Below are 41,915 nucleotides of genomic sequence, written 5' to 3'. Positions count from 1 at the left end.
CTCGCCCGTTCGCCAGCGCCTCGACGAACCAGGCCGGACGCTTGCCGACACCGCTCCACGTGCGCCCGTCGTCGCTCTGGTACTTCGGCACGCCGCGGCCGCGCTTTGCCACTGTGCTCGAGGAAGTAGCAGAACCCTTCGCCTTGCGCCCAGCGCGCCCGAACAGCTGCTCGGGCGTCAGGTTGTAGTGGGCGATCGCCTCTTGGATGCGCGCCACGACTCCCGACACCTCCTTGGCTCGAAGCGAGTCCGCTTCCTTCTGCAGTTTGTCGATCTGGCTCAAAACATGTTGCAGGGACTTCGGCATGACTCTCTCCTTTTGGATCTATGGTCGTCGCTCGTGGCGACGCGGCGCCATTTAACCAGACCCCAAGGAGGCGTTAGGCCTTCTTCCATGTTCGGTGACAGCGGGGCGGCTCTGACGTTGCGTCAACAGGTCGCAACGCCTGGCCCCCTGCACACCGGGCAGCAGAGGGTCCAGACGACCAACAGCCGCATGGTCGAAGTTGGCCGGGGGATCAGCGACGCATGCCCGCCCGGAGTTCTCCGAGCCAGCGAACGTAGTCGGTGGGCTCGTTCAGGGATGTCACCGTCAGTCCGCTCCCGTCGACCCTGATGGCCATAGCGAGGTCGCCGAGCTGCACGGTTGGCGAGAACGCGTCGAAGCTCGAGACCTTCTTCGCTTCCACCGCACCGTTGACCATTACTGCAACTTCGAAGCTAGCCGAGGCACCGGCCAAGCCCAGGAAGGTCACGGCAACCGCCTGGGTGCGCGGCTTGGTCAGACCAGCATCCGCTGTTTGGCTGATCAAGGGCTCCTGCTGGTAGACCGTCGGCATGCCAACGGCCACCAGCTTGTCATCCAGGCGATCCGAGCAGAGGAACCCTGCGTCGTCGACCAAGGTCAGGAAACCGCTATAGCCGCTGCCCACGCCGACCACGTCATAACGTCGTCCGCTGTTGCTCGTGAAGGTACCGAGCACGGGTAATGGCATCTCGGGCGTGATCTTCACATCCGGTGTCATGGGGCTCGAATCGATGACCTCGATCTGCTTCTTGGCCCGATAGACCTTCTTGCTTTCAGCCAAGCTGGCGTAGAAGACGACCTCGCCGGGAGCCAGAACCTTGCCGATGGACAGGCGCCTGTTGGCGACGTTCAGACTGGTACTGCCGCGCACCAGGGTGCCCATGGCAGTCAACGACTCGGCGCGGCTGGCGCCGCACTTCTTCTGCGCCACGTTGCCTTCGGTGGGGGTGAGCCCGGCCAGAGCCGGAGAGGTCATCGCCAAGCTGGCGAGGATCGAGATGAGTGACCTGGATGCGAGAGACATGGCTTCCCTGAGATTGACGTTGTCGAGCAGCCCCGGGGACCGGGGCTCCACTTGCTCCGTACGGCCGTGAAAACGGCCGCGATGTCACGTCCCGCCAGCGAGCGAGGAACGCTCACTTTGCTGTCAGTTGACACGTGTCTTCAGTTTACGATCCATGAAAACTGCGTCGCGCAATGCGACCCAGCAGGAATCCGGAATTAATCGACGCCATGGCCGTGGAAATCAAGGCCAGACGGATTGAGCTCGGCTACTCGCAGGAAGACTTGGCCGGCCAGTGTGAACTTGACCGGCCCTACATCTCGCTGATCGAAGTCGGTCGCAAGCAGCCCACCATCAGCGTGCTGTTCAAGATTGCGGCCGGCCTGGACTTCACGTTCTCGGAGTTCGCCGAGCGCATCGAGGTGCGCTACAAGCGCTCGCTACGAGCGAAGGCCAAGACCGCCAAACAATGAGGGCGGGCCTTTCGCCGACGAGCTCAGGCAGTTGGCTCGGCCGGGACGGCTCTTCGGAAGGCCGAAACACGAACCTCATGTCACGCACGCTCAACGATGACCGGTCTTGCGGCGGCGAGGGGCAGCTCCGGGTCGGGCCCGGCCAGTCGACACGCGCCGGGACCGGTCGCTCAGTGTCGAATCTCGGTTGCCCCTAGGAGAATGGCTGTTCTCAGATGAGGGGCGGCGATCGCTACCGTCACCGACGGGAGGCTTCAACGTCGATGAAGAGGTCTTGGTAAAGCGCGTGGGCGCGCTTGAAACTTTCATAAGCAGCTTGGAAGTCTGAAGCTGCGTAATGATCTGAGGCGCGCTTGTACTCTGCTTCGGCGTCCTTCCACTTCTTTGGTGGAGACGAACTCACATAGTCGCCGACGATGGTACGCATCGACGTAGCAGAGGCCCGCATCGCCTGGGAGGCGGAATGCCAGTCCAGTGGCTGTGGCTCGGCAAATGGCGGAGCAACTGAACCCGTTGGAGAATCCTTGGGCTTTACCGCGTCGTACGCGAAGTTGCCGAGCACACCGGTGGCGACGGCCATCGAGATGATCCCGATCCAATGGTTGCGGAGAAAACTGTCGGCAGCGCTGACGAAGGCTCGAAGCTTGAGCACCATAGGTCTGATTTCCGGGTCAAGCCGTCAGCGGGCCGCCGACGCGACACTAGTCCCATGGTCGCCAATCTTCCTCAATGAGGCGCAGCGACCCAATCCCTCTTTGGGCTGGGCCGCTTCAAGCGGTGAAGTGCGACGCCCCGGATGGAAGTCAACAAGGCGGCACTCGCCAAGCGGGACCGGCGTCTCACGGGAGGTGACGCATGGGCATGGTCGGCAAACTGTCCGTCTCCAGCGGGATCTCACAGCCGGCGTCGGCCAGCGCACCCCGCGCCGTGCAATGCAGTTGATGTCACGGGGACGGAACTTGGGTCGAACGGACCTGGTGTAGCTGAGCGTGGCCTGTGCAGTGAGCACGGCGGCAGCCTCGTCGAGCACCATGCCGACGCCCGCCTGCGACGCCAGGGCGCAAGCGCTCGTGCAACTGCTGCGCGCGCTCCATCCCCGCGACGCCGAACCAACCCGATTGCCTGAGCTGGCGTAATCGGAGGCGCCGAGCGACTACGCCGGCCCGAGGTAGCGAAAAGTTGCGCGAGGTCCCCGGAGAGTTCAGGTCGCAGACCGGCAGCAGCAGCCGAACCTCGCCGAGCCGCTCTTCCCAGGCCGCGATGTGTGCACCGGGGTTGGCCTCATGGGATGCCGCATCTCAGTTGAAGTATGTGTCGCTGTGAAACATCACACAGTTCAATCAACGCGCGCCAGCGCCACAGCTTATGAAAGGAATCCATGGCGCACACGTTTTGGGGCCTTCCCTCCCCCATGATCCTATGCCAAAATGGGCATAAAACATGAAAGGTACCTTCCGCAAGCCCGTCAAGTGGGTCGGGTCTTCTAAGCGAGACCTCGATGCCATGCCCAACGACATCAAGGACGTTTTTGGTCATGCGATCGACATGGCTCAGGCCGGCTCGAAGCACGAAGATGCCAAGCCGCTAAAGGGTTTTGGCTCGGCAGGTGTGTTGGAAGTCGTCGAGTCGGACGACGGAGGCACCTATCGGGCCGTCTATACGGTGCGACTGGCAGGGTGGGTATATGTTTTGCACTGCTTTCAGAAGAAGTCCACCAAGGGCATCGAAACGCCTAAGCCCGACGTCGACTTGATCAGAACCCGTTTGAAGGCTGCCACGACCGACCACGCCAATTGGCTCGCCACACAAGGAGCAAAGAAATGAGCACCTCTGAAATCACTATTGAGCAAGGAAGCGCCAATGTCTACGAGGACTTGGGGTACGCCGATGCGGCCGAGATGCAACGAAAATCGACCCTAGCCGCCGAAATTGCAAGGTGCATCAAGGCGCGTCACCTGAGCCAAGCCGAGGCAGCCGAGTTGCTGGGTATCGATCAGAGCAAGATCTCTCGCATCACGCGTGGTCTGTTCCGTGGCGTCAGTGAACAGAAGATGCTTGAACTGGTTGCCAAGCTTGGCCACGATGTGCGAATCGTCGTTGGTCCGGTTAAACGGAACAAGGCGCCGGGCAAGATTCAGCTTGAGCTCGCATAACTCGTGGTCCCCGGCAGTTCGTCTGCCGGGGTTTCGCCTGCGACGTCGTCAAGCGGCTTGACGGCGAATCGGGGCCACGTGCTCTCTTGTGCCACACATCTTGTCGAGCGACAGAGGGATGTCGCTCAAAACGCCGCGGCCCTCCTGACAGACGTCAGCGCAATCGCCGGCCCCGCCAGCGGCAGTGCAATACTGGCGGTCCTACTGATCGCCTGCGTTCGCACCTTGCGCTTCGAAACCGCAGCTGCGAGTGGATCGTGAGCACGCCAGCGGCTGCAGGCTGACGGCCAAGAGGCCCGCCAAAGCGAAAAGAGGCGGTGTAGTACGAACGCAGGCTATCAGCACCACATGCAGCGGGTGCTCCGCCAAGCTTTGCACCCAGCCCAGGTCACCAAAGTCGTGCATCGCGGCCGCAGTGGCAAATACCCACGGCATAAGTCGCCCGAGCCTACACCCAGCCCCGCAATGTCGCTGCTTTGCCCCTGATCTTCCATTGCGTCCCGCGCGTCGTTTGTGCTTCTGCATTGGGCCATGCTAAGCCCTGCATTCGGCGAGACACCGGAGGGTATGACACGATTTGAGGCCCATACTGGCATCGGACCGGTGCGGACTGTCTGTTACCTTTCAGTCGGCCGACCAGCGGATGGTCAGTGTCGGTCGCGCTTGGTGCTCGTCAGAGGAGACGTCATACGAGTGCGCGATGGCGTCTGGATGCGTGCACGCTACCGGCCGCAGCTAGGGCTAGAAGCCTAGGAAATTCTTGATCTTGTTTCCGACGCTCTTGACTGCATTGCCGACGTCCTTCGCGACATTCTTGGCGGTCTCAGCAACCGTATTCGCGGCATCCTTTATGCCACCGCCGACGGTGCTGGCTGCCTTCTTAATGCCGTTGCCCACGTCTTTAGCTGCTCCCTCGATAGCTTTTCCGGCCTTCTTCGCGACCTTCTTGACTGCGTTTCCAGCTTCACCGAGGCCTTGGCCGGCGCCTTTGATGATGCTGTTCCAGGTTTCGCTGACCTTGTCTCCGGCTGCGTGCGCGAAGTTGATGATCGCCCGGGCGATCTGCTTGTTGGCTTGTACGAGTCCCGCCCCGAAGCGCATGAGCCCGTCGATATTGATTTCTCCTCTGATACCAAAACCGAGCCCGAGCCCAAGTGCCGCGGCGAACTTGAGCTCGAACCTCAGCTTCCGACGGCCTTGATCGTCCTTGGCAATGCCGAAGCGCGCTTTGCCTTCCGCTCCGAGACCATAGAGGCCTGCAGCATTGCCGCCGACACTGCCGATCCCGGCCGCACCCACACTGCCGTCGATCTCCGTCTTCCCACCAACGAACGCGGCACCTTTGGCTTCCACGCCAACCTCAGGAGACATCTTCCCAGTGAGTGGGTCTGGAAGCATGCGCCAAATGGCCTTGAAGCCGCCTCCGATCTCTCCGCCGGTGAACACTCTGCCTGTTGTACCGATCTCGGGGGAAAGGTCGATGCGAGCTCCAGCGATAGCGGGCTCGAACCGCGCCGGGCGATAGGTGACGCCGGCCTCTCCGAACAAGCCGCCACGGAGCTCTGCCCCTATGGCGACGTTGGTGTTGTAGGGCTTGAACTTCGCCTTGACCCCGGCGCTACCTTCGATTGCTGCAAGACCGTTTGCTCGCACAACCGTCTCACCCGCCCCCGTTTGGAACACGTTGACGATCTCGGCCCGCGCCCCCAGGCCGGCATCCGCCGTGTCTCCGTGCTTGTTGTGTTCCCGGAGGGACCATAGGCCAAGATTGGTCTGTGAGTAGCCCGCACCGCCATTGAGTCGGTCGACGTCTTCCATCCCGGCGTGCCAGGACCGCCGCTCCACCTCTTCAGCTGAGAACGAATCGTCCTTCAGATCGGGGGTGAAGGTGCCGTAGTGAGCTCCGGGGCTGAGGCCGTTGCGCTTGACCGTTGGATCATCGATCCGGTTCTTCAGGAGGCCGGTGCTCCCACCGTCTGTCGGATCCGCTCCAGCGGAGTGAGTCTTCTGCCGCTCCCTCTGCTTGGTGTCGAAGGCGTTCTGGTTCACCCAGTCCGTCACCGGACCGAGGTCGAGATGCCCCTTGTTCTTGCCGTAATACGCTGCGTTGTCGTAAGGCTTGGGATTCGATTTGAACGCGTTGGCCCTATCCTCCGCGGCGAAGTGCTCACCGAGCGTCCTCGGCGGCGCAGCGTCGTCATCCTTGTTGAATCGAGGATCCTTCGGTTTCGCGGCAACTCCGCGATCCAGGCTCCATAGATCGAAGCCTTTGCTCTTCGGTGGCTCCTGCCAGTTGTAGGGATCGCCTGCAACCGAGCTCCCCTCGTACTCGTCGGCATCGTCGAGGAGATGCTTCCCAGCGAGTTCCCGCCTCAGTGCGTTGTTGACCGCGTCGCCGTTGCGCAGCATGTCGCCGATCTTTCCCGGTATGCCGGCGAATGGGTCAGAAGGATCCGGGGGTGACGGCGTGCCAACTGGATAACCATCTGAGCGAGTGAACTGGATAGACATGCATGACTCCCTGCAGTGCCAGCCGGAACATTCGGCGATTGGCGATGCTTGGAAGTCTCATGTTGACGCTGACGCCGGCTTCGCGCGGATGCGAAGAAGCATCGTCGATATGCGAAGTAACGGTAGCTATGACTACCGTCAATCCGAGGCAGCATCCGACTGCCCCGTGACCACGCGGACTCCTAAACTGCGACGGATGAATGTGGCAGCGTCGTCTCCGTGGGGCTCGTCCAATTCACGAGACCCATCCGGCACGGCTTCCGGACCGTCCCTGCAGACAATCGTCAGTCCGGCTGGGCATTCTGACCGGGGGGGACGACGATCGTTTGGACCCCGCTGGCGAATGGAATCCCCGCTTCTCGCATGACGATCTCGATGCGTCTGAGGGCTTCGACCCGCATGTCGAACTGCTCGCCAGGAACGGTCTCGATCTTGCAGCGGAAGATCTTGATGCCAGGATCGATACGATACAACTTCACCTTCATCGACTCGCGCAAAGCCGGCGCGGTCGCCGGGTCCTGCTGCATCGCTTCACCGACCTGCCGGATCATCTGCATGATCAGCTCGCTATCGACATCGATGGGCAGTGGCAGGTCGAACTTCTGAACAATCCAGTCGCGCGAGTTATTTCGAACGGTGCCGAGCGAGCCGTACGGAACGAAGTGCAATGGGCCGTCGTGGTGCCGAAGTGCGACTGACCGCAAGGTGATGCGCTCAACCTTGCCCTTGATCGTTGCGCCGATCTCGATGTATTCGCCGACCCGGAACGCGTCCTCGATCAGATAGAAGACTCCGGCGATGACGTCCCGCACCAGCGCTTGAGCGCCGAAGCCGAACACGACGCCAAAGGCGCCAGCACCAGCGAGCAGCGGGCCAATCTGAATCCCCAGGTCCCACAACGCGGTGAGGATGAACGTGGTCAGAAGCAGGATTCCCAATGCTGTGCGTACGAGCGGCAACAGCGTTCGTAGCCGTGCATGGTGGTCCTGTCCCGTGACGGACGGCTTCAGGGCTGCAAGGCGCCGGTCAATCGAAATGCGCACGGCGACCCAGACGACATTCGTCGCGAGGGAGAGTGTCAATAGACCGGCTGCATCCCGAACGAATGGAGCTGCGGGCGAGTGTCCGGAAAGTACCTGATCAAGCGGAACGCCGAAGCTCGACAAGGCGATACACGCGGCGATCGCCACGGCGCCGTGGCGTGCTACAGATAGACCGATCGTGGCCGTGAGGCTCAGGGTCGAAGCACCGCTGCCCAGCTCGCCTTGGCCCTCGGCGGCCGGGCGGTGCCAGAAGTGGAAGATGGCGCGCAACGACCACTGCGCCATCGCCAGCAGGACGATGTCCGCCACGAAGACGGTCGGCGCAGTTCCAGCGGCGAGCCAGACGCCGTAGATGGCGGTCAACACCGTCGTAAAGATGATGGACCTCGGAAGCTGCAGCGTCTTGTGGCCTGGCGGCCGCGCCGCGCTGCCTGGCCACAGGGGGAAGAGGTACTTGAAGCGCCAGGTCAGGACAAAGGTGATTGTGGCGGCCACCAGTCGATACAGGTCCGCGGCGTGGCCCGCTTCGGCCTTCTCGAGAAGCGGGGCCAGGAGCCAGCTCGAGCCCAAGAGGAACGACATAGCCACAGAACACAGCACCGCGCGGCGCGAAAACTGGGGGGCTAGATTGAGCAGTCTTCCTTGCGGGCGTCCTGGAGCCCATACGGTGTCTGCGATCAACCAGGCGGCTCGAAGCGCGATGACGAGCTGGACGCCATCAGGCAGGACGGCGTCAAAGCCCGGTGGCCACCGGAAGAAGGCCAAGCCCCCGAGAGCCGTGCCGGCAAAGAGAACCTGACCCAGCGCTAGAAGCGCCAGACGATGCCATGCCTGTCTGAACCCCAGCGCTGGCGTTGGCGTTGGAGCCAGCTCGATCGCGCGCAGCGGCGAGGCGGCATAGGTCCAGTACAGCCACTCTACCCCGGCGCTCATCAGGAAGAGGACAAGGCTGTAGGTCAAGGCGACGAGGCCAGCGCCACTGATGAGCGCGTCGCCGGCGTGTTGCCAAACCCGCACAAGTTCCGAAGGACCGGTACTCAGCGCCCCGGCCAACTCGTTGAGTCGGACGCGAACACTCATGTGGAGACGCCGGTCCTGCCGCCGTCGCCAGCAGCTACGAGATCCCGCGCAAGTGATGCATCGGCATGAGCGGGGTGAAGACGGGCCAGCGCGATTCGGGGTCCGCATACGCGGGCCTGGCATGCCAGGCGGCCTCCGTCAGGCGCGTGAACGCGTCGCAAGGTCTGCCGTTCCCATTCTCGCGCCGGTGTCAGTGCCTCCGGAGAATGCCCGACGAAGACCAGGCAAGTACCGCACCGTCCACGCCCCCCACATACCGACGCGTGAGGAATCCCGTTGGTGCGGCTGACATCGAGAAGTGAGAGGCCAAAGCGCGCGCGAACTTCCAGTTCCCCGTCGTACTCGATGGTGGCGCATCCGCTTCGAGCTCTCGACGTGCGCCACAGCAGGATGCACACCGCTGCCAGCGCTAGAGCGGCATAGCCGTACAGGACGGCTAGGCGCACTGGCTCCAGTTTCGAGTCAGCCACGAGGACCTGGTCAACGGCAAGGTGAACGCTGACCCGCCAGCGCTCATCGCTGGCCAGTTTGTCCAAGGCTTCCCGCCCTGCGCTGACAAAGCCCAGCAGCGCGGCGGTAGGAAATGAGAACAGCAGTGGGGAAAGCCACGGCCCCACTCGCGTCCAGATCGGCTTGAGCATTAGCCCGCGATGAAGGCCGATCGCGCCATGGATCCAGACCACCACCACGACAAGAACCTGCTGCAAGGCATGGCCTGGTGTGACCTCCCAGTAGGTGGCGAGCATGAATCCGTAGGCGCGGGAAAAGAGACCGGTGCGCTGGGCAGATCCAACAAAGAACAGGTGATCGAGGAGCAGCGGGACGATAAGCAGTCCCAGGATGACCTGCGCCCAGTCTCCCGCACTTAGATGAAGGGTGCGCCGTCCAGCGATTGCCGCCAAGCCCAAGATGCCATGCAGCACTGCGGCGGCGAGCAGTATGAACGGCCCGACGCCCTGCGTCCATGGACCCATCAGGCAGGGGCGTACCGCTTCGATGGCGTCGATCGAGCGCAATCCCATTGCCAGCGTCGCGAGGTGCATTCCGACGTAGCTGAACAGCACCAGACCCGAGAAATAGCGGGTGCGTAGGCTCAGGCGGGGGAAGGCACTCACCATCCAAGGCCAATGACTCAGGCGCATGACCTCGTTGCTAGCTGGTTGGAATGACACCGTACCGGTCGAGGTCCGATCGGGTGACTGTTGCGAGAGCACGCCTATAGCGTGCGGTGGTCCGATTTTTCGTCTTGGCGGCTTGGATGGGAATGCATGAAAGTGTCGAGCCACCGGTCAGAAATGAACAGCACGCGAGTATGGGGCGGAAGCCTGTTCGGTTTTGCACCGCCGGTTCGCAGGAACGAGCATTCGCGGTGACGACAGCGGCTCCTAGCATTCCAGCCCGTACACGCTGTCATGCGTGACAGGCAACGCGGGGCCGGCGGCCCCCCCCAACGAAGAGGGCTTGAGTGATGAATGGACGTACGGTTCTTGTGACGGGGGGAACAGGCGGGATCGGCACTGCCATCGTTCGACACCTGGCGCGGCTAGGGCATCGCGTCGCCACCAGTTTCCGTGATCCTGCTAAAGCCGATGCCTGGGGCGCCGCAATGACGGAGGAGGATCTCGATGTCCATATCTTCCAAGGCGATGTCTCCGACCTCCACTCGTGCGAAGCCATGGCGCGAGAGATCGAGACTCGGTTGGGGCCTGTCGAGATTCTGGTCAACAACGCGGGAATCACCCGCGACGCCGCACTACACAAGATGGGGCACCAGCAATGGCTGGATGTGGTGAACACCAACCTCAACGCCTGCTTCAACGTCACGCGACCCGTGATCGAAGGCATGCGTAGGCGCCAGTGGGGCCGCATCGTGCAGATCAGCTCGATCAATGGGCAGAAGGGGCAGTACGGCCAAGCCAACTACGCCGCCGCCAAGGCAGGCATGCACGGCTTCACCATGTCGCTCGCGCAGGAGAACGCCAAGTTCGGCATCACGGTCAACACCGTGTCGCCTGGCTATGTGGCTACCGACATGGTGATGGCCGTTCCAGAGGAGGTACGCGAGAAAATAGTGGCGCAGATCCCGATGGGCCGGCTGGGCAAGCCAGAGGAGATCGCGCACGCCGTGGCATTCCTCGTCGGGGAGGACGCGGCCTGGATCACGGGAGCCAACCTGGCCATCAACGGTGGCCAAGACATGGGATGGTGAGGCCGCCCATGCAGACATGTACCGATCAGCGCCGCGACGTTGCAAGAAGCCGGGGACGGCCCTGGGTGCGCCTGCAAGCGGGCGTGAGCTTGGATGGCCGCACCGCTCTGGACAACGGATTGAGCCAGTGGATCAATGGTGAGAAATCTCGGATCGACAGCCACGCTTGGCGCCATCGAGCCGATGCGGTCCTGACGGGCATCGGGACGGTTTTGGCTGACGACCCGAGGCTCGATGTCCGCCTGGTCCCAGCACAGTCTCAGCCCTTGCGCGTAGTGCTGGACTCCAAGCTGAGGACGCCGGCTACCGCTCGCCTCTTCGATGCGCCTGGGCCGATACGCATCTACACGGGTGGAATCAGCGACCCGAGGGGAATCCCAGTGCGCGAGCGCGGCGCTGTCATTCGCGAACTGGCCGACGCCAGCGGCCAGATCGACCTCGCGGCCGTGATGCGGGACCTGAGCAGCGCCGGCGTCCAGGAGATCCATGTAGAGGCGGGCGCGCGGCTCAACGGCGCCTTGCTACGCGCCGGACTTGTCGATGAGCTGCTCGTCTATCTCGCGCCAAAGCTGCTGGGCGCAGGTGCCGGCCTGGCCGCGATTGGAACGCTTCAAACCCTTGACGAAGCGATCACGCTAAGGATCCGCTCGCTAGACCTGATTGGCACTGATGTCCGGCTGATCCTTCAGTACGAAGCCATCTCGCCCGGCTTCGAGGCGTAGCCGCATCTTCGGATCGGAGATTCGGGCTGTTCATTCTTGCTCACCCCGTCTGCGGCGATGTGGCTTCACGCCCGGGGATCGCATTCCTACGATCCATTGAATGCTTCCCGATCAGTGAGGGCAATCCATGCATACGACCAGTAGCCATCCCGTGATCAAAGTGCGCGCAATGGTTGGAGTTCCGTTAAATCTCCCCGACGGCAGCACGGCGCAGGCCAAGGTGATCACCTTCGACGGCATGTCCGATGGGCGCGAGCATCTGATGCTCAAGTTCGGCGATCCATCGTCGGAAACCGCACCGCTGGTGCGACTGCATTCGGAGTGTCTGACGGGCGACGTCTTCGGCAGCGCTCGCTGCGACTGTGGCCCACAACTCCACGAGTCGATGCTTCGGATGGCCAGTGGCGGGTATCTCCTGTACCTGCGTCAGGAGGGCCGAGGCATCGGACTGATGTCCAAGCTCGATGCCTACGGTCTGCAGGATCTCGGACTCGATNNGACGAGCGCGACTACCGCGTGGCCGCGGAAATGCTCAAGGCAGTCGGCGTGCGTCGCGTGACGCTGCTGACCAACAACCCGGACAAGGTCGCCCAGCTCGTCACGCATGGCATCGACGTCGTTCGCCAAGAGCGGACCGGTGTCTTCGTCGGCAGTCATAACCGCCGCTACCTGGAGGCGAAGGTGGTCCACGCGGGGCACGCGCTGAGCATCGCGCCCCTCAATTCCCAGTAATGCGCCCTCGACGAACCGAAAGCAACTCCCCAATGACCTCACCGCGCATCCTCGTCTTCTCGGCATCAACTCGTCGCGAGTCGCTGAACAGCAAGCTGATCCTCGTTGCCGCTGAACGGCTCAGGTTCCATGGCGCCGACGTGTCGCTGCTGGATCTCGCTCGATTTCCGATGCCCATCTATGACGGCGATGTCGAGTCCAGTCAGGGCGTTCCCCAGGAGGCGGCTGCGCTGCATGAAGCCCTGCGCTCGCACCACGGCGTCTTCATCGCTTCCCCCGAATACAACTCCGGCCCGCCGCCGGTGCTGGTCAACGCGTTCACCTGGGTATCCCGGTACGCGGCCGAGGGAGGGCTCGCGGCCGCATTCCGTCGCCCCGTCTTCGCGCTTGGCGCGGCGTCGCCCGGCGCATTCGGTGGGTATCGTGGCCTCTCTCAACTGCGCCAATGGCTCGAGCTCGGTTTCGGCGCATGTGTCCTCCCGTCGATGGTCTCCGTGCCTGCCGCTCATGAGGCGTTCGACGGCAACGGAGCACTGCTCAATCCGCGGAGCGCTTCAGCACTTGACCAGGTGATCCTTGATCTGCTCCAGAGCGTCCGCCACCGGAGCGAGTCATGACGATCCCTCGCCATGCCGAGGAAGTGGCTCTGGTGCTGCAGGGCGGCGGGGCGCTCGGCTCCTACCAAGCCGGCATCTTCGAGGCGATGGTCGAGGCACGTATCGAGCCGACCTGGGTGGCTGGCATCTCGATCGGAGCGATCAACTCCGCGCTTATCGTCGGGAATGCGCCGGAGCGGCGACTCGAGCGGCTGCGCGAGTTCTGGGACCTCGTCACGTCGGGAATGCACTCGACGCCGCCGGCCGCTGAGCGTCTTTTCGCTCGATTCACCAGTCCGCTGCGCTCGCACATCAATTCCGCCAGTGCGGCGCACGTGATGCTAATGGGCATCCCCGGCTTCTTCACGCCGCGGTTCCCAGCCGCGCCCTTCCATCGCAAAGGAACGATCGAGGCCATCAGCTACTACGACACGACGCCGCTCAAACGCACGCTCGAGCGGCTGGTGGACTTCGATCGCATCAACGACGGGCCAGTCCGGCTGGCTGTCGGCGCCGTCAACGTACGCAACGGCAACCTGGAGTTCTTTGACTCCGCCCGCCAACGCCTGGACGCGCGCCATGTGATGGCCAGCGGCGCACTGCCTCCCGCCTTTGCGCCAGTGGAGATTGATGGCGAGCACTACTGGGACGGTGGTCTTGTCTCCAATACGCCGCTGAACTACGTGCTTGATCAGCCAGGCGGGAAACAGCGCACGGTGTTTCAGGTGGACCTGTTCCCCGCACGCGGCCGCTTGCCGCAGACGATGGACGACGTGGGGGAGCGTGAGAAGGACGTGCGCTTCTCGAGCCGCACGCGCTGGAACACCGAGCAGAGCGTGAGCCGGCAGGAGATCGCCCAGGCGGCGCAGCGACTGCTCCGCAAGCTGCCCGTGCGCCTGCGCAGCGATCCGGACGCCCAGGCGCTGGCCGCGCTGCACAGCGAGTGCGCGGGCGTCGACATCATGCATCTGATCTATCGCACCCGGTCCTACGAGAGCCAGACGAAGGACTATGAGTTCTCGCGGCTCACGATGCGCGAGCACTGGGCGAGCGGGAGATCGGACATGAGTCGATCCCTGGCCGACCCGCGGTGGACGGGTCGCGGTTCCTCTACGGGCGAGGTGCGCGTGTTCGATCTCGCTCGTCCCTCCCGACGCACCCAACCCAAGGAGTAAGACGATGAAGATCGACCAGGTGGCGCAGCGCGCCCACGCCATGCCGCTGACCGCGCCAGCGTTTCCCCCCGGCCCCTATCGCTTCATCAATCGGGAGTTCCTGATCGTCACGTATCGGACCGACCCGGACGCGTTGCGCGCTGTCGTGCCCGAGCCGCTGGAGATCGACGAACCGCTGGTGAAGTACGAGTTCATTCGGATGCCCGACTCCACGGGTTTTGGCGACTACACGGAGTCGGGTCAGGTGATTCCCGTGAGCTTTCGCGGGCAGCGCGGCGGCTACGTCCATTCGATGTTTCTCAACGACGAGGCGCCGATCGCTGGAGGACGCGAGCTGTGGGGCTTCCCCAAAAAGCTCGCCTGTGTATCGCTGGAGGTGGAGAAGGACACGCTGCTGGGCAAGCTGGACTACGGCAGCGTCCGCGTCGCCACGGCCACCATGGGCTACAAATGGCGCCCGCTGGACACGCAGAAGGTCCATGCGGCGCTGACGGAGCCGGGGTTCCTGCTGAAGATCGTTCCCCACGTCGACGGGAGCCCGCGCATCTGTGAGCTGGTGCAGTACCAGCTCGAAGACGTCACTGTGAAAGGTGCCTGGACCGGGCCCGCCGCGCTGGAACTGGCGCATCACGCCCTGGCGCCCGTTGCGCAGCTTCCAGTGCTGGAAGTCATCTCCGGCACGCACATCGTGACCGACCTGACGCTCGGCATGGGCACCGTGGTGCACGACTACCTGGCTCGATGAGCCGGGGCAATTCCTGAGGAAAAAATCTTGAATGACATCGAATCCGGGCCGACTCCGGCCCTTGAAGATGCCTCGCACGCCCGACGGCATTTTCTGAAGTTTCTCTCCGGCAGCCCGCTGCTGATGGGATCCTCCGCATCCGGTCTGATGGCGGCATTGGCCGCGGCACTGCCAGGAGAAGTGGCGGCTCAAAGCTATGACGTGCTGCGCGCCCAGGCGCCGAAGGTGGGCGAGATCATCGAGGCACCCGAGCACGCCCTGAACGTCATGGACTTCGAGCCCGCGGCGAAGAAGGCGCTCGCCGCCGCGCCCGCTCACTGGGGATACATGGCCACCGGCGTGGACGACGACTCGACGCTCCGAGCGAATCACGAGGACTTCGAGAAGATCCGTATCAAGGTCCGGCGGCTGATCGATGCGCGAAACATCGACACGCGGGTGCAGCTGTTCGGCACCGAGTACGCGAGTCCGATCTTCCTGTCCCCGGTGAGCAGCCAGCGCGCGTTCCATCCCGAAGCTGAGCTGGCGGTCGCGCGCGCCGCTGGCGCGAAGAAGCAGCTGATGGTGCTATCGACATCGAGCAATTCCGCGCCTGCGGATGTCGCTCGTGCGCACGGCATGCCGATCTGGTTCCAGCTGTATCCGACGGACGATTGGAACGTCACGCAGGCGCTGATACGGCGTGCGGAAGAGGCGGGGGCCAAGGCTATCGTCCTGACGGTGGACCGGCAAGGGGGCCGTAACACGGAGACGCTGTTCCGCGCCCGACGCGTGGACACGCGTCAATGCATGGGTTGCCACACCGCTGGATTCTCCAACGAGGTGGCACGCAAGCCGGTGTTCGAGCGCCTTGACGTCTCTCACGTGACGAACCTGTACGGCACTGGCATGACATGGGAGTTCGTGGCGAAGCTGCGAGCAGCCACGAAGGCCAAGGTGGTCCTCAAGGGAATCATGACCAGGGATGACGCCGTGCGGGCCTTGAGCGCCGGCGTGGACGGAATCATCGTCTCCAACCATGGCGGGCGTGCCGAGGCGAGCGGGCAATCGACGATCGGCGCCTTGCCGGAGGTGGTCGCAGGGGCTCGCGGAAAGATCCCCGTCCTCATTGACGGAGGCGTCCGCCGCGGAACGGACGTCTTCAAGGCGCTTGCGCTGGGAGCAACCGCCGTGGGCATCGGACGTCCGTACTGCTGGGGGCTCGCCGCGTTCGGCCAACCCGGCGTGGCGACGGTGCTCGACATCCTGCAGCGTGAATTCGAGACCATCTTGCGGCAGGCCGGGGCGACCAGCCTGCAGCAGATCAACCCCGCCATGGTGGCGGCCTGACGGGCCGAATGGCGACTTCGGGCAGTCCCATCAGCCCGGCACTCAACCGACAAAGAGGATTTCATGAATCTGAAGGACAAGATCTGCATCGTCACCGGAGCGGCAAGCGGCATCGGTCGGGAGATCGCGTTGCGCTATGCGAGAGCGGGCGCGAAGGTGGCGATCGCCGATCTGAAGCTCAGCGCCGCGCAAGCCGTCGCCGACGAATGCATTGCGGGAGGCGCCGAGGCCATGGCGGTCATGATGGACGTGAGCAGCGAACTGCAGGTTCGCTCCGCCATCGACGAGGTCGCGCACGCCTGGGGTGGGGTCGACGTGCTGGTCAGCAATGCCGGCATCCAGATCGTGCACCCGATCGCGGAGTACCCCTACGCCGAGTGGAAGAAGATGCTCGCCATCCACCTGGACGGCGCGTTCCTGACGACGCAAGCCGCATGGCCGCACATGCTCAAGCGCGGCGGCGGCAGCGTCATCTACATGGGCAGCGTGCATTCGAAGGAGGCGTCCTTGCTTAAGTCCGCCTACGTCACGGCCAAGCACGGCCTGATCGGCCTGTCCAAGGTCGTGGCCAAGGAAGGCGGTCCGCATGGAATCCGCGCCAACGTCATCTGCCCCGGGTTCGTGCGCACGCCGCTGGTGGACAAGCAGATTCCTGAGCAGGCCAAGGCATTGGGAATCAGCGAAGCCGACGTCGTGAAGAACGTGATGCTCAAGGAGACGGTGGACGGCGAGTTCACGACGGTCGATGACGTCGCCGACGTCGCCTTGATGCTCGCAAGCTTCCGGAGCAACGCGTTGACCGGCCAATCCGTCGTGGTCAGTCACGGCTGGTCCATGCAGTGATGAACCTGGTCGGCCCCTGCGGCGCTTTTGGGGCATGGGGCCCTTTGGACCGGGCCGACCCTCCGCACTTCAACTCGATGAAAAGCAACATGGGATCTCTCCACACTTTGCGCAAATGGCTGCTAGCGAAGACGCTCGGGTTCGGGGTCACGCTTCTCTGCCTCGGCGGTGCCACCGCGACTTCGGCGCTTGCTAAGGAACCGTTCGACTTCCTGCCGCTGCCTGAGCAGGCAAAGCCTGTCGCTGAACCGGCGGAAGGCTATCGGCTGCAACGAGTGGGCACCAACGGCTACGTCGTGATGTCCGGCGTGGTCCAGGCCAACTTCTTTGTCACGAAGACCGGCGTCGTGGTGGTTGACGCTCCGCCGGTGCTGGCTGACAAGCTGGTCAAGGCGATCAAGTCCGTGACGGACAAGCCGGTGACGCACGTCATCCTGACGCACGATCACGCTGACCATGCAGGTGGTGCGAGCGCTTTTCCGGGTGCAAAGATCGTTGCCCACGCCCTTACCGCCGAGTTGATGCGTGTCTACCCGGACCCGAAGCGGCCCATTCCGACGCTGACGTTCTCTGGCGCACGCTACGACCTCAAGGTCGGCGGTACGCATTTCCAGCTCATTTATCCCGGGCCCAATCACGAGACCGGCAACATCATCGTCTACATCCCCGAGCAGAGGATCGCGATGATGACCGACCTCTTCGCTCCTGGATGGGCGCCATATCTGGGTTGGGGCAACGCCGACCACATCCCCGGCCTTCTCAAATCGTATGACGCGCTGCTGGCGCTGGACTTCGACGTCTTCCTGGCCGGGCATGCTTACCGGATCGGCAACCGTCATGACGTTGAGGTATCGCGGGCCTTCTTCTTGGATCTGTGGAACTGGACCAAGGAGACGATCGCCGCCACGCCGTTCGATCCCAGCAAGGCCGAGCCCGGCAATCTCTGGCTCGCGCAGTCGATCTGGTTCAAGGAGATCGCCGACAAGGTGACACCCCGACTGATTGCCAAGTGGGGCAACGAGCTGGCGGCTGTCGATGCCTTCACGCACTCCACCGTGATGGCAGTGGTGGTGTCGACCTTCACCGACGCCCCGAATATCCCGGACAGCGCCCTGAAGCCCTGACGTGCGGCAGTTCGTCGCCCAGCACCGGTACGACCGCAAATGAGAGGGCCGAGCGCGTCGCAACTGTGCTTGATGGTGCTCGCAGCCGCGCTGGCGGGCTGCGCAGCGGGCCCGTACAACCTGCCGCGCAACCAGCCCCTGCCGGCGCGGCCGCCCGAGGCTCGCCAGCAGCCACACGAGCCGACCGACGTGCTGGACGACGTTTCTGTCGCCGTCTCGTTCTCCGGTGGCGGTATCCGGGCCGCGGCCTTCTCACTGGGCATTCTCCAAGGCCTGGATCGCCAGGCGCTCGACGAGCGCAGCTCGTTGCTGGACCGGCTCTCGTTCATCACGAGTGTGTCCGGGGGATCCCTCACCTCGGCCTATTACGGGCTGCATGGCAAGGAGGGACTGCTCAAATTCCAGCAACTCCTGAAGGACGGCGACGGCGAGGCGACACTGCGCCTGAGCCTGTTCAACCCGCTGAATCTCTGGCGGCTGTGGTCCGGAGGATTGAACGCCCGCGAGGACCTGAAGGAATGGCTGGAAGGACAGGTGTTCGGCGACGCGACTTTTGGCGACATGTACAAGCGGGGCAAGCCGCTGATCTGGATCAACGCCACCAATCTCGAGCAGCGCATCGCGTTCCCCTTCCAGGAGCGGACGCTGGAGGCGATGTGCAGCGACATCGCGACTTATCCCTTGTCCGAGGCGGTGGCGGCATCGATGGCGGTCCCGCTCGTCTTCTCTCCTGTCGTGCTCGAGAACTTCCCCGAGCGCTGCGCCGAGGCTTTGCCGGCCTGGGTCGATCAGCACGCGGCGTCGTCCGACCCGTCCTTGCTGAGCAAGGCCCTGCTGTCGGCAGTGAAGAGTGCGCGCGATCGCGGCGCCGGGCGATATCTGAAGCTCGTCGATGGCGGGATCAGTGACAACCTCGGACTGACCAGCCTCCACCAAATGCGGATCCTGCTGGGCACACCCTATGGCCCTTGGACCGAACGAGACGCCTTGCGAGTGCGCAGGCTGCTGTTCATCGTCGTGGACAGCGGTCGCCGCCCCGATGTGCGATGGAATCAAAGCATCGCGGGGCCAAACGCGGTCGACGTGGCGTCGGCCTCGATCGACGCGGCCATCGACACCAACGCTCGCCTGAGTTACGACAGCTTTCTCGCCGAGATCAAGGCGTGGGAGGCCGCCATCGTTCGATACCGGTGCACGCTGCCGGCCGAGCGTGTGGACGCCCTTGTTCAGCAGAAGCCGGGCTGGCGCTGCGATGACGTTCGTTTTGAAGTGACGCGTATCTCTTTTGACGACCTGGAGCCGAGCAAGGCGTCGCGCCTGAGTACTATTCCAACCCGCCTGCGCCTGGACCCCGGCGATGTGGATGCATTGGTGGAGAGCGGCGCCGAGGCCATCGAAAGGAGCTACGCCTCCCAGGCGTTCCTGCGAGACGCCCGGGCCGATCAGGCAAGGTGAGACCAGTGCGTCCGGGCGTGCAAGCTCAAGCGTTCAGTTCCGACTCGATCGTCCGTCGCATGGCTCGCACGCCGGCGGCGATGTGTTCCATGAAGGCCTGAATGCGTGCCGACCGGCGCATGTCGGGATGCGTCAGCACCCAGAGGTCGCCGGTCGCGGTGCGAGGCACTGGCGCGATGGCTTTCAGGTCGGAGCCGGCCATGAACATCGGTAGGGGTGCCGCGCCCAGGCCTTTGACTGCCAGTTCGCGCAACGCGAGGAAGGAATTGGCGGTGGCGACGACCCGTGCCGATGGCACCTGACTTCGTAGCCAGGTGCTGATAGGGTTTCCGCCGCTTTCGCCGTCGGGCATGACCCACTCATAGTCCGCCCAGGACATCTCGGCGCGCTCCGCGAGGAAGCCCGGCGCCGCGAACAGGCCGAAGTCGTTGTGCGCCAGCCTCATGCCGACCCAGTTCTCCGGCGGCACCGTGGTCGGCCGCAGCGCGACGTCCGCATCGCGCCGGGCCAGATCGAGCCGGCTGTTGGTGATGACCAGCTCAACGACCATTGCCGGATATCGGGCGTGCAGGCCGGTCAGCAGCGTGGGAACGACGCAATGCGCCAGGCTGTCGGTGGTGGTTAGCCGCACGACGCCGCTGAGCTCGGCGGTTCTGGCTTCAATGCGTCGGTGGGTATCGATGAGCGCCCGCTCGAACGATTCACCGACCTCCACCAGGGTCCGCCCGATTTCACTGGGCACATAGCCGGTGGGCAGGCGGTCGAACAGCGCCGCGCCGATGCCTTGCTCGATCGCAGCAACGCGCCGCAACACGGTCGCGTGAGAGACGCTCATCGTGCGAGCCGCCGCGGCCGCCGAGCCCTCGCGGGCGACCGCCACGACGTATCGGAGATCGTTCCAGTCAATATTGTCCATGGTGGGGCCTGGTTGGATGGAGCAGCGCCGAGATTGTCGATCGGCCGCAGCTGCGACGCTTGTTCAATCCTGCGCGGTGCATGAGCAGAGTTGGCTGTTCGCGGAGATCGTCTTGCCGCATAGCATCAACTTGAAAATTAGGAGTGTTCCGACATGGAAAAAGTGATCGCTACCCGTTCCGTCCCCAACGCCACCCTCTATGCAACGCTGCTGCTTCGCATCGGGCTAGGCCTGCTGTTTCTCGCTCACGCGGCAATCAAGGTGTTCGTGTTCACGATGCCAGGCTTCCTCGGCTACTTCGCTTCGCTTGGGTTGCCTGCCGTCTTCGCGTACGCGACGCTCGCGCTGGAGGTCGCCGGAGGACTTTGCCTTGTGCTCGGCATCTACGCGCCCCTCATTTGCCTGCCCCTGGCAGGTGAGCTCATGGGAACCATTGTCATGGAGCATGGCAAGCATGGCTTCGTGTTCTCCAATCCGGGAGGCGGCTGGGAGTTCCCAGCGCTCTGGGCGCTGGCTCTGATCGTTCTATCGCTGCTTGGCGACGGTCCCCTCGCGCTGCGCCCGATGCGACGCGGCTCGATCTGGTCTTTCCTGGGATAACCAAATGCGCCAGCCTACGTTCTTTCTGACCCACGGTGCAGGCCCCTGCTTCTGGGTGGACCTGCCGTTGCCTTTTGGCCGCGGCGCCTATGACGGCCTGGCCAGGCATTTCGAGGAACTGCTCGGCACCCTGTCTGTCCGCCCGAAGGCGGTCCTGGTCGTCTCGGCTCATTGGGAGGCCTATTCGCCAACGCTCAGCACGGCCGCGTCTCCCGGCATGCTCTTCGACTACCAGGGGTTTCCATCGCAGGCCTACCAGCTGAACTACCCGGCAGCTGGATCTCCGGAAGTGGCGCGGCGAGCACTGCAGCTCCTACATGCCAGCGGCATCGAGGCGGCGGAAAACGCTGAGCGCGGTTACGACCACGGTGTATTCGTTCCCATGCTCAAGATCGACCCGGCCGCAGAACTGCCGGTGGTCATGATGTCGCTGGATGGCAGGCTCGATGCGGAACACCACCTCGCCGTCGGAAGAGCAATCGCCCCGTTGCGCGACGAAGGGGTCCTCATCATCGGAAGCGGCAGCAGCTATCACGGACTGCGCCACATCTGGGATGGCCAGCCGACCGCCTCCATACAGTTTGACGACTGGCTCCATGACACCGTGGCCAGTGACGGACCCGAGCGGCGCCGGCGTCTGGCAGACTGGACCATGGCTCCCAGCGGCATGCGCTGTCATCCTCGCCCCGAGCACCTGTTGCCTCTGATGGTGGCTGCCGGAGCAGGCCTTGACGAGCCCGGCAAAGGAACGTTCCGGGAACTCATCGGAGGCAAGGTCTACTCGTGCTTCCGCTTCGGCGACGCCTAGGCGGGCCTCAGCCGGCGGACGGGTTTGCATCGGCCAACTTCCTGCTTGTGCTTGCAAACAGCAAGTCATACAGCGACGGAATCAGTCCCAGCGTCACCAGCGTGCCCAGCGCGAGCCCTCCGATCATCGTGATCGCCATGCCCGTCCACAGGGGGCCGGCGAACAGCATCAGCGGGATCAGGCCGACGATGCAGGTCAGCTTCGTCATCACGATGGGCCGCAGCCGCTTGACGGCTGCGGCGATCACCGCCTCGCGCCGCTCCAGGCCGGCGGCGCGTTCAGCTTCGATGCGCTCCAGCAAGAGGACCGCGTTGTTGACGATGATCCCGCCGAGCGCCAGCAGGCCAAAGGTCGCCATGAAGCCAAACGGGTAACCGGTGAGAAGCAGCGCGAGCGTCGCGCCGATCAGCACAAATGGCACGCTGGCAACGATGATGAACAGCTTGCGGAACGAGTTGAACTGCCAGATGAAGAGCAGGAGGATCGCGATCAGCGCATGCGGCATGAACTCCAGCAGCGCCTGATTGGCTTCGGCCGAGTCCTCGATCTCTCCCCCCAGTTCGATGCGGTAGCCCGGCGGCAGCGAGATCGCGGCGATACGCGGCGCCAGCGCCTGCACGAGCTCGCTGGTGGTTCTGGCCGGGTTGTGACCCGTCACGGTCAGCGTGCGTACGAGATTTCGACGCACCAGCGTTGACGGCTCGGTGTCGCTGGAGACCTTGGCGATTGCCGACAGGGGCACCGGCGTGCTGCCGGTCGATGGATACACCAGCGTGTCGGCGGGGGTGCCGTCGGTGGCGCGTTCGGAAGCGCCACCGCGCAGCACGATGGGCGCCGAGACACCGTTGTCGTGGATCACCGAGGCGGCCACCCCGTCATAGCGCATCTGCAGAGCCCGAGCGATGTCGTCACTGGAGATTCCCGCCTGCCTGGCGCGGGCCTGATCCACCTGGATCACGCGCCGCGGAACGCGCGTCATCCAGTCATCGTAGACATCGACGCTGCCCGGCACCGAAGCCAGCGCTGCCTGGATCTCGCCACCGATGCGCCTGAGCACCGCCTCGTCCGGACCGCAGACGCGGTAGACCGCGACACCAGACTCCGTGCTGCCCAGCGAGAAGCGCTTGGGCTCCGCCCGCACTTCAGGGAAATGAAGCCGCATGTAGCGCTTGGCACGGTCGATCACCTCGTCGATCTGGGCACCAGGGCGTACGCTGACGGTGAAGTACGCCATGTTGGCTGCCGGCAGCGGCGGATTCAGCCCGAGGACGATGCGTGGACCGCCGTCGGCCACGTAGCCGATGCTGTCCACCACCTCTGGATTGGCGCTGCGGTCGGCCAGCCAGCGGCTCATCGCTTCGACCGTGCGCAGCGTTTGGCGGGAGTCGCTGCCCGGCTGCAGGGTCACCGGCATCTGGAACTGCAGCCGATCCGACTTCGGCAGGAAATCGTAGGGGATGTGCCACAGCACCGCTCCTGCCGCGAGGAGCAGCGCGACCATGCTGCCGATGAACAGCGCTTTGTGATCGAGCACGCGCGCGATCACGGCGCGGTAGCCACGATAGAAGCGCGACTCGCGAGGCTCGTCCGCGGCGCCGTCCGATGCGCCGTGGGTCGCCGGCACATGGGCGAAGTACAAGCAAAGCAGCGGCGTGACGGTGAGGCTGAGCCCCCACGATCCGAGCAGCGTCACCGCCAGCACGATCGCGAGCGAGCGCAGGTACTCATTGGTGGCGGTCTGGCCGAAGAAGAAGGGGGAGAAGGCCAGCACGATGACCAGCGACGAGCTGAGCAGCGGAACCGCGAGCGTGCGGCCGGCCTCGATGCAGGCGTGGCGGCGTTCCTCGCCCGCGACCAAGCGGCGTTCAATGTCCTCGGCGATGACGATGCCGTTATCGACCAGCAGGCCCAGCGCCAGGATGATCGCCGCGATCGACACCGTCTGCAGCTCCACGCCGAGCGCGCGCATGGCGATCAGCGCGCCGAGGATGGTGAGCGGCACGATCGCGCCCACGATGAGTCCGGTGCGCCAGCCCAGGAACAGCATCACCACGGCCATGACGATGACCACCGTCTCGCCCATGACGTGATGCATCTTCCCCATCTCGCGCTCGACGACGTCAGCCTGGAAGGTGACCACATGCTGTTCGAAGCCCACCGGCAGCAAGCGCTGGGTCTCTTCCAGCTTCACCCTCAACGCCTTCCCGAAGGCAGCGATGTTGCGTCCCTGGGCCATCGACACCGCCACAACGACGGCTGGCTGGCCCTGGTAGACCGCGGCGCTCTCCGGCGGATCGGCCGGCAGGACCTGAATGCGAGCCAGTTGGCCCAGGGGAATCTGCCGAGTTCCCGAAGCCGCCGGCACCGCGACAAGGAAGCTGCGCAGGTCTTCGATTCCGCGGATTTCTCCCGAGGTCGCGACCGTCATCGCGAGGCCGGAGGCTGAGATCAGTCCACCTGGCGTGATGACGTTCTGTGCCTGCAGCTGCTGCGCGATCGCCGCTGGGGTCACACCGGCCTCGATCAGCCGCGCGCGGTCGAAGTCCACATAGACGCGGTCTTCGCGCAGGCCATAAAGCGCCACATGCTCGACACCCGGGAGCGCGTAGAGCTGTTCGCGCATCCGGCGCAGCGGCTCGCGCATCTCGCTCATGCCGAAGCCCGGCGCGGTGACGGCGATCGAGGCGACGGCGACGCGGCCGAAGTCGTCCTCGACGAACGGTCCCACCGCTCCGGCCGGCAGATTGGCGGCGGCTTCACTGGCCTTGGCGCGGACGCGCTGCCAGAGTGCCGGGAGGTCGGTGACCCGGTCGTAGGCGGAGAGTTGCAGAACGGCGCTGCCCGGGCGCACGGTGGTGACGATCTTCTTGAGATCGCCGATCTCGCGCAGCCGCTCTTCCGTCGGCTTGGCGAGCAACTGCTCGACTTGCTCGCTGGGCATGCCCGGAAAGGCGACCGAGACCAGCGCGTCGCGCACGGTGACGGAGGGCTCCTCCTGCGACGGGAAGTCGAGGAAGGTGGCGATGCCGGCGAGCAAGAGCAGCACCGCGGTAAACAGCGTCAGCCGACTCGCTTGCAGGGCGGAATGCGTGAGCTTCACTGCGCACCTCCCGTGGCAAGGCGCGATTCCGTAGCCAACGGCTGAACCGCCTGCCCGTCGCTCAGGAAGGCCGCCCCGGCCGCCACGACCTGGTCGCCGGGCTTCAAGCCGGCATGGACGGCGAACCGCTCACCCGAGATCGTGCCGAGGGTGACCGGGCGGCGCGTGACGCGCCCGGCAGTTGCGTGGTAGATGAAGACGGCGGCGTTGCCACCACGAGTCTCGGCGACGACGGCCGACAGCGGCACCGTCAGCGCGCCGGCCGGCCCCTCGATGAGGTCGAGCAACAAGCTGTCGCCGCTGCGCAGCGCGGGCGCCGGCCCCTGGAGGTCCAGGATCGCTTGCGCACTGCCACCGGCGTCGAGTCGCGAGGACACGCCGCGCAGCCGCAAGGACAGGGGATCGGCGACCCCGGATCGGCGAGCACGTATCACACTGCCCGGTTGCAGCCGGCTGACGACCTCGGCGGGCAGCACGGCCACCGCCTGGAGGCGGCCGACGCCTTCGAGCTGCAGCACCGGCTGGCCGGCCGCCGCATCGCCCTGGGGTTGCGCCAGGCGCGCGACCACGCTGGCGTCGAAGGGGGCCCGGATCTCGCTCTGGCGCAACGCACGCTGGGCCAGCGCGAGCTCGGCCTCCGCGGTTTGCCTCTGAGACGCCGCGGCATCGAGCGCCGCTTCGGCCGACGTCAGCGTCGCGCGCGATGCCGAGCCATCGGTGAACATCGCCTGTTGCTGCCGCCATTGGCTGTCGCGCTCACGCCATTGCGCAGCGGCGGCGCGCACCTGCGCTTCAGCCTGGCGGAGCTTCAGTTGGATCGGTGCCTGGTCCAGGCGTGCCAGCAACTGTCCCCGGCGCACTCGATCGCCGACATCGACGGTCATCATCGCGATGCGGCCGCCGCCTTCAAACGCCAGGTCGGCGCGTTGCTCCTGCCGCACCGTGGCGACAAAGCGGGTTGCGTCACCACCGGCGATCATGCCGACGGTTTCCAGCTTCACGACGCGCGGCGGGATGGGCGGCGCGGTGTGCTCGCGATCACAGCCGGCAAGCATCGCGCCGGCCAGGGCGACCAGGCAGGCGCTCGCGGCGCGAATGAGGGTTCCGGTACTCAAGGGAAGCTCCACGCGGCTCGAATCAATAGGTGTAGGTGGCGGCCAGGGCGGCCGACACGGGATTGCGGCGCTCGACCACCGGGCTGTGCGCCGCGTTGTCGACGTAGTGCGTGCCGCGCAGCTCCAGCGACCCGGTCCAATGCGCGTCGAAGCGGTGTTCCCAGGTGGCCGCCACGCTGCCGGCGTACAGGCCACCACCGGTCTTGAACGCGGCGAAGCGGCTGCTGGCCGCCTGCGATGGCGTGACGCCGAAGTACGCCTGGTTGTAGCGGCGATCGCCCCACAGGGCGTCGACGTCCAGCGTCATGCGCTCGCGACCGGCGTTCAGCACTTCGTACTCGACGCCGGTGCGATAGCGGTTACGCCGCGCGCCGTCGCGCAAGGCGAACTCCGCTTCGATGCTCGCGGAGAGGCCATGACCCAGGTCCTGCACGAGCAAGCTGCGCGTGGTCAGCGATCCACGTACGTCACCCATGCCGGCCAGGCGGCGGTCGCCGGGACGCCAGTCGCTGTCGCGCTGCAACCGTCCGAGGTCGTAGAACATCGACTGGGAGCCATACAGCCCCCAATCGGTCTGGAACTGCACACCGACGCCGCGCGTCGTGTCGAGGAAGAGCACGCCGCGCTGAACGACCAGCACCGGGACCGGCTGCAATCTCGTGCGGTTGGCGCCGGCGTAGCGTGGCGCGACTTGGGCGGCGGCACCGACGGTGACCTCGGTCTTGTCGCCGAGCAGCGAGGAGCTTGACTGGCCATCGGCTGCGATAGCGGCGCCCGTAGCGGCCATCGATGCGACGAGTGCCACGCTTGTGCGCGAAAGAACGAGGGAAACGCAATGAGGACGATGAGGCATATGGACTCCGGGGATGTGTGCCACTGACGCGCCGGGCGCATCAGCACGAGGTTCAAAGGGAGGCGACGGACGCGGGCAGCGAGACGCCGTAGAAGGCACGGAACAGCGCCACCCGGTTCAACGCGAGGTCGCGTTGCGACTCGAGGCGGGCCAGCGCTGACTGCTGGGCTGCGATGCGCTCGGCCAGCAGATCGGCGCGGTCGACCCAGCCGGCCTCGGCGCGCGCGGTTGCGCGCTGCATGCGACGCTGCACGCGATCGTCCTGATCGGCTTGACGGCGTTCCGCTTCACGCACGGTGGCCTGGGCGTCGAGGGCCTCGAGCACCTCTCGGAATGCGTGTTGGACTGCCTGTTCGTAACCGATGACGCTGGCTTCTCGCCGTGCCTGGGCGAGATCCAGCTCGGCCTGACGGCGACCGTGATCGAACAGCGGCAGCGTCAACTGCGGGATGAAGCTCCAGACGCCGCTGCCTACGCCGAATAGGCCACGCAGGCCTTCGCTGGCCGTGCCGATGCCTGTGCTGAGGCGGACCGAAGGGAAGAACGCCGCTCGTGCGGCGCCGATGTCGGCGTGTGCGGCTCGCAGTTCGGATTCGGCCTGCTGCACGTCCGGGCGCTGGAGGAGCAGCCGTGAGTCCAAGTCACGCAGAGCTCCGGGGGGGCTCGGCACGCGGGCGAGCGGCTCCAGCGGTCCGGCCGGCGTGACGTCCACGCCAGCCACCAGCTTCAACGCACGCAGCGCGCCGAGACGCGCTTCCCGCGCCTGTGCCTCGGCGATGGCCGCCCGGTCGTCCTGCGCTCGAAGGCGATCGACGTCGTTGTCCGAGGCCAAACCTACCGATCGTTGGCGTTGCCCGATCGACAGCAGCTCCGCAGTCTGGATACGGAGTTCGGATGTCACGCCCAGCGCCTGCGCTGCACTGCGCTCGAGGATGTAAAGCCGCAGCACCTCCGCGACCAGCGCGCCTCGAACCGCCTGCTGTCCTTGGGACGACGCGAGGTAGCGCTCGCGCGCCGCGTCCGACAGCGACTTCAGGCGCCCGAAGAGGTCCAACTCGAAGTCGCTGATGCCGACGGTGGCCGAGACCAGCTTCTGGCCATATCGCCCGTCCCGCTCCGCGCTGTCGAAACGCTGCCGCGTCTGGGTCGCCGAGAGGCCGACGGTGGGCCACCGGTCTGCCTGCTGCACGCGGTACTGAGCCCGGGACTGCTCGACCTGGAGCAGTGCCAGTCGGTGGTCGGTGTTGGCCGCCAGCGCCCAGGCAACGAGCGAGGCCAGATCGCGATCGGGCGCAAGCGCGCTGATGAAATCACGTTCCTGCGGTGTGAGCGCCACGTCCGGGCGAGGCTGCCCGCTCACTGGAATCCCGTCGCCGGACAAGCGGGCAGGCATGCGCATCTCGGGGCGCTGGGCGGGAGGAGCGAAGGAGCAGCCGGCGACCGCGAGCGCGCTCAGGAGGCCGGCCATCGCCGTCCGCCGGAGGTGACGCCCGGGCCGAGGGGCGGAGTGTGGAATCATGCGCGAACGCTCAAGGGTGTCCATGACCCGAAGCGTCGCTCCGCAGTTTCAAGACGGCTTTGGCGAATCATCAAGATTTCGTCAAGGCCGTTTCCGGACGCCGTGCCTGTCACGCCGGCGGCCGGCCTTGCCGCGTTGTCGCGGTGCTTTTCCTTTCCCGAAGTCGCTGACACCTATCGTGATGAACGACAAGAAAGTGCTGGTCGTCGAGGACGACCTGGACAGCGCCAGCATTCTGGAGGCCTACCTGCGCAAGGACGGCTTCGCCGTGATGCTGGCCCATGACGGCCAGAGTGCTGTGCAGCTGCATGGCCAGTGGCGGCCCGACATCGTGCTCCTCGACGTGATGCTGCCGCGGCTCAGCGGCATCGAGGTGCTCTCCAGCCTCAGGCGCGCGGGCGACACCCCCGTCATCATGGTCACCGCCGTCGGTGACGAACCCGACAAGCTTGGCGCGCTGCGCTACGGCGCCGACGACTATGTAGTCAAGCCCTACAGCCCCAAGGAGGTCGTTGCGCGGGTGCATGCCGTGCTGCGGCGCTCGTCGCCGGCGCGGGCCGTCGATGGCCCGTTGCGCCACGGCCGGCTGAGTGTCGATGCCGATGCCGTGGTCGCCACCGTTGATGCCTCGGACGGCGGCGCGCCTCAGGTGCTCGACCTCACGCCCACGGAGTTCAATCTGCTGGTGACGCTGCTGAGGACGCCGTTCAAGGCCTTCACGAGGAGCGAGCTGCTGGAGGCCTGTCTTCCGGACAGCGACGCGCTCGAGCGCGTGGTCGACACGCATGTCCACAACCTGCGCCGCAAGCTGGAGCAGCAGGGCATCACCGGCGTGCTGGTCACGGTGCGGGCCGTCGGCTACCGCTTTCAATGATGGCAACGCGCAAGCTCAAGCGCCTGCTCTGGATCCGCGGCGGACCCATGCCGCTGTGGCTGTGGATGGGATTGCGCATGAGCGCACTGGCCATCGGCGCTGTCATTGCAGTCGCGGCCGGCATGTGGGCGTACTTCCACCTTCAGGATCGGGTGATCCTGGGTCGCGTGCCGCCGGCAGCGCGCGAGGAGATCCTGCGCCTGCGCGAGCACCCGAAAGGCAACGAGGAGCGATTGTGGTCCTTGGCGCAGCAGCACTATTCGATCGAGCAGTTCATTCCGGGACTTGCCAATCCCGACTGGCTCATGGTCGGTGCGCTGGTGGCTTGTGAGGTCCCGTTCCTGGTGCTGTTCGGCGTTCTCGCCTCGAGGAACTTGTCCCGGCAGTTCGGTCAGGTGGCGAGCTCCGCCCGACGTGTCGCGGGAGGGGACTTCCGCGTCCGCGCTAAGGTGCAGGGAACACCACCGCGCGAGATGGTCGAGCTGACCGAAGACTTCAATGACATGACAGCGAAGTTGGCGCAGTACGACCGCGAGTTGAGCGAGTCCGGCGCCATGCTGGCGCATGAATTGCGCACACCGCTCAATGCCGCGATGGGCCGGGTGCAGGGCATGCTGGACGACGTGTTTCCGCGCGACGCGGCCCAGCTGGCGATGGTCTACCGCCAACTCGAGCAGATCAACCGACTGGTCGATGACCTGCGGCTGTTGTCCCTCGCCCTTGCTGGTCAGCTTCGCCTGGAGCACGAGCCGTTCAACCTCGCCGACCTGGTCCGCGAGCGTCTGTCGTGGCTGGACATCGCGATGAAGGACGCGGGCGTCCGGCCGACGGTGGTCTTTGAGGGTGAACTGACCGTCCACGGTGACCGTGATCGCGTCGGTCAGGTGGTGCTGGTCTTGATGGAGAACGTGTTGAGGCACGCCGCCTCGGGCGGCGTTCTCGAGATCCGCGCGGTGGCCGCGGACGAAGCGGTGGAGGTGATCGTGGCCGACCGCGGACCGGGCGTCGCCGAGGAGGATCTACCGCGCCTGCTCGACCGGTTCTGGCGCGCGGATCAGTCCCGATCCAGGGGGTCGGGCGGATCGGGGCTCGGCCTGGCCATCGCGGAAGCAATCTGCAAAGCGCATGGCGGGTCGCTTTCGGTGTCGCGCCGTGAGCGAGGCGGCCTGCGCGTCACGGCCATCTTGCCCAATCGGATTGAGGCACTGGAACTGCGTGATAAGTGAGGCTTGACGGAGCGTTGAGTCTGTCCTCCTTCCCGCGTGTGAGTCGCTGTGGGCGGCCAGACGGGACCGCCGGGCGCACGCCGGGCGCAAATTCGACTTTCCTGCATGAAGCTGTGGTCGCGTCCCACGTCCATTTTTGGCAGGAGGCTATCCGGGGGGCTCTACGGGGGAACACGGCACTGGCGGGCATCCCGGCTGAAATGCAACATATGCCGTATACGCAACGAAGACGTTGCGGTTGCGATTGATGCGATTTATGCTTAGCGAAGTTCTACAATCAATGTTGCTGCGTGAGATGCCCAAGTGCGAACGCGATTCAGAGTTGCAGGCCGCGATTCAGAACTACATCGAGGCGAATGGCCTCACGCCAGGCGGCGCTGCCCGGAGGTTGGGCCTCGAGCGATCCAAGCTGTGGCGCTTCTGTCAAACCGGCCGGGCACATGGGAACACGAGGGCGAGCTATCGCGCGGCTCTTGCGCGGGAAGTGCAGAAAACCGCAACTCTTGTTGCAGATAAGGCGCCTGTGCGAGCGGCAAGCTTCAACGAGGCTCCGGGATTGCCTAATGAGCGAGAGTTGAAGCAGATTAAGAAGACCTGCGAAGGCCTCTTGGCGCTGGTGAGCGCGTACGAAGCTCAGTTGCTGAAAAGCGCGGGCTGAAGGCAGACCTGGAATGCCGGAACAAAAATGCGGGGGAAGGTGGAAGGTATGACTGTGGCTAAAAGCGACCGGAATGCATTGCAGCAGACGATGAAAGCGATCATCAACGAGTCGCGCCGCAGCTCTGCCAAAGCCGCTCAAGCGCTCTTGCCCGGGCTGGAGCCGACCCTACGGGGTCGCCCACAGTCGGCCGTGGGCCAATTGCCCGAGCGCGTAGCTGAACTGGTTCATGAGATACCCGCGCAGCGACGCCTCTCCGAGCTCGTCTTGGCTCCAGACGTCGTCGAGGTGATCGAAGAGTTCATCGATGAGTTCTCTCAGTCCGCTCTGCTGCGCTCGCACTCGCTGGAGCCTCGCCACACGTTGCTCCTTCTGGGCCCGCCGGGCAATGGTAAGACGAGTCTGGCGGAAGCGCTGGCCACGGAGCTGTCGCTTCCGCTCTTGTCCATCCGCTATGACGCCATCGTGGACAGCTACCTGGGCGAGACGTCCAACCGGTTGCGCCGTCTGATCGACTACGCCACCGACACGCCGTGCGTGCTCTTCTTTGATGAGTTCGATGCGGTCGGTAAGGAACGCAGCGATGCCCAAGAAACCGGCGAGATCAAGCGCGTGGTCTCGTCGCTTCTGGTCCAGATGGACCGCCTGCCCAGTCACACTCTCATTGTGTGCGCGACCAATCATCCTGAGCTTCTTGACCGCGCCGTCTGGCGTCGCTTTGAGATCAAGTTGGAGATCAACAAGCCGGGCCCCGAGCAGCTCATCCAGTGGTTTCACAACTTCGAAGCGTCCCTCCCGGGACCCGCTGGAATCACGGCACGCGAATTCGCCGACTATATGCACGGCCAGAGCATGGCCGCTGTGGAGGGCTTCACGCTTGATGTCCGCCGCAAGCTTGTGTTGTCCAGAAGCAAACTCCAGCCCGCTGAAGCCATTCGCCTAGTGATGAGGAGAAGTAACATCCTTGCAAACACAACAGTGAGCAGGGAGGACGGCAATGCCGACAGACTATCCAATAGTCCGTCTAAAGCGCGCAAGCGCAGGACCAAGGCTGAAGGGCAACAGGAAACCTAGGTTTCCGGCCAGGATTCCATACGACCGCCAGGCGCAGCGCCTCGGACAGGTCTTCGAAGAAGCACAGAAGGGGCTGACGGCATACGCGCAGGGCGTTAACGTCGCAGTCGATCCACGAGCTGTGGTTCCCGAGCGCTGCCTAGTCTTCGAGCTGCTCGGCGACGTTCCGCAGTTCAATCTCGCCGCGCAGGCGCTGGGCCTGGAGTGGCTCGCCACTGAAGTCGCCCAGCCGGATGACGATGGGCTGGAAGAAGCCGAGGCAGTTCAGACCAGGGATCCGGCCAAACAGCCCGTACAGCGGCTGTATTTGACGATGCCCACCGAGCGCGCGCTGGGCAAGTTGCTTCGCCAGTGGAAGCGCTACGAGAAGGGTCAGCAGCCGCCCGACGACGACCACAAGTCGCTTTGGAAACTGTTTGATTACCTACACGGTCTGCGCGTTTGGTCCGTCGAAGACCGCCTGGATCCCACGCTCTCGCTCTACGTGAATAGCGCACTCGAGGACCGGCCGGGCGTCGATGTCGTCATCGAGCTCGATCTTTGGTACCGCACGGAAGCCGAGCGGCGCGACCAGTCCCTGCAGACGTTGCAGGAGATGCTGGAAGAAGTTGGCGGCGAGCTGCTTGATGCTGTGGACATCGCAGAGATCAGCTATCAAGGTGCGCTTGTCAAGGTCCCCCCGCGGGTCGCTCGGCGCCTGGCTCAAGGGCAAGGTCGCATCGCCGAGTTCAACGACGTTATGACGATTCGTCCGCAGTCGGCCTACGAATCGAAGATCGAGCTCGATCAGGACCAGGCGGCACAGGGGGCGCCGGACGAACCGGAGCTCGACCGAGCCTGCATCGCCGCGCTACTAGATGGGTATCCGATCGAGCGGCACGAATTGCTCGACGGTCGCCTGACCGTCACCGAGGTGGACGTGACGGCCGCGGATGCGCCGGCTATCACGCGCAATCACGGAACTTCCATGGCCTCGCTGATCGTTCACGGCGATCTGGAGTCCCCAGCGAGCACGCCGCTGAAACGCCCGCTTGCTGTCATCCCGGTGCTGGTGGCACCGTCCCTCGCGCATCGGGAATCCACGCCAGCCGGAAAGCTGCCCATCGGTGTCATCTACCGCGCGCTCAGCGCTGTCGTCACGATGAACGATGGTGACTCGCCAGAGCTGGAGAAGGTCGTCGTCATCAATCACTCGATCTGCGACGACTTCGCGCCATTCGTGCGGCGACCTTCGCCTTGGTCTACCTTGCTTGACTACTTCGCGCACCGGCACAGGCTGCTGATCGTGATCAGCGCGGGGAACATTTCCTCCAGCTTCCCCGTGAGCGCCTACCCCAACTTGGCGGCCTTCGCAGCTGATCACCCTGATACCCGCCAGGCCGCGATTCTGGGTGCGATCGAGATGGCCAAGGGGACGCGCGGCCTCCTCACCCCGGCCGAGGCGGTCAATGCGCTCACAGTTGGCGCGGTCCACGCGGACCATGCGCCTATCGACCCAGCCGCTCCGATCGACCCGTATCCGACGTTTGCGATGAGCAACCTCGCATCGGCGACGGGGCTTGGCGCCAACCGGAGCGTCAAGCCGGATGTGCTCGAGCACGGGGGGCGCTTCGCCGCAGGCGTGGCCAACATTGCAGGCGGGATCGAGGTGCATGCCAAGCCCAGCGCACACTACGGCCAACAGGTCGCCTCACCCTCCAGAACCGGCACCCTGAACCGTCGGATGCGCACGGCTGGCACGAGCAACGCTGCGGCCTTGGTGACGCGCGCGGCGCACTTCATTGCCGACGCCGTCGAAGAAGTGTTCGGCACAGAAGGGATTGACTGGACTGACCTGGACACGCGCGCCGTCATCCTCAGAACCCTGCTGGTTCATGGCGCTTCTTGGGGACCCGTGGGCGACGTGCTGCACGCCGCGTATCCGCCACGGGAGTCAAAGCTCTGGTCCGCAAGGCGCAACACCATCACTCGCTTCCTGGGCTATGGTCAACTCGACACAGGTCGGGTGGTTCGCGGCGGCCAAAACCGTATCACACTGCTGGCCGATGACAAGATCAAAGCCGCGGAGCGTCATACGTACGTGCTGCCCGTCCCGCCATCCATGGTGGGCAACCGGGACATTCGGTCCTGCACCGTGACGCTGTCCTGGAGCTGCCCGACGACGCACACCACCACCGATCACCGAGCCGTCGTCTTGCAACTCAGCGGCGAGGACAACGCCAGCGCCTTCTGGGCAGGCGTGGACCGCTCGGGCAAGCCTCAGCCCAACATCACCACAGCCAACCGCGGAACGGTCATCCACATCGTTCAAGACGGCAAGAAGAAGATGCCGGCGAACGGTCGCATCGTGATTTGCGTTCAGGCAGCCGCCAAGGCAGGCTTCGAAGAGGAGCAGGTGCCCTACGCGCTGGCGGTGACGCTGGAATTGGCCCAGCAGCAGCGCAGCACGCTGTACGCAGAGGTCGAGCAACAGGTGCGCCAGCGCGCCCGGACCCGCCAACGCTGATTCACAACAGGGGAAGAATGCACATGTCCAACTACGACATCGGGGACTTGCTGGGCTCGCGCTCGCCCGCACAGATCGCCGCCTATTTGCAAGACATTGGGGACGATGAGGAAGCCGCCCACTTCCTGAGCGGTGCAGGTGGTCAATCGTTCGGTCTGGAGGCTAGACCCTACGCTCGCACGGGCATGGTGCTGGGATTCATTCCCGCCGCTCCGGGCTCCACAAGCATTCAAAGTATCTCCGCCGTCACGGCTGATGAGGCCCTGATTGGCACTCAGATCAAGGTGACTCTGGATAAGTTCTTCGTCTACAAGTACCCAGGCTGGGGCACGCACACGGTGCTGTGTGAGTTCAACGGTAAGAACCAGGTGGCCGGTGAGTCCGAGGAGCTCTCGTTCGCGCTGCGCTTTGACACGCGGGATGGAACCAGCCCCAGCATCGCCGGCGCGCCCATCTTCATGGGACTGACGGTCGGTAGCGACGGCATCTCGTTCAAGGGGCGCGTGGTGAACGTGCGCAACTCCACCGACGATGTTGTGCTGGCGACGCTGGACACCCCGGCGTTCAAGCACGGCCTCACGCTGCTCAGTACTGCGCAGCCGGCGCTCAAGCCTCTTGCTAGCCTGGCGGCCGCGACGGTCGGCGCGGTCATGAAGCGGCGCCAGAACGCGTTGATTCACATGTTTGAGCTCGGACTGGACTTTCGAGGCAGCGCCACGTCCGCGCGGTTGCGCCACGGCTCCTATGTGGTCGTTCAATCCGACGCCGCATCCTCGTGGGACTGGGACGACTACGAATGGAACCCTGGAGGTATGGCCCTTCATTTGAAGGGCCAGCCCGAAGCGACTCCCGAATTCAACTACCTCGTCGTGGGCGTGTCACCGTCCACCGGCTCTGCGCCGGTCTGACGCCTGGAAGACGCGCAACCTCTTGAGGAAGTCCGGCGCAGGATCAGCCACGCATGCCTGCCCGGAGTTCTCCAAGCCAGCGCACGTAGTCGGTGGGCGCATTCAGCGATGTCCCCGTGAGTCCACCGCCGTCGACTTTGATGGCCATGGTGAGGCCTCTGAGCTGCACGGTTGGTGAGAATGCGTCGAAGCTTAAGACTTTGCTCGCCTCCACGGTGGCCACCTGGCACTGTCCGCGGGCCTGCTGGGCGACATAGGCGACTTCACGGTTGCCGTGTGGGCTCGCCCCGAAGAAGGCTCGAAGGGCGACCAGCGCATCTTCGACTTCGGCACTAACGACATCGCCTATTTCGCGCTGATGCTTCATTACGACGGTGCGGGAAGGTCCACCCGGAGGTGCGCGATCACAGCCAACTACCGTTTCGCCGAGCGCAGCCTCGCCGCCCCCGGGCCGAGAATGGGCGTTTGGACGCATCTTGCGGTGACGCTTTCGGGAACGCTCGCTAAGTTGTTCGTCAATGGCGCTGTCGTGGACAGCAGTGACCACTTCGCGGTCGCCCCGTGACAACTTGGCCGGACCGCGCTGAACTGGCTCAGCCGCTCGCAGTACGCCGAAGATCCGTACTTCAAGGGGATACTGCAGGACTTTCGTCTGTTTTCGGCGCCTTGTCCGCAGGGCAGATTGGGGCCCTGGCTGCGGGCTGAAGCGGCTGACGTGATCGCTTCGGGCAACCCACGCAATCCGCTGAGGACGGGAGGCGGTGGCAATATCCTACAGGTACGATCACCGACCGCATAACTTGCCCCATGAATCCCATGTCGAACGTTGATGTGACTAAGCTCTCGTATGCCCAGTTGATCGATCTGAGCAAGCAGCTGGAGCGGCAGATCGCCGAAAAGCGGAGCGAAGAGCTGAAGGTCTTGGTGGACGGGTTTGCCAAGAAATTGGAAGCTGCAGGATTCACCGTCGCGGAAGGTGCGGAGGCGCTGAAGCCGTACTTGCCAGCGGCCAGCCAAGGCCGCATGGCCGCGCCGGCGCGTTACCGCAATCCTGCCAACCCGACTGAGACCTGGTCCGGCCGAGGTCGGGCGCCAAAGTGGCTGGCTGATCTTGAGATTCAGGGGCGTAGTCGGGAAGAGTTCCGCGCCGTGTGAGCCGCGGAGAGGATCATGAGCCTCTTCCACCGCTTGAACGCCATGGTCCTTGCGCGTGCGCACGAGTGCGCCGGTGAGGCGTCCATCCAAAGCGTCGAGGCCAGAGGCCCAAGCCTACTGCTCTACTTGTCCAGCGGCGAGCGGGAGATGCTGGACGTCCGATGCCTGAGCCATGCAGCGGCGATGAAGCTCGATGTTTACGGTGGAACTGTGATCACATTGCTGTTGGAGTTCGATGCACCTCCTCGATTCGTTCAGCTTCCAGAGACTTGCCAGGGATGGCAAAGCGCTTGCGCCGCCCTGGACGAGGTGCCGGGCAGCCTGCCTCACATTGAGTGGTACCCCCGCTTGATGATCCGGACTGACGCTGCGCAGATTAGCATCTGGCCAGCGTCGTCAACGAGGTAAGGAACAAGGCGAGTCGGTTATCGCATCGAGCGCTGAATCATGGGTGGCTTGTACCGCTCTTGCTCGGGAGAACTGCAGAACTTCACATGAAGAAGCTCGCCCTTCTACTGCTGTCCATCGCTGTGCCGTTGGCGTTCGCGTTCGGCGGCATGGTGCTCATCCTCGTGGCCAATCCGAACGCCAACATTGAGCGTGAGGGCTGGATCCTCGGCTGGGCCGGCTTCGCCCTCGGCTTCGTCAGCGGCTTGTTCGTCGTCTGGGCCTTCTGGCGGCGCCGCCGCCAAGCTCTGGCTTAGGAGCAGCAAGTCCCGAATGCGCTGCGGTTGAGGAAATTCGCTTTCGCTGAAATGCTGCCGCATCCTGATGATGCCCGCGAGCGGTGGGACTCTATCCGGCGGACAAGCGGCGGCTGTTGAACGGGCAGCGCGTAACGGCCTCACGATGACGCTTCAGAGTGGGTGGCGGGACCAGTGACGAAACCGGTAGACGAACCGATGCCCCGTGTCCTTAGTCACTACGGCGTAAGCGTCCTGGCAAGTCATGTTGAACTGCTGAGCCGTGCCTAGGATGCTCGTATCCATCAACGACTTGATGGGTACGTACGCACTATGGACCAAGCAGCGCCAGGCCGGCGGCGGCGAGTTCACAGCGCCGAGTTCAAGGCGCAGGCAGTGCAAGCCTCGCAGCAGCCGGGCGTCTCGATGGCCGCCGTGGCGATGGCTCACGGCATCAACGCCAACCTGCTTCGGCGCTGGGTTCATGAGAGGGCTCAGCCGCCTGTCGACGCAGTGGCCGTCGGGGACAAGCCCGTCGGCTTCATCGCACTGCCGATGCCAGCACCGTCCGCTCAGCCCGAGCCGAGCGGTGAGCCAATCCGCATCGAGGTCCGCCGTGGCTCGACCACCGTCGCGGTGACGTGGCCAGTTGCCGCCGCCGATGCGTGCGCGGCCTGGATGCGCGAGCTGCTGCGTTGATCCGCATCGACGCCGTATGGCTCGCGACGGCGCCACTTGACATGCGCGCCGGCACTGAGACCGCCCTGGCCCGCGTCGTCGAGGTCTTCGGCGCCGCCAGGCCGCACCATGCCTACCTCTTTGCCAACCGTCGTGCCACGCGCATGAAGGTACTCGTACATGACGGCATTGGCGTGTGGCTGGCTGCGCGGCGCCTGAACCAGGGCCGTTTCGTGTGGCCGCGCGATGTCACGCTGGAGCAGATGCCGCTGACCCAGCCCCAGCTGCAGGCCCTGGTGCTGGGCCTGCCGTGGCAGCGCGTGGAAGACGACGGCGCGATCCGGTTGCTGTGACGCAATCGGTGCTCGCGCCGATGCGCGTGGCCCGCGCTCGCCCCACACTGCCGTCATGGCAGTCGCCGCGCCCCTCAGTGCCGAAGACCTTGCCTCGCTGGAAGCCGCGGGGCTTGGGCACATTGGCGCCAAGGTGCGAGCACTCTTGGATCGACAGGCGCATGACCGCCACGAGATTGAGTGGCGCGACGCCAAGATCGAGAAGCTGACCTTTGAGATGGCGCAGCTGCGCCGCGTGAAGTTCGGCAAGAAGAGCGAGCAACTCGACGCCGAGCAGAAGGCGCTCTTCGACGAGGCGGTCGACGCTGACCTTGCCGCGCTCGAAGCACAACTGGCCGAGCTGATGGCCGCCAAGCGCAAGGAGACCGAGCCTGCGCCCGAGCGGCCCAAGCGCGCCGCGCTCCCCGCCCATCTGCCGCGCGTGGAGCGGCACCACGAACCCAGCGACACGACGTGCCCCTGCGGCTGCCAGATGAAGCGCATTGGCGAGGACGTCAGCGAGAAGCTGGACTACACACCTGGCAGCTTCACCGTAGAACGCCATGTGCGCGGCAAGTGGGCCTGCGCGAAGTGCCGCACGCTGACCCAGGCGCCCGTGCCGGCGGAGATCATCGACAAGGGCTTGCCCACCTCGGGCCTGCTCGCCCATGTGCTGGTCGCCAAGCACTCTGACCATCTGCCGCTCTACCGCCAGGAAGCGATCCTCGAGCGCGCTGGCCTCGCCATCCCGCGCTCGACGCTGGCCGCCTGGGTGGGCGTGTGCGGTGTGCGCCTACAACCTCTGGTGGACGCCATGAAGGCCGATCTGCTGCGGCTGCCGGTGCTGCACGCCGACGAGACGCCGGTGGCGATGCTCGCGCCCGGCACAGGCAAGACCCATCGCGCTTATCTCTGGGCCTACGCCAGCGGCGCTTTCGAGCAGATGCGCGCGGTGGTCTACGACTTCACCGAGAGCCGCTCGGGCCAGCATCCGCGGACGTTCCTGGGTCACGGCACCGACGGTGCCTGGATGGGCAGCCTCGTTTGCGACGACTACGCCGGCTACAAGGCGCTGTTTCTCGACGGCGGCATCACCGAGGTGGGCTGCATGGCCCACGCGCGCCGCAAGTTCGTGGAACTGCACCTGGCAAACAAGAGCACCTTGGCGGCCACAGCCATCGAGTTCATCGGGCAGCTCTACGGCATCGAACGGGAAGCGAAGGACCTGGTAGCAGAGGATCGCCTGCGAGAACGACGAACGCGAGCGGCGGCGGTCGCTCAGGCCCTGCACAAGTGGTTGCTGGAGGTCCGGCCGAAGGTGCCTGATGGCTCAGCCACCGCCAAGGCCATGGACTACAGCTTGCACCGCTGGGCGGCGCTCACGCGTTACCTGGGCGACCCTGCCTTGCCCATCGACAACAATTTCGACGAGCAGCAGATCAGGCCGTGGGCCACGGGGCGCAAGAACTGGCTCTTTGCCGGGACGCTGCTTGCGGGGCAGCGCGCCGCGGCCATCATGAGCTTGATCCAAACGGCCAAGCTGAACGGGCACGACCCCTATGCCTACTTGAAGGACGTGTTGCAGCGACTTCCAACGCAGCGGGCATGCGATATTGATCAACTGTTGCCATATCGTTGGGTAAGGGACCGAGCGACCGGGCCCGCCCGAATGTGGCGGTCGAGTTCCGTTCCATGTTTCGCTGGGAAGGCTTTTGTGAGCAGCAAGACTGAAGCCGCTGAAGGGCGGCCGCCTCTGTTGGAAGACCCTACTTACCCCGGACGTACCGGGGGGTACGTGACGCGCATTACGAGCAAGCTCGTGCACGACTCAGCAATAGCCGGGCACCACAAGCTGTTCCTGCCTACGCCGACTCCCCCAACTAGCTCATATGTACATTCGGGCGCTGATGTGTCGGGCGCACCTGTGTTCGAAGTTCCTGGCGAGTTCTATAGCGCCGTTTTCGCGCGAGTCCACGCCTTGTTCGGCGCTGAGGCCGCAGACAGCTCCGGCGAGCGCACCGTAGCGTTCGGCGGCCGTCCCTTCGCGGTATCTATCAGTCCGGCATCCGCAACGGCAAACGGCGCTACCCTCAACATTCGCCCCATCATCGAAGGCGCGAGCGCTCCTCGTTAGATGCGCGTTGCACCTTGCCGTCAACATAGCGAGCGGTTCGCGACTGGGCGCCGCGACCGTCTGTCAACCTGACTTCGCAGCACGCTTACACTACGGCCGCGTTTCTGCCGTCCGCACAATGAAGCCGGCTGAAAGGGAGAAAAGACTATGAGCGGCGCTGCTTTGGCGAGCACCTTCTACACCGTAGGTTACGCGCAGGAACTTGCTCGTTCCATGGATCAGAATCAGGCGGATGTCCTGGTCTTGTCTGTCGACGAGTACATCGGCATCCTGCACGACAAGTCCAAAGGGAATTCAAAGCTGCGGGAGTCGCTAAGTCAGATCCTGGACAAGACCGCCTTCGGGCAGTACTGGCGAAAAACGCTGTACCCCAACATCAACGAGGCCTGGGTCACCCCAACTGCGCAGAGCGCGCTTGACGCGTTTGCCGTCACCAAGACTTTCACGGCGCTGGGCATCGCTGGTGTAACCAGCTACATCAAGACCACACCCAAGGGCACCTACATCATTCTGAAAGGCTTCCCTGCCCATAGAAGCCCACTCCTTGCTGGGACGCGGTACTTGGCATCGAACCCGGCTGTCATGAGGTTCGGGCTGGGGATGAAGGGGTTGCGAGGTATGGCGAAGGGCGGCTTCGTGCTGGGCATCGTGGTTTCGTCCACGATCGAGGTGACGGATTTCCTCTTCAAGGACGAGAAAACCATGGCCGACCTCGTTGGCAGCATCGGCGTCGAGGCGGTGAAAGGTGGACTCGGGGCACTCGCCGGCTACGCCGCCGCAGCAGCTGTGGGTGTCGCCACGACAGCGGCGGTCGCGCCGTTGGTGACTATGGTGCTCGTGGGATTCGTGGCTGCCACGTTCATCAACTATCTCGACAACAAGTATGACGTCAAAAGTCGGGTCATCGAGGCCCTGAAGATGATTCCCGAGAAGACAGCGAACGGGATCTATCAGATCAACCAGACGAGCGCCTCCTGGATGTCAGATCTGCGTGACGCCATCGCTGGCAAGCTGCGGGATAAAAGCAATCAGATCGGGCGCGAGATGATGGACTGGATGTGCCCAGTCTGCAGGAGATATTGAAGTGAGCAGCACGGTGACCGCCGAAGAGGTCAAGCAAGCCCGCAAAGTACTTCTTCTGTTCGTTCCCGTCGCAGTGTTGATGCTCGCAGGACTTGGCCTGGAGTTCATACCGCAGTGGTTCGCCACCATGGATGACCTCATCGCCCGAGCACCGGTCATCCGCATCGGTTGGGCAGATCCGTTGGCGCTTGTC

General features: G+C 64.4%; 39 protein-coding genes and 2 pseudogenes. 29 read left to right on the top strand and 12 right to left on the bottom strand.

Annotated features, from left to right (window positions below; all coding sequences use genetic code 11):
- Positions 1–307: H-NS histone family protein (locus ACTJKJ_RS26790; protein WP_440820175.1), on the bottom strand; the 307-nt coding region annotated here is incomplete at its 3' end.
- Between the two features lie 211 nt (positions 308–518).
- A complete protein-coding gene (locus ACTJKJ_RS26785; protein ID WP_440820176.1) occupies positions 519–1,331 on the bottom strand; it encodes a hypothetical protein in 813 nt (270 codons plus the stop codon).
- A gap of 209 nt (positions 1,332–1,540) precedes the next feature.
- On the opposite strand from ACTJKJ_RS26785, the gene ACTJKJ_RS26780 reads away from it, so the two are divergent.
- Positions 1,541–1,783, top strand: a complete 243-nt coding sequence (locus ACTJKJ_RS26780; protein WP_440823196.1) for a helix-turn-helix domain-containing protein — start codon at positions 1,541–1,543, stop codon at positions 1,781–1,783.
- A gap of 238 nt (positions 1,784–2,021) precedes the next feature.
- Here the strand turns inward: ACTJKJ_RS26780 and ACTJKJ_RS26775 are convergent, their stop codons facing one another.
- Positions 2,022–2,438, bottom strand: coding sequence for a hypothetical protein (locus ACTJKJ_RS26775; protein WP_440823194.1), 417 nt, complete (start codon positions 2,436–2,438; stop codon positions 2,022–2,024).
- Between the two features lie 785 nt (positions 2,439–3,223).
- Here ACTJKJ_RS26775 and ACTJKJ_RS26770 point away from each other — a divergent pair.
- Both ACTJKJ_RS26770 and ACTJKJ_RS26765 read left to right on the top strand, forming a co-directional pair.
- The gene (locus ACTJKJ_RS26770; RefSeq protein WP_440823192.1) at positions 3,224–3,607 is read left to right on the top strand and encodes a type II toxin-antitoxin system RelE/ParE family toxin; all 384 of its coding nucleotides are present in this window, start codon (positions 3,224–3,226) and stop codon (positions 3,605–3,607) included.
- The gene (locus ACTJKJ_RS26765) at positions 3,604–3,936 is read left to right on the top strand and encodes a helix-turn-helix domain-containing protein (RefSeq protein ID WP_440823190.1); all 333 of its coding nucleotides are present in this window, start codon (positions 3,604–3,606) and stop codon (positions 3,934–3,936) included. Before ACTJKJ_RS26770 ends, ACTJKJ_RS26765 begins: the two co-directional genes overlap by 4 nt.
- Before the next feature lie 741 nt (positions 3,937–4,677).
- Here ACTJKJ_RS26765 and ACTJKJ_RS26760 read toward each other — a convergent pair.
- The 3 genes from ACTJKJ_RS26760 to ACTJKJ_RS26750 all read right to left on the bottom strand — a co-directional run bounded on the left by ACTJKJ_RS26760 (position 4,678) and on the right by ACTJKJ_RS26750 (position 9,712).
- On the bottom strand, positions 4,678–6,447 hold the full coding sequence (locus tag ACTJKJ_RS26760; RefSeq protein ID WP_440823188.1) for a hypothetical protein: 1,770 nt from the start codon (positions 6,445–6,447) through the stop codon (positions 4,678–4,680).
- A 284-nt stretch (positions 6,448–6,731) separates the two neighbouring features.
- Positions 6,732–8,570, bottom strand: coding sequence for a mechanosensitive ion channel family protein (locus tag ACTJKJ_RS26755; RefSeq protein ID WP_440823186.1), 1,839 nt, complete (start codon positions 8,568–8,570; stop codon positions 6,732–6,734).
- A complete protein-coding gene (locus ACTJKJ_RS26750) occupies positions 8,567–9,712 on the bottom strand; it encodes a 2Fe-2S iron-sulfur cluster-binding protein (RefSeq protein WP_440823184.1) in 1,146 nt (381 codons plus the stop codon). Before ACTJKJ_RS26750 ends, ACTJKJ_RS26755 begins: the two co-directional genes overlap by 4 nt.
- 326 nt (positions 9,713–10,038) lie before the next feature.
- On the opposite strand from ACTJKJ_RS26750, the gene phbB reads away from it, so the two are divergent.
- The 10 genes and pseudogenes from phbB (at position 10,039) to ACTJKJ_RS26700 (ending at position 19,500) form a co-directional block, all read left to right on the top strand.
- Entirely contained in the window at positions 10,039–10,779 is a 741-nt protein-coding gene (gene phbB / locus ACTJKJ_RS26745) for an acetoacetyl-CoA reductase (protein WP_440823182.1), read from the top strand.
- A gap of 8 nt (positions 10,780–10,787) precedes the next feature.
- A complete protein-coding gene (locus ACTJKJ_RS26740) occupies positions 10,788–11,501 on the top strand; it encodes a RibD family protein (protein WP_440823180.1) in 714 nt (237 codons plus the stop codon).
- Positions 11,502–11,628: 127 nt separating this feature from the next.
- Positions 11,629–12,233, top strand: a pseudogene (gene ribA, locus ACTJKJ_RS26735) (GTP cyclohydrolase II RibA).
- Between the two features lie 32 nt (positions 12,234–12,265).
- Positions 12,266–12,850 carry an NADPH-dependent FMN reductase gene (locus ACTJKJ_RS26730; protein WP_440823179.1) on the top strand — a complete coding sequence of 195 codons (585 nt, stop codon included), beginning with the start codon at positions 12,266–12,268 and terminating at the stop codon, positions 12,848–12,850.
- Positions 12,847–14,004, top strand: coding sequence for a patatin-like phospholipase family protein (locus tag ACTJKJ_RS26725; RefSeq protein ID WP_440823177.1), 1,158 nt, complete (start codon positions 12,847–12,849; stop codon positions 14,002–14,004). The genes ACTJKJ_RS26730 and ACTJKJ_RS26725 overlap by 4 nt, the downstream gene beginning before the upstream one ends.
- A 4-nt stretch (positions 14,005–14,008) precedes the next feature.
- Positions 14,009–14,749 carry an acetoacetate decarboxylase gene (locus ACTJKJ_RS26720; RefSeq protein WP_440823175.1) on the top strand — a complete coding sequence of 247 codons (741 nt, stop codon included), beginning with the start codon at positions 14,009–14,011 and terminating at the stop codon, positions 14,747–14,749.
- Positions 14,750–14,776: 27 nt separating this feature from the next.
- Complete coding sequence (locus ACTJKJ_RS26715; protein WP_440823173.1) at positions 14,777–16,078, top strand: alpha-hydroxy acid oxidase; 1,302 nt, start codon at positions 14,777–14,779, stop codon at positions 16,076–16,078.
- Between the two features lie 63 nt (positions 16,079–16,141).
- Positions 16,142–16,921: a 3-hydroxybutyrate dehydrogenase gene (locus ACTJKJ_RS26710; protein WP_440823171.1), complete on the top strand. Its 780-nt coding sequence runs from the start codon at positions 16,142–16,144 to the stop codon at positions 16,919–16,921.
- A complete protein-coding gene (locus tag ACTJKJ_RS26705) occupies positions 16,921–18,045 on the top strand; it encodes an MBL fold metallo-hydrolase (protein WP_440823170.1) in 1,125 nt (374 codons plus the stop codon). The genes ACTJKJ_RS26710 and ACTJKJ_RS26705 overlap by 1 nt, the downstream gene beginning before the upstream one ends.
- A gap of 72 nt (positions 18,046–18,117) precedes the next feature.
- Positions 18,118–19,500, top strand: coding sequence for a patatin-like phospholipase family protein (locus ACTJKJ_RS26700; RefSeq protein ID WP_440823168.1), 1,383 nt, complete (start codon positions 18,118–18,120; stop codon positions 19,498–19,500).
- A 25-nt stretch (positions 19,501–19,525) separates the two neighbouring features.
- Here the strand turns inward: ACTJKJ_RS26700 and ACTJKJ_RS26695 are convergent, their stop codons facing one another.
- Positions 19,526–20,416, bottom strand: a complete 891-nt coding sequence (locus ACTJKJ_RS26695) for a LysR family transcriptional regulator (RefSeq protein WP_440823166.1) — start codon at positions 20,414–20,416, stop codon at positions 19,526–19,528.
- Between the two features lie 153 nt (positions 20,417–20,569).
- Between ACTJKJ_RS26695 and ACTJKJ_RS26690 the strand changes: the two genes are divergently transcribed.
- Together ACTJKJ_RS26690 and ACTJKJ_RS26685 are read left to right on the top strand one after the other, a co-directional pair.
- Entirely contained in the window at positions 20,570–21,016 is a 447-nt protein-coding gene (locus ACTJKJ_RS26690; RefSeq protein ID WP_440823164.1) for a DoxX family protein, read from the top strand.
- A 4-nt stretch (positions 21,017–21,020) separates the two neighbouring features.
- The gene (locus ACTJKJ_RS26685) at positions 21,021–21,824 is read left to right on the top strand and encodes a DODA-type extradiol aromatic ring-opening family dioxygenase (protein WP_440823163.1); all 804 of its coding nucleotides are present in this window, start codon (positions 21,021–21,023) and stop codon (positions 21,822–21,824) included.
- A 7-nt stretch (positions 21,825–21,831) separates the two neighbouring features.
- On the opposite strand, the gene ACTJKJ_RS26680 is transcribed toward ACTJKJ_RS26685, so the two are convergent.
- The 4 genes from ACTJKJ_RS26680 to ACTJKJ_RS26665 all read right to left on the bottom strand — a co-directional run bounded on the left by ACTJKJ_RS26680 (position 21,832) and on the right by ACTJKJ_RS26665 (position 28,360).
- Entirely contained in the window at positions 21,832–24,924 is a 3,093-nt protein-coding gene (locus ACTJKJ_RS26680; protein ID WP_440823161.1) for an efflux RND transporter permease subunit, read from the bottom strand.
- A complete protein-coding gene (locus ACTJKJ_RS26675; RefSeq protein WP_440823159.1) occupies positions 24,921–26,039 on the bottom strand; it encodes an efflux RND transporter periplasmic adaptor subunit in 1,119 nt (372 codons plus the stop codon). The genes ACTJKJ_RS26680 and ACTJKJ_RS26675 overlap by 4 nt, the downstream gene beginning before the upstream one ends.
- Positions 26,040–26,061: 22 nt before the next feature.
- Positions 26,062–26,844: a MipA/OmpV family protein gene (locus ACTJKJ_RS26670; RefSeq protein WP_440823157.1), complete on the bottom strand. Its 783-nt coding sequence runs from the start codon at positions 26,842–26,844 to the stop codon at positions 26,062–26,064.
- Positions 26,845–26,944: 100 nt separating this feature from the next.
- The gene (locus ACTJKJ_RS26665; RefSeq protein WP_440823155.1) at positions 26,945–28,360 is read right to left on the bottom strand and encodes an efflux transporter outer membrane subunit; all 1,416 of its coding nucleotides are present in this window, start codon (positions 28,358–28,360) and stop codon (positions 26,945–26,947) included.
- A 232-nt stretch (positions 28,361–28,592) separates the two neighbouring features.
- Between ACTJKJ_RS26665 and ACTJKJ_RS26660 the strand changes: the two genes are divergently transcribed.
- The 6 genes from ACTJKJ_RS26660 to ACTJKJ_RS26635 all read left to right on the top strand — a co-directional run bounded on the left by ACTJKJ_RS26660 (position 28,593) and on the right by ACTJKJ_RS26635 (position 35,657).
- Positions 28,593–29,285 (top strand): response regulator, encoded by a 693-nt coding sequence (locus ACTJKJ_RS26660; RefSeq protein ID WP_440823153.1) that lies wholly within the window; start codon positions 28,593–28,595, stop codon positions 29,283–29,285.
- Complete coding sequence (locus tag ACTJKJ_RS26655) at positions 29,285–30,511, top strand: sensor histidine kinase (RefSeq protein ID WP_440823151.1); 1,227 nt, start codon at positions 29,285–29,287, stop codon at positions 30,509–30,511. Before ACTJKJ_RS26660 ends, ACTJKJ_RS26655 begins: the two co-directional genes overlap by 1 nt.
- Positions 30,512–30,767: 256 nt before the next feature.
- Positions 30,768–31,169 carry a hypothetical protein gene (locus tag ACTJKJ_RS26650; RefSeq protein WP_440823149.1) on the top strand — a complete coding sequence of 134 codons (402 nt, stop codon included), beginning with the start codon at positions 30,768–30,770 and terminating at the stop codon, positions 31,167–31,169.
- A 48-nt stretch (positions 31,170–31,217) separates the two neighbouring features.
- Positions 31,218–32,243 carry an AAA family ATPase gene (locus tag ACTJKJ_RS26645; RefSeq protein ID WP_440823147.1) on the top strand — a complete coding sequence of 342 codons (1,026 nt, stop codon included), beginning with the start codon at positions 31,218–31,220 and terminating at the stop codon, positions 32,241–32,243.
- Positions 32,167–34,749 (top strand): S8 family peptidase, encoded by a 2,583-nt coding sequence (locus ACTJKJ_RS26640; RefSeq protein WP_440823145.1) that lies wholly within the window; start codon positions 32,167–32,169, stop codon positions 34,747–34,749. Before ACTJKJ_RS26645 ends, ACTJKJ_RS26640 begins: the two co-directional genes overlap by 77 nt.
- 23 nt (positions 34,750–34,772) lie before the next feature.
- Positions 34,773–35,657, top strand: a complete 885-nt coding sequence (locus ACTJKJ_RS26635) for a hypothetical protein (protein WP_440823143.1) — start codon at positions 34,773–34,775, stop codon at positions 35,655–35,657.
- 43 nt (positions 35,658–35,700) lie between these two features.
- Here the strand turns inward: ACTJKJ_RS26635 and ACTJKJ_RS26630 are convergent, their stop codons facing one another.
- Positions 35,701–36,024 carry a hypothetical protein gene (locus ACTJKJ_RS26630; RefSeq protein ID WP_440823198.1) on the bottom strand — a complete coding sequence of 108 codons (324 nt, stop codon included), beginning with the start codon at positions 36,022–36,024 and terminating at the stop codon, positions 35,701–35,703.
- Between ACTJKJ_RS26630 and ACTJKJ_RS26625 the strand changes: the two genes are divergently transcribed.
- From ACTJKJ_RS26625 to ACTJKJ_RS26590, 8 genes and pseudogenes are all read left to right on the top strand, one after another.
- The gene (locus ACTJKJ_RS26625) at positions 35,932–36,222 is read left to right on the top strand and encodes a LamG-like jellyroll fold domain-containing protein (RefSeq protein WP_440823141.1); all 291 of its coding nucleotides are present in this window, start codon (positions 35,932–35,934) and stop codon (positions 36,220–36,222) included. The two genes, ACTJKJ_RS26630 and ACTJKJ_RS26625, sit on opposite strands and share 93 nt — an antisense overlap.
- A gap of 242 nt (positions 36,223–36,464) precedes the next feature.
- A complete protein-coding gene (locus tag ACTJKJ_RS26620; RefSeq protein WP_440823139.1) occupies positions 36,465–36,812 on the top strand; it encodes an H-NS histone family protein in 348 nt (115 codons plus the stop codon).
- 494 nt (positions 36,813–37,306) lie between these two features.
- A complete protein-coding gene (locus ACTJKJ_RS26615) occupies positions 37,307–37,516 on the top strand; it encodes a hypothetical protein (RefSeq protein WP_440823137.1) in 210 nt (69 codons plus the stop codon).
- 312 nt (positions 37,517–37,828) lie between these two features.
- On the top strand, positions 37,829–38,194 hold the full coding sequence (tnpA, locus tag ACTJKJ_RS26610; protein ID WP_440823135.1) for an IS66-like element accessory protein TnpA: 366 nt from the start codon (positions 37,829–37,831) through the stop codon (positions 38,192–38,194).
- Positions 38,137–38,526: an IS66 family insertion sequence element accessory protein TnpB gene (gene tnpB / locus ACTJKJ_RS26605; protein ID WP_440823133.1), complete on the top strand. Its 390-nt coding sequence runs from the start codon at positions 38,137–38,139 to the stop codon at positions 38,524–38,526. Before tnpA ends, tnpB begins: the two co-directional genes overlap by 58 nt.
- Positions 38,527–38,581: 55 nt before the next feature.
- Positions 38,582–40,147 (top strand): annotated as a pseudogene (gene tnpC, locus ACTJKJ_RS26600) (IS66 family transposase); the annotation flags it as partial.
- 639 nt (positions 40,148–40,786) lie between these two features.
- Positions 40,787–41,722, top strand: a complete 936-nt coding sequence (locus tag ACTJKJ_RS26595; protein ID WP_440823131.1) for a hypothetical protein — start codon at positions 40,787–40,789, stop codon at positions 41,720–41,722.
- 1 nt (position 41,723) lies between these two features.
- Positions 41,724–41,915, top strand: a 192-nt coding sequence (locus tag ACTJKJ_RS26590; protein ID WP_440823129.1) for a hypothetical protein, incomplete at its 3' end; no start/stop codon positions are given.

Origin of the sequence: Roseateles sp. 22389, assembly GCF_052044995.1 — a bacterium.
Lineage (GTDB): Bacteria > Pseudomonadota > Gammaproteobacteria > Burkholderiales > Burkholderiaceae_C > Roseateles.
This window is presented reverse-complemented; position numbering and strand designations above follow the sequence as displayed.

What these genes read in the sequence shown, in the direction of transcription:
- ACTJKJ_RS26785 (WP_440820176.1), bottom strand. Translation starts at nt 1,331, where the DNA reads ATGTCTCTCGCATCCAGGTCACTCATCTCGATCCTCGCCAGCTTGGCG.
- ACTJKJ_RS26780 (WP_440823196.1), top strand. Translation starts at nt 1,541, where the DNA reads ATGGCCGTGGAAATCAAGGCCAGACGGATTGAGCTCGGCTACTCGCAG.
- ACTJKJ_RS26775 (WP_440823194.1), bottom strand. Translation starts at nt 2,438, where the DNA reads ATGGTGCTCAAGCTTCGAGCCTTCGTCAGCGCTGCCGACAGTTTTCTC.
- ACTJKJ_RS26770 (WP_440823192.1), top strand. Translation starts at nt 3,224, where the DNA reads ATGAAAGGTACCTTCCGCAAGCCCGTCAAGTGGGTCGGGTCTTCTAAG.
- ACTJKJ_RS26765 (WP_440823190.1), top strand. Translation starts at nt 3,604, where the DNA reads ATGAGCACCTCTGAAATCACTATTGAGCAAGGAAGCGCCAATGTCTAC.
- ACTJKJ_RS26760 (WP_440823188.1), bottom strand. Translation starts at nt 6,447, where the DNA reads ATGTCTATCCAGTTCACTCGCTCAGATGGTTATCCAGTTGGCACGCCG.
- ACTJKJ_RS26755 (WP_440823186.1), bottom strand. Translation starts at nt 8,570, where the DNA reads ATGAGTGTTCGCGTCCGACTCAACGAGTTGGCCGGGGCGCTGAGTACC.
- ACTJKJ_RS26750 (WP_440823184.1), bottom strand. Translation starts at nt 9,712, where the DNA reads ATGCGCCTGAGTCATTGGCCTTGGATGGTGAGTGCCTTCCCCCGCCTG.
- phbB (WP_440823182.1), top strand. Translation starts at nt 10,039, where the DNA reads ATGAATGGACGTACGGTTCTTGTGACGGGGGGAACAGGCGGGATCGGC.
- ACTJKJ_RS26740 (WP_440823180.1), top strand. Translation starts at nt 10,788, where the DNA reads ATGCAGACATGTACCGATCAGCGCCGCGACGTTGCAAGAAGCCGGGGA.
- ACTJKJ_RS26730 (WP_440823179.1), top strand. Translation starts at nt 12,266, where the DNA reads ATGACCTCACCGCGCATCCTCGTCTTCTCGGCATCAACTCGTCGCGAG.
- ACTJKJ_RS26725 (WP_440823177.1), top strand. Translation starts at nt 12,847, where the DNA reads ATGACGATCCCTCGCCATGCCGAGGAAGTGGCTCTGGTGCTGCAGGGC.
- ACTJKJ_RS26720 (WP_440823175.1), top strand. Translation starts at nt 14,009, where the DNA reads ATGAAGATCGACCAGGTGGCGCAGCGCGCCCACGCCATGCCGCTGACC.
- ACTJKJ_RS26710 (WP_440823171.1), top strand. Translation starts at nt 16,142, where the DNA reads ATGAATCTGAAGGACAAGATCTGCATCGTCACCGGAGCGGCAAGCGGC.
- ACTJKJ_RS26705 (WP_440823170.1), top strand. Translation starts at nt 16,921, where the DNA reads ATGAACCTGGTCGGCCCCTGCGGCGCTTTTGGGGCATGGGGCCCTTTG.
- ACTJKJ_RS26700 (WP_440823168.1), top strand. Translation starts at nt 18,118, where the DNA reads ATGGTGCTCGCAGCCGCGCTGGCGGGCTGCGCAGCGGGCCCGTACAAC.
- ACTJKJ_RS26695 (WP_440823166.1), bottom strand. Translation starts at nt 20,416, where the DNA reads ATGGACAATATTGACTGGAACGATCTCCGATACGTCGTGGCGGTCGCC.
- ACTJKJ_RS26690 (WP_440823164.1), top strand. Translation starts at nt 20,570, where the DNA reads ATGGAAAAAGTGATCGCTACCCGTTCCGTCCCCAACGCCACCCTCTAT.
- ACTJKJ_RS26685 (WP_440823163.1), top strand. Translation starts at nt 21,021, where the DNA reads ATGCGCCAGCCTACGTTCTTTCTGACCCACGGTGCAGGCCCCTGCTTC.
- ACTJKJ_RS26665 (WP_440823155.1), bottom strand. Translation starts at nt 28,360, where the DNA reads ATGGCCGGCCTCCTGAGCGCGCTCGCGGTCGCCGGCTGCTCCTTCGCT.
- ACTJKJ_RS26660 (WP_440823153.1), top strand. Translation starts at nt 28,593, where the DNA reads ATGAACGACAAGAAAGTGCTGGTCGTCGAGGACGACCTGGACAGCGCC.
- ACTJKJ_RS26655 (WP_440823151.1), top strand. Translation starts at nt 29,285, where the DNA reads ATGGCAACGCGCAAGCTCAAGCGCCTGCTCTGGATCCGCGGCGGACCC.
- ACTJKJ_RS26650 (WP_440823149.1), top strand. Translation starts at nt 30,768, where the DNA reads ATGCTTAGCGAAGTTCTACAATCAATGTTGCTGCGTGAGATGCCCAAG.
- ACTJKJ_RS26645 (WP_440823147.1), top strand. Translation starts at nt 31,218, where the DNA reads ATGACTGTGGCTAAAAGCGACCGGAATGCATTGCAGCAGACGATGAAA.
- ACTJKJ_RS26640 (WP_440823145.1), top strand. Translation starts at nt 32,167, where the DNA reads ATGCCGACAGACTATCCAATAGTCCGTCTAAAGCGCGCAAGCGCAGGA.
- ACTJKJ_RS26635 (WP_440823143.1), top strand. Translation starts at nt 34,773, where the DNA reads ATGTCCAACTACGACATCGGGGACTTGCTGGGCTCGCGCTCGCCCGCA.
- ACTJKJ_RS26630 (WP_440823198.1), bottom strand. Translation starts at nt 36,024, where the DNA reads ATGAAGCATCAGCGCGAAATAGGCGATGTCGTTAGTGCCGAAGTCGAA.
- ACTJKJ_RS26620 (WP_440823139.1), top strand. Translation starts at nt 36,465, where the DNA reads ATGAATCCCATGTCGAACGTTGATGTGACTAAGCTCTCGTATGCCCAG.
- ACTJKJ_RS26615 (WP_440823137.1), top strand. Translation starts at nt 37,307, where the DNA reads ATGAAGAAGCTCGCCCTTCTACTGCTGTCCATCGCTGTGCCGTTGGCG.
- tnpA (WP_440823135.1), top strand. Translation starts at nt 37,829, where the DNA reads ATGGACCAAGCAGCGCCAGGCCGGCGGCGGCGAGTTCACAGCGCCGAG.
- ACTJKJ_RS26595 (WP_440823131.1), top strand. Translation starts at nt 40,787, where the DNA reads ATGAGCGGCGCTGCTTTGGCGAGCACCTTCTACACCGTAGGTTACGCG.